Source organism: Luteimonas sp. gir, from assembly GCF_037198055.1.
GTDB lineage: Bacteria > Pseudomonadota > Gammaproteobacteria > Xanthomonadales > Xanthomonadaceae > Luteimonas > Luteimonas citri_A.
In genome coordinates, this window is the sequence record NZ_JBBAXQ010000010.1 from 1 (window position 1) to 55,595 (window position 55,595).

A 55,595-nucleotide genomic window follows, 5' to 3' on the forward strand; every position below is an offset into this window, starting at 1 on the left:
CACCCTGCCTTGACTCGGGCGCGCGCCATCCATGGCGCGCTCGACGCGGCCACCAGCCGCCAGTCCGCTGCCATGGACGGTTGCAACCCGACTTCGGGTAGACGCAGAAGGAAAGCTGAGGTCAACCGGGGTCAGAGTGCAGTTTCGCGAGGCGCGCCCGAGTCAAGGCAGGTCAGCATGGAGTGCGCGGCATGCCGCGCCCCCATGCGAACGCTACGCGTGCTTCGTGTAGCCGGACCGCGCAGCGGACTTGCCGAGGGAAGAGCGGCTTCCGGCCGGCAGGCCGCGACCCTTCCGAAGTGAAACCCATTCCCGCACTCGGGAAGATCCTACTTCTGCGTCCAACTCCCGCCCTGCTGATACCACCAGCCCGGACGCGCGCTCTGGATCCACTGGCGCGCGAACACGTCGCGGATCTGCGACTCCCATTCGGGATGGCCGTTGGCGACCGCGATCTCGCGGTACACCGCCTGGCGGTCGCGGTTGTCGTCGGCAACCGCGGTGTTGACCGCGACCCGGTCCTTGATCGGCAACTGCGAGGCATCGCGGACCACGATCAGGCCATTGCTGCCGAAGCCGAGCGCGCCGGAATCGAAATGCGACCGCAGCGTGCCGTTGAAACGCTGCTCCATGCGCGACTGGATCGCCTGGATCGCCGGCGTGCGGATCGTGACATCCGGGGTCTGCGCCTGGGCGGTGCCGATGCCCAGCAGCATCCACGGATCGAAGCCCGTGCCGCGCTGGGCCATGCCGCCGCCCGGCGTCGTCGACGGCGCAGGCGGCTGCGCGGCCGGCGTGTCGCCGATCACGTTCTCGACGAACTCGCGCGCCGCTTCCTTGGCCTCGGCGGCGGGAAAATAGACGTTGATCGTCACGCATGCAGTCAGTGCGAGCGCGGCCACGGCCGGCAATCCCATCCAACGCGCCATCGGGTGTTCTCCTGTATCGATACGGGGCGTGGCGCTCAGTCGATGACCGGAGCCACGTCGCCGCCAGCGGCGGCAGCCAGGCGCTCGACCAACGTCGGCCAGTCGACGTCGCGGTTGTAACCGACGACGTCCAGCCGCGGCAGGCCCGCGCCGTCGACGATAGTAAAGGCGTTGCCCGCTGAATGCAGGCCGCCCATTCGACAGACTTGGTTGCGCAGCCGGCAGGAGATGCCGATACCGCGATAGCCGAAGTCGTCGAACAGCGCGATCGCCTTGCCCTGCAGGCTGGTGACGAACGAGGCGTCGCCGACGCTGGAGATGTCCTGCACCGCGCGCTGGCTGATGCGCTGATGCACCCCGGGCGTGCGTTCGGTATGCAGTTCGGCATCGAATGCGGTGGCGCCCCAGTCGACCAGGCGCAGCCCGTCGATCCGTCCGTGCAGCCGTCCTTCGATGCTGCCAAAGCCGAACACGCCGGTCAGCGCCTGCAGGTCCAGCCCCTGCAACGCCAAGTCGCTGGTGACCGTCGGCGCGACGCCGAACGGCCGCTCGATCGACAACGACGAGACGTCGACGCGACCGTCGAAGAGCTGCATCGCCAGCCCGCCGTCGAAGTCGATCCGGTTGTCCGCATAGCGCACCGTCGGGATGAGACCGCTCAGGCTGCCTTCGAACGCCGGCCAGTCCAGCGCCTGCGCCAACCGGCCGATGTCCAGGTTGTCGAGCCGCAGTGCAGTGCGCATCCGCAGACCGTCGCCGTCGCGCTCGGCATGCCCTGGCAATTGCAACGCCAGCGCCTCGAACCCGATCTCGCCGCCGAGGAACGACAACGCGACCGGCTCGCGTAACCGCATACGGCCTCCGGCGCTTTCCAGGCTCCAGGCCGCCGCATCGAACGGCATGCCGTACAGCGCCCCACCGCGCCAGGCGAAGGTGCTGTGCACCGGTGTGGTCGCCGAATAGCGGAGCGCGCCGTCCATCCGGTCGAAGCGGAACCGCGCCTGCGCGTCGCCGACATCCAGGCCGCGCAGGCGCAGGTCCGCGGTGCGCAACACACCGTCGGCCAGCGCCAGCGACGCGTCGAAGCTGCCTTGCAGCGACAGCCCCGACAAGCCGGCCGGGCCGAGCCAGCCGGAGAGGTAGCGCGCCGGCAGCGCATGGGCGTCCCGACTCGTCGCATCGAGCGACAGGGCCTGCAGCGCGCCGTCGGCCGACAACGCACCGGCGCCTTCGAGCTGCAACGTATCGCCATCGCGCCAGGTCAGGCGTGGCAAGTTCCAGCCGCCGTCAGCGCTGCCTTGGAGGTCGAGGCCGATCCCGATCGGCGCGGGCGGCAAGGCCAGATACGCCGCGCCGAACAGCCACTCGCCCCCATGCAACGTGCCGTCCAGCTGCAGCGCGGGGCCGGCGTCGGGCAGGCGCAGGTCGAGCCGCAAGTCGGCGGCGACACCTTCGGTCGCGATCGCGCCGTCCGCAGTCTCCAGCGCCAGATCGTGCACGGCCAGGTTGCCAGCGACGCGCAGCGGCTGCGCATCCGGCGCATCGATCCGCAGTGCGCCATCCAGCCGCCCCTTGCGCAGCTGCGCGGCCTCCCAAGCGCTTTGCGCCAGTGCCTGCACCCAGGCCGCCGGCACGCGTTTGAGGTCGATGGTCGTGCGCTCGGGCGTGGCCGCCCGGCGCGCCAGGGTCAGGGCGCCGCCCTCGCCCGCCAGGCGGGCATCGAGGTCCTGCTCATCGAGCTCGAGCGCCAGCCGCAGCGCAGTCCCCGAGCGGTCGCGGACGGGCCCCTCGCAGTGCCAACGCACCCGCCCGTCGTTCACGAGCCGTTTCAGCGGGCATCGCCAATCGACATCGCGCAGCCGCCACCCCAGCGCCCCGGCATCGACGTCCGCGGCGCGCAGCCGGAGCCGGCCGTTGGGCGCATCGGCGGGCCAGTCGAGCGTCAGCCGGACCTGGGTCATCGCCGCGACCGGGGTGTCGACATGCGCGATCCGGGCCTCGACCGTCCGCGCCTGCGCGACCGGCACACAGGCCAGCAACAGCGGTAGGATCGGCAACAGGCGGCGAGGCATCGCCGCAGGATACCTTCATCGCATGGAGCGACCGATGCCCAGATTGCTGCTGGTCGAAGACGACCCCACGAGCCGCAGTTTCCTACTCGCCGCAGCGTCGGCACTGCCCGCCGAGGTGGATGTGGCTGGAACGGTCGCCGATGCCCTGACGCTGGCTGCCACCGATACCCACGATGCCTGGCTGATCGACGCGAACCTGCCCGACGGCAGCGGCATCGAGCTGCTCGCCCGCCTGCGCGCTCAGGGGCTGGACACGCCGGCCCTGGCGCACACCGCCGAGCGCGAACGCGAATCGCTCGATGCCCTGCGCGCGGCCGGTTTTCTGCTCGCGCTGAGCAAGCCGGTGACGGCCGCCAACTGGCGCGCCGCGATTCGCAGCCTGGTCGCTGCACCGGTCGTCGCCCCGTCCCCGCCGCCGCGCCCGACGCCGGCCGACGACGACATCGAGCCCTGTGCGTCCGGGCGCCCGGTGGTCTGGAACACGCGGGCCGCGCTGGCGGCCGTCGGTGGCAACGTCGGCAACGCCGATGCGCTGCGCGGGCTGTTCCTCGGCGAACTGCCGCAAGCACGCGATGGCATCGTGCTCGCGGCGCGGCGAGGCGATGCCCCCGCCATGCGCAGCCTGCTGCACAAGCTGCGGGCCGGCTGCGGCTTCGTCGGCGCCGACCGCCTGTGCGCAGCCGCCGCCAGCCTGCACGCCGCGCCGGAATCGGAGCCGGCGCTGCATCGGTTTCTCGCCGCCATCGACGCGACGCTGGCGGCAGCGTGAGTGCGCGGGCGCCTACCGCTCGTCCGGCGCGCCGCGCCGCGCGAACTGGGACGCCAGTTCCCAGGATTTGAGGCCCCGCGGGCCCAGGTGATGCGCCAGCACGGCACGCAAGGCGCGCCGCAGACTGGCGAGGTCCTCGCTGTCGGGGGCCGCGCCATCGGCGGCCAGCGCGAGCAAGGCACGCCCGGTTGCGGCCGCACTGCGCGAGGCCACGCCGCCGTCGAGGTGCAGTCGGCGCGGGCCGTGTTCGGGGTCGAGCAGGTAACGCGCCGCCGGGTCGATCGCGTGGCCGTCGCCATCGGTGTCGAGCGGCAGGCCCACGCCGAGCGCATCGAGCAAGGCGCGCTCGAACCGGCGCAGGCTCCAGGCCAATTCGCCTGGCAACGCCAGGCGCCCACGCACGCAAGCGTAGGCGTCGTACAACTCGGGCAACGGATCCTGGCGCGGCGCCAGGCGCAGCACCAGCTCGTTGAGATAGAAGCCGGCGAGCATCGCATCGCCGAGCAGCCGCGGCGCGGCGTCGAGCGCCTCGGCGCCGCGCAACTGCGCCAGCTCGCCGCGCAGTTGCGCATCCAGCCGCACATGCTGCAGCGGCTGCAGCGCCGCGCGCAGCACATGCTTCTTCGGGCCCTGCACGCCCCGCGCCACTAGGCCCAGGCGTCCGTGTTCGCGGCTCAGGACCTCGACCAGCAGGCTGGTCTCCCGCCATGGCCGGGCATGCAGGACGAACGCGGGCTCGTTCTCGATACGCACCGACGTCGGGCGTCGCCTTAGCCCGCGCCGATGCGGGCAAAGAACGCCTCACCGGTCAGACTTTCGTCCGGGTCGGCGAGGCTGTACCAGTCGGGCTTGGCGTCGATGAAGATCTCGAGTGCGAAATGCGCCTTCGGGATCGTATCGAACACCCCCGCGGCAACGTAATGGTGGCTATCGCCGGTGGTCCGGAAGAACAGGCTGCTGCCGCAGGTCGCACAGAACGCGCGTTCGGCCCAGTCGGAGGACGCGAACCTGCGCACCAGCGCCTCGCCGGTCTCGATGCGCAGCGCGGTGCCCACCGGCAGCAGCAGCGCCGAGCTGCCGTGGAAACGGCGGCAGGCCCCGCAGTGGCAGGCATGCACCTCGTGGGTCCCGGCGGGCACGCTCAGCACCACCCCGCCGCACAGGCAACGGCCTTGCAGTCGCGCCGCCTCATCTCGTTGGTGCATGGCCGCGCCCTCGGTCACTCGCCGTAGCCCAGGGCCTTCAGCGCCGCTTCGTCGTCGGACCAGCCCTGGCGCACGCGCACCCAGGTCTCCAGGAACACCTTGGCGTCGAACAGCCGTTCCATCTGCAGGCGCGCCTTGGTGCTGATGTCCTTGAGCCGCGTACCGCCCTTGCCGATGACGATGGCCTTCTGGCCGTCGCGCTCGACCCAGATCACCGCGCCGATACGCAGCATCGCGCCGTCCACGGTGAAGCTTTCGATCTCCACGGTCGTGGCATATGGCAGTTCGGCGCCGAGCTGGCGCATCAACTGCTCGCGCACAAGCTCACCGGCAAGAAAGCGCTGGCTCTTGTCGGTGATTTCGTCCTCGCCGTACAGCGCCGGTTGCTCGGGCAGCAGCGGCAGCACCGTCGACACCAGTTGCTGCAGGCCGTTGCGCTTGAGCGCCGACAGCGGCACCACACCGGCGAACTCGCGTCCGTCGACGACCTGCTGCAGGTACGGCAGCAACGCGGTCTTGTCCTTCATCCGGTCAATCTGGTTGACCACCAGCACCACCGGCACGCCGGCATTGCGCAGCGCATCGAACGCCAGCGTGTCCTCCTCATCCCAGCGCCCGGCGACCACGACCAGCAGCGCGACATCCACGCCTTCCAGCGCACCGCGCGCGGCACGGTTCATGACCCGGTTCATCGCGCGCTTCTGCTCGCGGTGGATACCGGGGGTATCGACCAGCAGCAACTGGCCCTCGGGCAGCGTCGCGATGCCCAGCAGACGGTGCCGGGTGGTCTGGGGCCGGTTGGAGACGATGCTGACCTTGGCGCCCACGAGCGCGTTGACCAGGGTGGACTTGCCGACGTTGGGACGGCCAATGACGGCAACGAAGCCGGCGCGATGGGGCGCGGAATGGGGATCTGTCATGCCGGCATTCTACGGAAAAACCCCGCATCGCTCGGCGGCGACGGTCCGCCGCGCTCAGGCGCGGGCTTCGAGCAGCGCGACCACGCCCTCGGCAGCCTGTTGTTCGGCCGCTCGGCGGGAACTGCCCTGCCCCTCGGCGGCGATCGGGGCATCGGCCAGTACACAGCGCACGATGAAGGTCCGCGCGTGTTCCTCGCCGGTCTCGGCCAGCAATTCGTAGACCGGCAGCGCGCGCTGCCGCGCCTGCAGCCATTCCTGCAACCGGGTCTTGGCGTCCTTGGCGATCCGCCCACTGACCAGCGCCGCCAATGCGCGCTCGAACAGCGGCAGCACCACCGCGCGGCAAGTGTCCAGTCCGGCATCGAGGTAGACGGCCGCGATCACCGCCTCGAGGGCATCGGACAGGATCGAGTCGCGACGATGGCCGCCGGACTTCATCTCGCCGGGGCCCAGCACCAGACGCGATCCCAGATCGAGTTCGCGCGCGACCGCAGCAAGCGAGGACTCGCGCACCAGTTCAGCCCGTGCCCGCGTCAGCGTACCTTCGTCGGCGCCGGGGCAGCGCGCGAACAGCGCCTCGGCGATCAGCGCACCGAGCACCGCGTCGCCGAGGAACTCCAGCCGCTCGTTGTGGGGCGCACCGGCGCTGCGGTGGGTCAGCGCCTGTGCCAGCAACCCCGGATCGCCGAACACATGCCCTGCGAACCGGCCCTGCTGGCGGTCAACCGCGCCCGCCATCGCCTGCGAATGTCTGGGTGGCCTGGAAGCGGCCGACCACGTCGAGATTGCCGATCAGCGGCTTGCGGGCTTCGTAGTTCACGTCCATGCGCAGGCCCTCGGGCACGCGGGTGATCGTCACATCCTGGGGCTTGACGGTCTCCGCGTAACTGATCTGCAGGCGACGGAAGAACAGCTCGCGGATCCGCGCGGTGTCCGCACTGGCGATGCCCGGCTCGGCCGCCAGTCCCTTGAGCGCGGAGCGCACGCTGTAGTACTCCGAATACATCGGAAACAGTTTCATGCCCACGTAGGCGAAGAAGCCGATGAGCGCCAGCACGACGACGAAGCCCAGCAAGGTGATGCCGCGTTGCGTACGTTTCATGGTGTTCCCCTTAGGTCGCGTCCACCGGCTCAGCGGATGCTGCTGCCGATCCGGCCCCAGTCGACCCAGCCCGGCGCCTGCGAATCGACGTTCATCCAGATCAGGAACGCTTTGCCGCGCAGCTGGGTCTCGGGCAGCGTACCCCAGAAGCGGCCGTCGTCGCTGCGGTCGCGATTGTCGCCCATGACGAAGTAATGGCCCTGCGGGACCTCGTAGCGTCCCTCGCCCATATGGAACGGCGCGGCCTCGTCGATGTGCAGGATCTCGTGGCTGCGACCGGGCATGGTCTCCTCGTAGAGCGAGGCGCCGGTCATTTCCGCACCGCGCCCCACGCCCTCGTAGGTGCCCAGCCGCTGATAGCCGAACGGGGTGCCGTTGACGAAGACCTGGTTGTCGCGGAACTCGACCGTGTCGCCCGGCAGGCCGATCACGCGCTTGATCCAGTCCTGGTCGGGATGCTGCGGCGGGCGGAACACCACCACGTCGCCCCGCGCCGGCTCGCCGATGTCGATGACCTTCTTGTTGGTGATCGGCAACCGGATGCCGTAGCTGAACTTGTTGACCAGGATGAAGTCGCCGATCAGCAGCGTCGGCATCATCGAACTGGACGGAATGCGGAACGGTTCGGCGACGAAACTGCGCAGGATCAGCACCACGAACAGGACCGGGAAGAAGGCCTTGGCGTAGTCGACCGCGACCGGCTCCTTCTCCTCGATCAGCCCGCCGCGACGCGCGCGCCGCTTGGCCAGCACCAGCTTGTCGAGCAACCAGATGACGCCGGTCAGCAGCGTCAGGACGACCAATGCAGTCTCAAACCATTTCATGCGAGCTCCTCGGGAGCGGTGGTGCCTGATGGGCGATCGATGATCGGGAACAACGCGGCGTCGCCATGGCGCACGCCGGTCACCGACCCGCGATCACGAATCACGGCTGTTGCTGAGCACCGCCAGGAACGCTTCCTGCGGGATCTCGACGCGGCCGACCTGCTTCATGCGCTTCTTGCCTTCCTTCTGTTTCTCGAGCAGCTTCTTTTTGCGCGAGATATCGCCGCCGTAGCACTTGGCCAGCACGTTCTTGCGCATCGCCTTGACCGTGGTGCGGGCGATGATCTGCGAGCCCACCGCGGCCTGGATCGCGACATCGAACATCTGCCGCGGAATGAGGTCCTTCATTTTCTCGGTCAGCTCGCGGCCGCGGCGGTCGGCATGCTGGCGATGGACGATCAGCGACAGCGCATCGACCTTGTCGCCGTTGATCAGCGTGTCCACGCGCACGAATGGTCCGGCCTGGAACCGCAGGAAATGGTAGTCGAGCGAGGCGTAGCCGCGGCTGACCGACTTGAGCTTGTCGAAGAAGTCGAGCACGACCTCGGCCATCGGCAGCTCGTAGCTGATCTGCACCTGGCTGCCCAGGTAGCTGATGCCGATCTGCGTGCCGCGCTTCTCCTCGCACAGCGTGATGACGTTGCCGACGTAGTCGGGCGGGGTCAGCACGTTGGCGCGGATGATCGGCTCGCGGATCTCCTCGATCTGGTTGACCGGCGGCAGCTTGGCCGGGTTGTCGAGGCTGACGATCTCGCCGTCGGTGCGCAGCACCTCGTAGATCACCGTGGGCGCGGTACTGATCAGGTCGAGGTCGTACTCGCGTTCCAGCCGCTCCTGCACGATCTCCATGTGCAGCATGCCCAGGAACCCGCAGCGGAACCCGAAACCCATCGCCTCCGAGCTCTCGGGCTCGAAACGCAGCGCGGCGTCGTTGAGGCGGAGCTTCTCGAGCGCCTCGCGCAGTGCTGGATAGTCCTCGGCGTCGATCGGGAACAGGCCGGCGAACACGCGCGGCTGCATTTCCTGGAAACCGGGCAGCGGGCTGGGCGCCGGGTCGCCGGCCAGGGTCAGGGTGTCGCCGACAGGCGCGCCGTGCACGTCCTTGATCGAGGCGGTGATCCAGCCGACCTCGCCGGCCCGCAGTTGCGGCAACGGCTTGCGCTTGGGCGTGAACACACCGACGTTGTCGACCTGGTGGCTGCGCCCGGTCGACATCACCAGCAGCTTGGCGCCGGGCTTGATCTCGCCCTGCATCACGCGCACCAGCGAGACCACGCCCAGGTAGTTGTCGAACCACGAGTCGATGATCAACGCCTGCAGCTTGTCGGTGTCGCGCGGCTTGGGCGGCGGGATCCGGTGCACGATCGCCTCGAGCACCTCCTCGACATTCAGGCCGGTCTTGGCGCTGACCGCGACCGCGTCCTCGGCATCGATGCCGATGACCGCCTCGATCTCGTTCTTCGCCCGCTCGATGTCGGCCGTGGGCAGGTCGATCTTGTTGAGCACCGGCACCACCTCGAGCCCCTGCTCGACCGCGGTGTAGCAGTTGGCGACCGACTGCGCCTCCACGCCCTGGGCCGCATCGACCACCAGCAAGGCGCCTTCGCAGGCGGCCAGCGAGCGGCTGACCTCGTAGCTGAAGTCGACGTGGCCGGGGGTGTCGATGAAGTTCAGATGGTAAGTCTGGCCATCGCGCGCGGTGTACGGCAGCGAGACCGACTGCGCCTTGATCGTGATGCCGCGCTCGCGCTCGATCGGGTTCGAGTCGAGCACCTGCGCCTCCATCTCGCGCGCCTGGAGGCCGCCGCAGAGCTGGATGATGCGGTCGGCCAGGGTCGACTTGCCGTGGTCGACGTGGGCGATGATGGAGAAGTTGCGGATATTCCGCATGGGATCGTGGGTCATGTGCGGCGGCCGGGCCGTCGTCGGGATAACGGGCGATTATCGCATGGCGGCCGCCGCCGCGCCGCGGTCGCCGTGCGACGCCCACGAAGCAGCAGGACGCCCGGCGCCTGACAAGCGAAGGCCCGCGGCGTCGGCCGCGGGCCTGGCATGAACGCAGCGCCGGCGCGCGTACTCAGGGCGCGTCGGGCACCGAGACGGCGCGGTACTGGGTGGCGCCGCCGCGGCCGCGTACCAGCAGCATCACCGTATCGCCCGGCTTGACGTCGCGCAGCGCGCGGTCCAGCGCGACCGCGCTGGCGACCGGGGTCCGGCCCACGCGCAGGATCACATCGCCCGCGGCGATGCCCGCAGTCGCCGCGGCGCCGCGGCCGACCCCGGTCACCAGCACGCCCTCGTCGTTCGACAGCCCGTACTGCCGACGCTGCGCGGCGTCGAGGTCGCGGCCGGCCAGGCCGAGCGGGTTGCCTTGCGTCGATGGCGTGGTCCCGCGGTCGGGCGTGGTGCGTGGCGACCCGGCCGAGGCCTGGCCGTCGAGCTGCATCAAGGTCACGTCGAAGTTGCGGCTGCGACCGTCACGGAAGACTTCGAGCTTCACCCGAGTGCCCGGCGCCTTGCTGCCGACCAGCGGCGGCAGGTCGCTGAAGGTGTTGATCGGCGTGCCATCGACGGCGCGGATCACATCGCCCGGTTCCAGTCCGGCCTTCTCGGCCGGACTGCCCGGCGCCACCACGGTCACCAATGCACCGCGCGCATCGGGCAGTTTGAAGCCGGCGACCTCGTCGGCGCCGACCAGCCCGATCTGCACGCCGAGTTGCCCGCGCTGCACGCTGCCGGTGCGCTTGATCTGGTCGGCGACATTGGACGCGACATCGATCGGGATCGCGAAGCTCACGCCCATGTAGCCGCCGGAGTTGCTGAAGATCTGCGAGTTGATCCCGATCACCTCACCGGCGACGTTGAGCAGCGGGCCACCCGAATTGCCGCGGTTGATCGGCACATCGGTCTGAATGAAGGGCACGTACTGCTGGTTGGCGTAGGGATTGGAGCGCTGCACCGCGCTGACGATGCCGGCCGTCACCGACTGCTCGAAGCCGAACGGCGAGCCGATCGCGACCGCCCACTGCCCGGGCTTGACCGCAGCCGCATTGCCCATGCGCAGCATCGGCAGGCCACTGGCATTGATCTTGAGCACGGCGACATCGGATTCGGGATCGCTGCCGACGACCTCGGCCTGGAACTCGCGCCGGTCCGACAGCCGCACCTTGACCTCGTCGGCACCCTCGATGACGTGATGGTTGGTCAGCAGATAGCCATCGGACGAGATCAGAAAGCCCGTGCCCATCGAGGCGCGCGGCATGCTCTGCCCGGGGCCGCCGGGTCCGCCCGGGAACTCGAAGCCGGGCCCGAAGAAGCGCCGGAAGATCTCCGGGATCTGTGCATCGTCGGGCACTTGCTGGCCACGCGTCTGGCGCGTGCCGGCGGTCGATTCGATGCTGACCACGGCTGGACCCACTCGCTCGACCAGCCGGGTGAAGTCCGGCAGGCCGCTGACCAGCGGCGCCTGGGGCGTAGCGGAGACGGTATTGGCGGTATCGGCGGCCGAGGGCGCGTTCGACTGCGCGGTCGCATTGGGCAGCACGAGCGCCGTGGTCGCCGCCGACAGCACCGCAACCAGGGACACGGCCAACAGGGATTTCTTCATCGAAGTCATGGGGAATCCGAAAGTTCGAGACAGGGAGAGTCGGTCGCCGCAGGGCGGCGACACGCCGGGACGGCTGGACCCGGCGCTCAGGGCTGCGCGGTGGACGCTTGGTCGGACGCCTGGCGTGTGTCGCCCGATTCGACCGGGAAGCTCGGCAACACGTCACTGGTCGGCGCGTCGCTGCGGGCCCAGGACGGCGCGTCGAAGCCGCCGCCATAGCGGACCGAGAATCGGGCATCGGACGCCAGATCGCTCGCCTTGGGCCAAGGCCGCGCAATCGACGGCGCGGCCGGCAACCCAGCGTCGGACGCAGCGGCCGCGAAGGCGGCCTCGACCCCCGGCGCGGCGACCGGCGCTGGCACCAGCGCATCCGCCGCGCCCTCCGACGGCGTCGCCGCGGCGGCTATCTGGACCGTCGCCGCGTCGCGCATCGGGGACGTCACTGGCGATGCGACCGCGCGATCGCCGCGACTGCGCCTGGGGACTTCGGCGATCGCGATCGCCGCCGCACCCGCGGCTGCGGCCGCCTGCACCGGCGCCGCCGGCTCATGGGCGAAGGCCGATGCATCGGCTGCGGCATCGGTGGCCAGCGGTTCGCTGGTCGCGGCGATGCGTGCGGGCGGCAGCGCGATCGTCTCTTCTTCGCCCGGCGCGCCGCCGGGGCGGCCGACGAACAAGGCAACCAGCGCAACCGAGGCGGCCAGCGCCGCGCCACCCCCACCCCAGCCCAGCAAGCGCGAACGGCGATTGACCGTGGCCGGCGCGACTGCGACGCCGTCGTTGGCGATGCCGCGGGCAACGCGATCGGCGAAATCGGGCGGCAGCAGCGAGACGTGGCGGCCACGCAGCACGTCGCCGCAGACCTGCCAGCGCTCGAAGCACGCCGACAGTTCGGCGTCGTGCTGCAGCCGGCGACGCAGGAAGCGCGCCTGGTCCTGCGGCAGCGCGTCGTCGAGCATCGCCGACAGTTGCTGGCGGTGGTACAGCTCGAGCTTGTCCGGATCGGGACCGAGCTGCAGGGCATCGATGTCGTCGGAAGGGCTCATCGGGTCACGCGCTCCACTTGTCTCTCGTTGTCCATCAGGGGCCTGAGTTCGCGATCGATCGCATCGCGCGCCCGGAAGATCCGCGAACGCACCGTGCCGATCGGACAGCCCATGCGTTCGGCGATCTCCTCGTAGCTCAGACCATCGACCTCGCGCAGATTGATCGCCACACGCAGTTCCTCAGGCAGGGCTTCGACCGCACGCACCACCGTTTGTTCCAGTTGCTGACGCATCAGTTCACGTTCCGGCGTGTCGCCGTCGCGCAGACGGATCGCCGATTCGAAGTGCTCGGCGTCGTCGACATCCACGTCGTCGGTCGGCGGCCGCCGGTTGTGCGCGACCAGATGGTTCTTGGCGGTGTTGACAGCGATGCGGTGCAGCCAGGTGTAGAACTGCGCCTCGCCGCGGAAGCTGGCGATCGCGCGGTAGGCGCGGATGAAGGTCTCCTGGGCGACGTCCTGGCATTCGCTCCAGTCGGCCACGTAGCGCCCGATCAACGCGGCGATGCGATGCTGGTACTTGCGCACCAGCAGGTCGAACGCCGCGGTATCACCGCGCTGTACCCGCTTGACCAGTTCCTCGTCCAGATTTCCGTACTCCGGGCTGTCGCGTTGTTCGGCCATCGGCCGGACCTCCTTCAGGGCCCGGCCTGGCACGGGCAATGAGACAGGCGGTCGCGCGAAAAGTTCCGTCACGACGGGTATGGCATCGTCGCCGCACCAAAGACTGCCATGTCCTGGGGCCGCGACCGACGTTCCGCAAGCCAGCCATCGCGCGCGATTTGACGGCACGGAAGCGACCTCTGGATCATAGGACCAACCTCCGTACTCTAAAGAATGGTGCCGTATGCTTGCAGGCCTCGACGGGCTTCGCTTCAGCCACTGGCAAGCGCAGTCGCGCGACGACGGTGTCCTGGTGCTCGCATTCGACCGCGCAGGCGAGTCGGTCAACACCTTCGCCCAGGATGTGCTCATCGAGCTGGACACGCTGCTCGAACGCTTGGCGCTCGACCCGCCCAAGGCGCTGGTGATCCGCTCGGCGAAGGCCAAGGGCTTCATCGCCGGTGCCGACATCCGCGAGTTCCAGGCCTTCGATGCCAAGGGCACGATCGGCGATTCGATCCGTCGCGGCCAGTCCACCTTCCAGCGCCTGGCCGAGCTGCCCTGCCCGACCGTCGCCGCGATCCACGGCTTCTGCATGGGCGGCGGCACCGAGATCGCGCTGGCCTGCGACTATCGCGTTGCCAGCAACGATCCTTCGACCAAGATCGGCCTGCCCGAGGTCAAGCTGGGCATCTATCCGGGCTGGGGCGGCAGCGTGCGTCTGCCGCGACTGGTCGGGGCACCGGCGGCGTTCGACATGATGCTCACCGGACGCGCCTTGCCGGCCAAGGCCGCGCGCGGGATCGGCCTGGTCGACAAGGTCGTCGAGCCGGCATTGCTGGTGGATGCGGCCGCCGCGCTCGCGCTCAAGGGCACGACACGCCCGTTCAAGCAACGTGCACTGGCCCGGTTGACCAACCTGTGGCCGGTGCGCCAGGCACTGGCCCCGGTGCTGCTCAAGCAGGTCGCACGCAAGGCGAAGAAGGCGCACTACCCGGCACCGTATGCGCTGATCGAGACCTGGAAGCGCGCGTCCGGCGACACCCGCGCCCTGCTTTCGGCCGAGCGCCGTTCGGTGGTCAAGCTCGCCGGCACTTCGACGGCGCGCAACCTCACGCGCGTGTTCTTCCTGATGGAACGGCTCAAGGGTCTGGGTGGCAAGGCCGGCGCGCAGCAGGCACCGATCCGGCGCGTGCACGTGGTCGGCGCCGGCGTGATGGGCGGCGACATCGCCGCGTGGTCGGCCTACAAAGGACTGGAGGTCACGCTGCAGGACCGCGAACAGGGATTCATCGACAAGGCGCAGGCGCGCGCGGCGAAGTTGTTCGAGAAGAAAGTCCGCGACGAAGCCAAGCGTCCCGAAGTCACCGCCCGGCTGCGCTCGGATCTGGCTGGCGACGGCATCGCCGAGGCCGACCTGGTGATCGAGGCGATCATCGAGAACGCCGAGGCCAAGCGCGCCCTGTATGCAACCATCGAACCGCAGCTTGGCCACGACGCGCTGCTGACCACCAACACCTCGTCGATCCCGCTCGACGAACTGCGCGCCCATGTGCAACGACCGGCGCAGTTCGCCGGACTGCACTACTTCAACCCGGTGGCGTCGATGCCGCTGGTGGAGATCGTCCACCACGACGGCGTCGCCGAGGCGACGATCCAGCGGCTGGCGGCGTTCTGCAAGGCGATCGACAAGTTGCCGGTGCCGGTCGCCGGCACGCCGGGCTTCCTGGTCAACCGGCTGCTGTTTCCCTACATGCTCGAGGCCGCGACCGCTTACGCCGAGGGCATCCCGGGGGCTGCGATCGACCGCGCGGCAGTCGACTTCGGCATGCCGATGGGGCCGATCGAACTCATCGACACGGTCGGACTGGACATCGCCTCGGGCGTGGGACAGGAACTGGCGCCGTTCCTCGGCCTGCAGATCCCCGCCTCACTGGCGACGCCGCCCGAAGCCGGCAAGCGCGGCAAGAAGGACGGCCAGGGCCTGTATACGTGGGAGGACGGCAAGCCGAAGAAGCCGGACCTGCCGAAGGACTATCGCGCGCCCGAGGACCTGCAGGACCGCTTGGTGCTGCCGCTGCTCAACGAGGCGGTCGCCGCGCTGCACGACGGCGTCGTCGCCGATGCCGACCTGCTCGATGCCGGCGTGATCTTCGGCACCGGCTTTGCCCCGTTCCGCGGCGGTCCGATCCAGTACATCCGCGAGACTGGGGTCGACACAGTGCTCGAGCGCCTACGGACGCTGCAGGCGCGCCACGGCGACCGTTTCGCGCCGCGCCCGGGTTGGGACGCCGCCGCGCTGCGCGAAGGCTGATGCCCATGGCCGGGCGCGATGCCCGGCCCGCTACTCGCCGTCGGCGGTCTTCGCGATCGCCGCAGCACGCTCGGCGATCGTCTGCACGATCGTCTCGCGCTCGGACGGTGTGAGGTCGAGCATCTCGAAAGTCTCGCCGAAGAACAGCCCGTCGAAGGCCAGCGTCAGCAGCATGGCCTCCGGAAAATGCGGCCCCAGCTGCCGCAGGTAGGCAACCTGCTCGCTGGCGAAGCGCCGCGGGCCTTCCATCAACTCGGGTGTGTTGACCGCCGCCGCGATGAACGAGCGCGTTGCGTGGGGTTCGTGGAAGCCATCCTTGCGTTCGGCGCGATGCGCCTGCACTACCGCCTGCAGATAGCCGCCGGGCGTGGCCGGAAAATCCGCCATCGCGACCCGCAAGGTCTGCCGGTGTTCGTCGAGATGATGCTCGACCATCGCGCGCAGCAGCGCATCCTTGCTGGCGAAGTGATACAGCAGCCCGCCCTTGCTGACCCCCGCTTCGGCCGCGACCGCATCGAGTGTGAGATGGGCCGCGCCCACCTGCTGGGACACGGCCAAGGCCGCATCGAGAATGCGTTCGCGAGCGTCGCTGCGGGGTTTTCGGGTCATGGCTGCCGGGCTTGACGACGAGCCCATAAGTCTAGACGATACCGTCCAGCCGGTACAGTCAAGGATTCAACGTGATGACCTCCCTTCATCCGCGACCCGCGCTTGTCGACAACGCGAACGTCGCGGCCGCAGACGCCTACGCGGCCCTGTCCTGGGTCGAGCAATTCGTCGAACTCGCCCGCCTGGCGATCGACGAGGACGACGACGAAGCGTTGCGTCGCCGCTACGAGGACGAACTGCTGCGCCGCGCGGTCTATCTGCGCGCCGCCGGCCTGTTCGATGTCATGCAGATCCGCCACCCCGCCCTGCGCGCGATGGTCGCCGACGCGCGCTGAAAGGCGTCACGCCGCACGCTGTCACGCTACATCGTGTGGGTCGGCTTCTCCGACGTCAGGACGCCGGCCAGCAAGGTCTCGATCCGCCCCTTGAGCGCTTCGCCCTCGGGGGTATCGGCGAATTGGACGCCGACTCCCGCCGCCCGGTTGCCCTGGGCGCCGGCCGGCGTGACCCACACCACCTTGCCTGCAGTGGGCAGGCGTTCGCTCGATTCAGGCAGCGTCAGCAGCAAGAACACCTCATCGCCGATGAAGTAGCGCTTGGTCGTGGGCACGAACACCCCGCCCTGCTTGAGATAGGACATGTAGGCGTTGTACAGCGCCGCCTTGTCCTTGATGGTCAACGACAGGATGCCCTGGCGCGCGGCGGCTCCGGTGGCGCTCATCGATTCGGTTCCCCGGTCATGGTCATGGGCGGGCGGCGGCACCGCGCCAGCCCTGGAGCAGTTCGGCGATCGCCAGGTCCGCGCGTACCGTGGTCCTGAGCAGATCGCGCGTGCGGTTGGCCGCGTCGAACCACGCCGCGAGCTTCGCGATTCCCGTCGGGTCGGTCAAGGCGGCCGCGCGCGCGAGCGCAAGATCGGCCGCATGGCGCAGCCGGTCCACCGCCTGCTCGTCGCCGGCCCAGCGCTGCGCGGTCGTAACGGCCGGCAGCTCGCCCTTGGCCAGCCCGGCCAGATCGCGATGGACCTCGCGGCGCAACTGCATGCCACCGCCGGCGAGCCAGTCGGCCGCCAGGCCCGGATGCCCCTTCGCCGCATCGAGCGCCTCGACCACGTCGTCCTGCGCGTAGCCCTTGCCCGCCAGCCACGCCAGCGCCTCGTCGCGCGGCGGCAAGCGGAACTCGATACGCTGGCAGCGGCTGCGGATCGTCGCCGGCAACCGCGCCGGGTTGGCCGCAACCAGCCACAGGTGACGGCCGGGCTGCGGTTCCTCGAGGGTCTTGAGCAGCGCGTTGCAGGCCGCGTGATTGATCGCGTCGGCCGGATCGACGATCGCAACCTGCGCCTGCCCGTACTGCGGCGTCAGCGACAGTTTCTCCGACAGGCCCCGGATCTGCTCGATCACGATCTCGGTGCGCAGCTTGGTGCCGTCCTTGGTCGGCACGAACGACACCGGATGGAAATCCGGATGGCTGCCCGCGGCCAGCAATTGCGCGACCCGCGGCTCGCGGTCGGCCCCGAGCACGTGCGCGGCCAGCGCGTCGGCGACCGCGCGCTTGCCCAGCAGCGCAGGCCCACAGAACAGCAGCGCATGGCCCAGCCGCTGCGCATCGAGCGTGGCACGCGTGTGCGCATAGATGCGCTGCTGCCAGGGGGCGAAACCGGCCACGTCGGCGCTCATGCCGGCACCTGCAGCGCCTGGAGTGCGCGCACCGCATCGGCGGCCACTGCATCGGCCGACCTCGCGGCGTCGATCACCCGGAACCTCGCCGGGTGCACCTGCGCGCGTTGCAAGAACGCCGCACGCACGCGCTCGAAGAACGCGTCGTGTTCTGACTCGATGCGATCGGGGGTCGCATCGCGACCGCGCGCACGCGCGCGGCCCTGTGCCACGCCCAGATCGAGCAGCAGGGTCAGGGCCGGCTCGATGCCGACATAGTCGCGCTCCAGTGCAGCGATCCGCGCCACATCCAGCCCGCGACCGCCGCCCTGGTAGGCGTAGCTCGAATCGGTGAACCGGTCGCTGATCACCCAGGCGCCGCGCTCGAGCGCCGGCACGAGGGTCTCGGCCACGTGCTGGGCGCGCGCGGCGAACACCAGCAGCAGTTCGGTATGCGCGCATGCGGGCTCGTGTCCTGGATCGAGCAGCAGGCCGCGGATCATCTCGGCCAGCGGCGTCCCGCCAGGCTCGCGCGTGCAGACGACCTCGCTGCCGTCGGCCGCCAGCGCTGCGCACAGCGCGCGCAGCACCGTGGTCTTGCCGGCCCCTTCGCCGCCTTCGATGGAAACGAAGCGCGGGTACGACCGCAACCCGCTCACGGCGTCCCCTCCTCGCCGGTCGCGGCCTCGACCTCGGCCTCGTTCGGCGGCCGGGTCTCGTCGCCGGCGGCGGCCTGGGCGGCGCTGCCTGCGCTGGCATCGCCGCCGCCAAAGCGCGCGCGATAGCGCCGCACGTACTCGCGGACCGCGGCGTTGTGCTCGGCATAGCTGCGCGAGAACACATGGCGCCCACTGCCGTCACCGACCGCAACGAAGTACAGCGTGTCGCCGGGCGCCGGATGCGTGGCTGCCTCGATCGCGGCCTGGCCCGGCATCGCGATCGGCGTGGGTGGCAGGCCGTCGCGGGTGTAGGTGTTGTAGGGCGTGTCGGTCTGCAGATCGCGGCGCCGGATGTTGCCGGTGTACGCGGTGCCCATGCCGTAGATCACGGTGGGATCAGTCTGCAGGCGCATGCCCTGTTGCAGCCGGCGGTTGAAGACGCCGGAGATCTGCGGGCGCTCCTCGGGCACGCCGGTCTCCTTTTCGATGATCGACGCCAGCACCAGCGCCTGCTCTCGGTTCTCGAGCGCCAGGCCCGGGTCGCGGGTCTCCCAGGCACGGTCGAGCGCAGCCTCGAGCGCGGCATTGGCCCGCGCCAGCACGTCCAGGTCGCTGTCGCCGCGGGTGTAGAGGTAGGTCTCGGGCAGGAAGCGGCCTTCGGGATGCACGCCATCAAAGCCGAGTTCGGCCATCAGGCGCGCGTCATCCAACTCGGGCACGCGCTGCTCCAGCAGTTCGGCGCGCGCGAGCGCGGCGCGCAGTTCGCGCATGTTCCAGCCTTCGACAATCGTGAAACGGTGGTGGATGATCTTGCCGTCGCGCATCCGCAGCAGCAGCGTGCGCGGGGTCGTCGTGGCATCGAGCGGGTACTCGCCGACCTGGATCTTGGCGTCGGCACCGAGTTGGCGCGCAAGCAGGCGCCATTGGAGCGCATGCCCTTCGACCACGCCAGCCTCGCGCAGCCGCGTCAATACACGCTGGAACGAATCGCCGCGCGCAACAGTGAAGGTCTGGCCGTCCTCGACGCCCGACAGCGGGGTGTCGGCAAAGCCGGTGTAACGGTCGTAGAGCAAGTAGGCGCCGGCACCGGCCAGCAGCGCAGAGAGCACGAACAGCAGGCCGAGGCCGCGCCAGCGGCGTTTCACGGGTGGGGTCATGGGCGGCGAAGGCCGTCGGTTCCGGATCGGGGCGTCAGGATACCGTGGCGCCCGTGCAGGGCGTGACCGTCGCTGTCGCCGGCCGTGCAAGACCGCCATGGCGCGGCGACGACCCGACTTCTGCGATCCTAGCCGGCCTTCCCCGCCACCGCCCCTCGATGAAGAAGCGCGTCAAGAGAATCCTCGCCTGGAGCGTGTTCACGCTGCTGGTGATGGCGGTGAGCAGCGTGTTCGTCGCCGACCGGTTGATGCCGCCGGCGACCGGCTTGCCGAGCACGACGCTGCCGCTGTCGGAGGATGCGACCGCGCTGGACCGCGAACTGGCACCGCTGCTCGCCCGACACCCGGGCCAGACCGGCGCGATCATGCTGCCCGACGGCGTGGACGCCTACGCCGCGCGCGCGATCTCCGCGCGCCAGGCCGGACGCAGCCTCGACCTGCAGTACTACATCTGGCATGACGACCTGACCGGCCGCATGCTCGCCAACGAGGCCTGGGAAGCGGCCGAGCGCGGCGTGCGGGTGCGGATCCTGCTCGACGACGTCGGCGTGGGCGACATGGACGCCACGCTGCTGGCGATGGACGCCCATCCGCGCATCGAGCTGCGCGTGTACAACCCGTTCCGCAACCGCAGCGGGCCGCTGCGAGTGCTGGAAATGATCCAGCGCGCCTGGGGCGTGAACCACCGCATGCACAACAAGGCCTGGATCGCCGACGGGCGGGTGGCGGTGGTCGGCGGGCGCAACATCGGGGTCGAGTACTTCAGCGCCGCCGAGGCGTTCAACTTCCACGACCTCGACATCGCGCTGTTCGGCCCGGCCGTCGCCGAGGCCAGCGCGATCTTCGACGACTTCTGGAACAGCGAGGCCGCAGTGCCGATCGCCGCGCTCAATCGCAAGCCGCCGCGGACGCTGCGCGCGGTGCTCGAGCGGATCCGCGACGAAGCCGGCAGCCCGGAGGCGCGCCGCTTCCTCGACGCAATGGACATCTCGCCCAGCGTGCGGCGCTATTTCTCGCAGGAACTGACGCCGATCTGGAGCGAGCACATCCGCATCCTGTCCGACCCTCCGATCAAGTGGCGCGGCGACGGCCGCGAGAACTGGCTGGTCGAGCACCTGGTCGGCGAGATCGGCGCGGCCGAGCGTAGTGCCTTGTTGATCTCGCCGTATTTCGTTCCCGGCGGCGACGGCACCGAGGGCCTAACCGCCCTGGCCGGCCGCGGCGTCCACGTGGCGGTGGTCACCAACTCGCTGGCCGCCAACGACGTCGTCGCCGTGCACGGCGGCTACGCGCGCTATCGCAAGCCCTTGCTCGAAGGCGGCGTGCATCTGTTCGAAACCCGCAGCCAGGCCGAGGCCAAGGCCGCCAGCAGCCTGTTCGGCAGTAGCGGTGCGAGCCTGCACACCAAGGCGGTGCTGATCGATGGCCATCGCGGCTTCGTGGGTTCGTTCAACCTCGATCCGCGCTCGGCCAATCTCAATACCGAAATGGGCGTGCTGTTCGACGACCCCGACCTGGGCGCGGCATTGCGCGAGGAGGTCCTGCACCTGACCGACCCGGGCATGAGCTACTGGGTCTATCTCGACAGCAGGGGCCGGCTGCGTTGGCTCGACCGCACGCGCGCTCCGCCTGCCGCGCTGACCAGCGAACCCGACGCCACCCGGCGACAGCGTGCGATTGCGGCGGTGGTGCGCTGGCTGCCGATCGAATCGCAGCTGTGAGCGGGTCACGCCGGCCTGTGCGGCAGCGGCGCCAGTCGCTTCAATGTGGTGCAGTGCAACACCTGCAACAGGCCCGATACGCAGACGCAAGCGCTTGATGCCAAAGCGTTTTCCGCTTCGGAGCAGTGGACGCAACCCTTTCCCGGGACGAGGTGCGTAAAATGCCGCGTTCCCGGACAGACGGCCTCCGCCGAACGTCCGCGTAACGACGCACGGGCCCACCTGCTGGCCCCATGCCGCCTCCAGCCAACCATGCGTCGGGCGATCGCCCGCGACGGAGCATTGAATGATTTTCGAGCACCTCGACACCACCGGTCACGAGCAGATCGTGTTCTGCCACAACAAGGACGTCGGCCTGAAGGCGATCATCGCGATCCACAACACGGTGCTGGGCCCGGCGCTGGGCGGTACGCGCATGTGGCCGTACGAATCCGAGCAGGATGCGCTCAACGACGTGCTGCGCCTGTCGCGCGGCATGACCTACAAGAACGCAGTCGCCGGTCTGAACATCGGCGGCGGCAAAGCGGTGATCATCGGCGACCCCGCCACCGACAAGTCCGAGGGGCTGTTCCGCGCGTTCGGCCAGTTCGTCGAGTCGCTCGGCGGGCGCTATATCACCGCCGAGGACGTCGGCATCGATGTCAACGACATGGAGTTCGTCTACCGCGAGACCCAGTACGTCACCGGCGTGCACCAGGTCCATGGCGGCTCGGGCGACCCGTCGCCGTTCACCGCCTACGGCACGCTGCAGGGCCTGTTGGCGTCGTTGAACCGCAAGTTCGGCAATGAGGAAGTCGGCAACTACAGCTATGCGGTCCAGGGCCTGGGCCATGTCGGCCTGGAGTTCGTGAAGCTGCTCAAGGAGCGCGGCGCGAAGATCTTTGTCACCGACATCAACAAGGAGCGGGTCGAGCGCGCGGTCAGCGAGTACGGTGCCGAGGCTGTGGGTCTGGACGAGATCTACGATGTCGATGCCGATGTCTATTCGCCGTGCGCGCTTGGCGGCACGGTCAACGAGAAGACCCTGCCCCGCCTGAAGGCCAAGATCATCTGCGGCGCGGCGAACAACCAGTTGGCCAACAATGCGATCGGCGACGAGGTCGAGCAGCGCGGCATCCTCTACGCGCCCGACTACGCGGTCAACGCCGGCGGCGTGATGAACGTGTCGCTTGAGATCGACGGCTACAACCGCGAGCGCGCGATGCGCATGATGCGCACGATCTACCACAACCTCACGCGTATCTTCGAGATCGCCGAGCGCGACGGCATTCCGACCTACCGGGCCGCCGACCGTCTGGCCGAGGAACGCATCGAGGTCATCGGCAAGCTCAAGCTGCCGCTCGGCCGCGCCGCCCCGCGTTTCCAGGGCCGCGTCCGCGGCGCCTGAGGCGATTGAAGTGGAACAAGACGATGGGGCTTCGGCCCCATCGTCGTATCCGGCGATCCGAAACAACGGGGCCGCGTGCAATCGTGCGCGCCGCCCCGATCGGTCAGAACCCGTAGGCGTAGCGCAGCGACAGCATGCGGTCGGCGCCGCGCGGGCCGAAGCGCTGGTCCAGGCCCAGCCCCAGCAACGAGCGGCGTGTCGGTCGGCTGTCGAGCCCGATGCCGAACAGGCCGCCCGAGCGTGCCGGGTCCAGCCCCGTGATCGGCGCCCAGGCCTCGATGCCGGTGAAGCTCGCCTGCAGGTCGAAGCCACTGGCCGATAACGTCTGCTGCCATTCGCCGTAGCCGTGCAGGGAGAACCCAGGGCCATCCCAGCGCGCACGCACGCCGGCGATTGCCTGGGTGCGCTGCGCCGACCAGCCGGCGCTGCGCAGGCCGAAGCCGTCGCCGCCGAGTTCGTCGAAGCCGTCACTGCGCAGCCGCACTTGCTCGGCACCGGCATACGGCCCGACCTCGGCCGCACCGATCCGCCAGTGGCGCCCCGCTTCGATCGCCGCCTGGGTGTAATGGCCCGCGTAGCGGGTCGAGACGCCCTGCGGCATCGCGCCGGTGTACAGCGTGCGCTGCAGGTCGCGGTCGAAGCGGCCGCTGCCCAGTTGCACCATCGCGTAACCGGCACCGAGGGTCCGTGCGACGTAGGCCTGCGCCTGCGTCTGACGATCGCGGCTGCGATCGCCGCGACTGCGCGCGACGCCGTCACCGCGTAGTTCGCCAAACGCGAATCCCGCCACCAGGCCGTGACCGAGCACGTGATCGCGTCCCAGGCTCCAGCCGTCGACGGTGAAGCCCTCGCGGGCGAAGCCGCCGCGGCCGCCCTGCCCCAGGGTGTCCTGCCATACGCCGACGCCGGCCGCATCCGACGCCAGCGCGCCGACGCGTTCGGCGACCAGGCGGCGCGTCATGTCGACATTGTCGAACGTCGCCGACAGTGCCGCGGCATGCTGCGCGCCAGACAGACTGTCGAGCGCGGCCAGCGCGCTCGCTTCATCCTGCAGACGTTGCAGTGCACCCGCCGTGCGCACGAAGCTGTCGGCGACCGGCGCGCCGTTGGGGTTCTGCGCATCGAGGCCCGAAAACGCGCCTTCGACGCGGACGGCCGCGCCCTGGGCCTGTTCGGTGATGCCGGCCATCGACATCGCTGTTGCGCTGACATCGAGCCGGGCGATGTCGAGCCAGGCCCGGTTGGCGTCGTAGCCAAGCGCGGCGTCGAGGAACACACCTGGGCCGCGGGTCAGGCTGCCGAAGGTGCCGGTCACGCCGTCGATCGCCTCGACCACGGTTTCGCGCGCCGAGTGGACGTAACCGCCGACGATGCCGGTCACCTGCAGCTCGCCGGCCAGCGAGGCGCGGCCGGTCACCTGCAGGGGCGCACCGATCTGCCACGCCAGCCGCCCGCTCGCGCCCTGCGAGAAATCGCCGACGATTGTCCGGCGGCCGAGATTGCCGGCCACCGCGACCGTGCCGTTGTTGACCAGCGTGCCGCCGACGCGCACGCCGCCGAAGCGCAGCGTCGCGCCGGAAGAGACGGTCGCGGCACCCGGCACCGTACCGGCGAACGACAGCGTGCCGCCCTCGACACGTGTCGCGCCGCGATAGTCCACCAGTGTCTCCAACTGCAGCGTGCCGCTGCCGCGTTTGACCAGGCCGCCGGCACCGGTGATGGCGTTTCGCCAGGTCGAGGTGCCAGTGAAATTCACGGTCACATCGCCCCAGTCGAACTTCGCGGGGCCGCCCACGGCCTTGGCGACATTCAACGCGCCGTAGCCGAACACCGGATCGACACCGGGCGCGCCGATGTCGGTGGCGGTGCCAAGGATGGTCTGGCGCACCAGATCGTTGTCGAAGTACGGGAAGGCCTCCCAGACCAGCGCCGCGGCGCCCGAGACCAGCGGGGCGGCCAGCGAGGTGCCGCTGTACTTCCAGTACTCGGGGCGGTTGGGCGCATCGTCGGTGCCGGTGACCACGACGGTACCGGGCGCGACCAGGCAGTAGCGCATCGCGATGCCACAGGCGTTGGAGTAATCGGCCAACTGCGTGGTGCTGTTCTCGGCGAGCGCCGACACGGTCAGCCAGCCGCGCTCGAGATCGGCGCCGGGCGTGCTGCCATTGGCGCCGCGCTGGCTCGGCAGCGCAGCGAGATCCGAGGGGTCTGATCGCTTGGAGTTGCCCGAGGCGAAGACCACTAACCCACCGTGGCCGATCACGAACGAGCGGTATTCGCTGGCGATTTCACGCGCCGCGTTCTCGCCGCTCATGTACAGCCCGCCCCAGGAATTGTTCATGACCCGTACGTCGCGGCGGATCAGATCGGCATGGATCGCCTCGACCCCGATCTTGCCGGTCACCGGGTTGCCATTGCCCGAGCCGTCGTCGACCGGCGGCTTGTCGTTGATGATGCGCGCCGAGACGATCTCCGCATTGGGCGCCACGCCGCCCGGCCAGGCGCCGAAGGGCCGACCCGCCGCGGCCTGGGCGACGGCAGTGCCGTGCCCAGCCACATCGTCGACCGACAGATTGTTGCCCCGCCCGACATAGACCAGGTTGGCGACCACGCGATCGCGCAGCGCCGGATGCTTGCTGTTGACGCCGCTGTCGAGGAAGCCGATGCGCACGCCTCGGCCGGTATAGCCGGCGTCGTGCGCCGCCCAGGTACCCGTGGCCGCCAGATGGCCGCTGTAGGCCGGCGCAGGCGGCTCGACGACTGTCGGCGGCGGATTGGGCGAAATGACCGGCGGCGGGTTCGGCAGCACCAGTCCGCCGCCCGAGCCGCCACCGCCGCCGCAAGCGGCCAGGACGCTCGCCAATGCACAGGCAAGCAGCGAGCGCGACGGATGCGCCCGTCTGAAGTTCATCGAATCGGCCATCGTATTCCCTCTTCCATTGGCGATGCCCGCACCCCGTGGCGCGGCCGGCGTCCCCTGCGCACTCTTCTATACCTGCAATCGACGACGCGCGCCATCGTTTCCAAGCCACCAACGACCAGGCGGCACGCACCTCGGAGCGATGCGATAATCGGTCGATCGCATGCCGCGCTCACTACGGAGTTTTCCCCATGACTGACATCGTCATCGTCGGTGCCAAGCGCACTGCCATCGGGTCCATGCTCGGCCAGTTCGCCGGCGTCCCGACGCCGACGCTCGGCGCCACGGCGATCCGCGCCGCGCTCGAGCATGCAGGCGTTGCGCCCGACCAGGTCGACGAGACCGTGGTCGGCTGCGTGCTGCCGGCAGGCCTGGGCCAGGCGCCCGCCCGCCAGGCCTCGCGCGCGGCCGGCATTCCCGACAGCGCCGGCTGCGTGACCATCAACAAGGTCTGCGGCTCGGGCATGCAGGCGGTGATGTACGGCCACGACATGATCAAGGCCGGCACCGCGAAGGTGGTGGTCGCCGGCGGCATGGAGTCGATGACCAACGCGCCGCATCTGCTGCCCGGCGCTCGCGCCGGCATCCGCTACGGCAGCGCCGAGTTCCTCGACCACATGGCCTGGGACGGCCTGACCAATCCCTACGACGGCAAGTCGATGGGCGTGTTCGGCGACATCGCCAGCGAGAAGTACGGCTTTAGTCGCGAGGACCTGGACGCCTATGCGGTCGAAAGCGCGACCCGCGCCAAGCACGCGATCGCGTCGGGCGCATTCAAGGACGAGATCGTCCCGGTCGTGGTGACCACCCGCAAGGGCGAGGCCAGCTTCGACACCGACGAGCAGCCCGGTCGTATCCAGATCGACAAGATCCCGACCCTGCGCGCGGCCTTCGGCAAGGACGGCCGGCTCACCGCGGCGAGCTCGTCGAGCATCTCCGATGGCGCCGCCGCGCTGGTGCTGACCTCGGCCGACGAGGCGGCCGCCCGTGGCCTGACCCCGCTGGCGCGCATCGTCGCCCACGGCCGGCACTCGCAGGCGCCCGAATGGTTCACCACCGCGCCGGTGACCGCGATCCGCAACGTCCTCGACAAGGCGGGCTGGAAGGTCGAAGATGTCGACCTGTTCGAGGTCAACGAGGCGTTCGCCAACGTCGCGATGGCGCCGATGAAGGATCTGGGCATCCCCCACGACCGCCTCAATGTGAATGGGGGCGCACTGGCGCTCGGCCATCCGATCGGTGCAAGCGGTGCGCGGTTGATCGTGACCCTGGTCCACGCGCTCAAGGCGCGCGGCCTAAGTCGCGGAGTCGCTTCACTTTGTATCGGTGGCGGCGAAGCGACCGCAATTGCCGTCGAAATGGCGTGAACTTCGGTTAACGTGATTTTTACGAAAAAACCACGAACTCCCGCTTGACAGCCGTTCGCGGCTTGTCATGATGTTGCCGGCGCGCATTTAGCGCGTTGCCCACACTTTCAGACGAGGAAGACACAATGACGATCAACAAGGCTCTGCTTGCCCTGGCTATGGGTTTTGCGCTGGCTGCCTGCAGCAACGCCGATCAGGCCAACAGCTCGGCCGAAGGCGCTGCTGACGCCGCTGCCGACGCGCAGGCCGCTGCCAACGAGACGACCGATCCGGCCGTCGCTGGCACCGCCCAGACCGCCGCTGACGACGCCGCTGCTGCTGCCGACGCCGCTGCCGAAGCCGCTGCCGACGCCGCCGCTGCTGGCACCGACGCTGCTGCCGAGCACGCTGCCGACGCTGCTGACCACGCTGAGACCAAGGCCGAAGACGCCAAGGACGCAGCGCAGGAAGTCGCTCCGTAATTCCGCCCGGTGGCCTTTGCGCCACTGTGTCGAATTGCAGAAGGCCGCCGGGTTTCCCGGCGGCCTTTTTTCATGGACGAGCCCCTGCCCGGCCTTGCCATCGCGCTCACATCGACGCATTCACGCTTCGTCTCCAGACCCGCCCGACAGGAGACATGCCATGCGCTTCACCCTGATGACCGCCACTGCCGTCGCCGCCCTGGCGCTGGCCGCCTGCAACAACCACAGCGCCGACGCCGAGCGCGAGCGTGCCGAAGCCTCGGCCGCGGCCGACAACGCTGGCCGCGCGATCTCCGAGGCCGCATCGGCAACCGGCGAGGCCGCGCGCGAAGGCGCCGATGCCGCCGCCGCTGCGTCGTCGGACGCAATGCGCCGCGCCGAAGTCGCTGCCGACGAAGCCGCGGCCCGTTCCGAAGCCGCAGCCCGCGAGGCAGCCGCTGCCACCGGCCGCGCCACCCAGCGTGCCGGCGAGGCGATCGAGAACACCGGCGAGCGCATGGAAGAACGCGCCGACCGCTGAGCCCGCTTCCGCGATGCTGCTTGTCGAGCCCGCCGCAAGGCGGGCTTTTTTGTGGGTCGATTCGCCACCCGTTCCAGTCATACGGTCCGGCTCCGTGAACGGTGTCCAACACAGAACCAGCGACGATCGATGATGGGCATGATGCCGGCTTGCGCTTTACCTCGCTGGCCAAGCGCACCAGGCCCTTTGCGGCGCGGAAAACGGTGCGTCGCGGCCGATTCTCACGCGGGTTTTCCGGCTGAACGCAGGGCCTGCGGCCCCCCATTGCCCACCCCAAAGTGCGTGCTAGTCTCGGCCTTCCGCGCCACCCCCCGGCGGCGCGTACCGGCCCGTTGGGTGCATCGGGCGGCCCCCGTCCATCTCCGAGGTAACACGCGACATGGCTATTTTTCCAAGTTCCGGTTCCGCCAAGAAGGATTCGCCCGCTCCAGGCAATGAGGCCTCGCTTCCGCCCACCCCGGTCCGCGACGCAACGCCGCCGACCCCTGCCGTCGCCGACTTCGCGACGCCGGCCCCGATGCCGCCGCGCAGTGCGCCGGCGCCCGTTGCGAAGGAGTCGATCATCGCGGCCGATCTCACGATCGAGGGCAAGATCGAGGGCTCGGGCGATGTCCGGGTCGCCGGCCGCTTCAAGGGCGACGTCAACGTCCAGGGCAGTCTGACGATCGAACACGGCGCCAAGCTCAACGGCGGTGTCCGTGCCAACCAGGTGCTGGTATCGGGCGAACTCGACGGCAACATCGATTCGGCCTCGCTGGTCGAGCTGCGCGCCTCGGCGGTGATGACCGGCGACCTCAAGGCCGGCTCGCTGACGGTCGCGGCGGGTTCGAAGATCCGCGGGCATGTCGAGTGCGGTTGGGGCGAGGGCAAGGGCGACGAACGCCCGGCCTCCCGCAGCAAGGATGCAGCGGCGTCCGAACGCACCTGATATGGATCCCCGTACCGGTGCGGCAGGCGCGACCCGCGTCTGCCCGCACTGCAAGACCACGATCCTCGAGAGCTCGGCGCGCTGCCCGGCGTGCCGGCACTACCTGCGTTTCGATGCCGATGCGTCCACCAGCATCGGCACCCAGGAGGCGACGACCGCGTTGCAGGTCGAGGGCACGATCCGACACCCGTCCGAAGGCGGCGCCTGGGAATACTCGGTGGTGCTGGTGATCCGTGACGAAGCCGGCAAGGAGCTCAACCGTCAGGTCGTCGGCGTGGGCGCGCTGTTCGGCGGCGACGAGCGACACTTCAGCCTCGCCGTCGAGGTCGTGCCGACCAACGACATGCGGCGCGGGCCCAACCGCCGCGGCCGGCACTGATCCACCCGATCGAGTCGCGCGCCGGATGTCCGAACCGTACTCGCTATATGCCCGGCTGAGCTTCGCGCCCGGCGCCTTCGAAGCATTCCTGGCCTCCACGCCTGTCCAGCCATCCGCCTTCGGCGACTGGCAGGCCTGGTTCGACCAGCATCGACTGGTCGGCGATGGGCGCGTGCCGGCAGGCCTGCTCGCCGATATCGATGTCGGCCGGGTCGCCGACATCTTCGACGCTTGGCAACGCGACCCGGCCCTGGGGATGCGGCCGATCGACTACGACGCTGCGGCCGGCGTCTGCCGGATCGCGATGCTGAGCGCATCGGAGAATGTCGAAGCGCTGCTGCGCCTACTCGCGCCTCTGCGCGGCGCTGCTGCATGGCATCGCGCCGAGGCGGATGACTTCATCGTGGTCCTGGACTTCCTGTGGGGCGGCGAGCAACTCGGCGCGTACGTGGCCCTGCGCGATGGTCGCAGCCATCTCGGGACCACGGTGCCCCCGGCGCATCATGCCGAGGCCATCGACTTTCTCGAACACACCCTGGCGGCGTTCGAGCAGGGCGCCTGAGCGCGGCGCCGCCCGCGCGTAGGGATGCCGGATTCAACCGCAGCCGTCGCAGCCGCCGCAGCCCGCGCCAACGCGCGGCTCAGGCGCGATGCGCCGTCCCAGCGCGCGCATCCAGGCCGGCCGGCCCGGACGCACCAGCGGCACCGCCAGCGCGATCCGCAGGCGCCGCGCAGTCGCCGGCGCCTGCTTCTTCAGCACGACCCAGCCGCTGACGGCAACCAGCAGCGTGACCGCGGCGTACTGCAGCGCCAGTTGCACGTCCGCGCTCATCCCGCCCCCAGCGCGCGCGCCACCTGGTAGGTCAGCAACGAGGCGAGGTAGGCCAAGGCGAACAGGTAGCCGGCGTTGATCGCCATCAGCCGCCAGGAGCCCGTCTCGCGCCGGATGGTCGCCCAGGTCGAAATACACTGCGGCGCATAGATGAACCACACCAGCAGCGACAGTCCGGTCGCGAGCGACCAGCCGTCGGTAATGATCGGAGTCAGCGCCTGGGCCGCGGCATCGTCGTCGACGGCCGACAACGCATAGACGGTCGCCAGCGATGCCACGGCGACCTCGCGCGCGGCCAGGCCGGGGATCAGCGCGATGCAGATCTGCCAGTTGAAGCCCAGCGGCGCGAACACCAGCGCCAGCGCATGGCCCAGGCGGCCGCCCAGGCTGTACTCGATCGCCGCCCCGGTCGCGCCGTCGGGCGGTGCCGGGAACGAGAGCAGCACCCACAGCAGCACCGTCAGCGCGAGGATGATGCCGCCCACGCGGCGCAGGAAGATCATCGCGCGCTCCTTCAGGCCGATCGCCAGGTCGCGCGGATGCGGCAGCCGGTAGGACGGCAGCTCCAGCAGCAACGGATGCTCGCTGCGGTCCCGGCGCCATCGCTTCATCACGAATGACACCGCCAGCGCGCTGAGGATGCCGGCCATGTACAGCGCAAACAGCACCAGCCCCTGCAGGTTGAGCGCACCCCAGACCTGCCGCTGCGGAATGAACGCACCGATCAGCAGCGCATAGACCGGCAGCCGCGCCGAGCAGGTCATCAGCGGCGCCACCATGATCGTCGCCAGCCGGTCGCGCGGGTCCTGGATCGAGCGGGTGGCCATGATCCCGGGAATCGCGCAGGCGAAGCTCGACAGCAATGGGATGAACGACCGCCCCGACAGCCCTGCGCCCTTCATCAGCCGGTCGAGCAGAAACGCCGCCCGCGGCAGGTAGCCCGATTCCTCCAGCGCCAGGATGAAAAGGAACAGGATCAGGATCTGCGGCAGGAAGACGATGACTCCGCCCAGGCCGGCGATGATGCCGTCGGCGAGCAGGCTGGTCAGCGGACCAGGCGGCAGCGTCGCCGACACCCAGGCGCCGAGCGCGGAGGTGCCGGCGTCGATCATGTCCATCAGCGGCGTCGCCCAAGCATAGACGGCCTGGAAGATCAGGAACATCACCAGCGCCAGCGCCAGCAGGCCGAACACCGGGTGCAGCAGCCAGCGATCGAAGGCATCGTCGATCCACGCGGTCCGGCGCGGCATGGTCACCGTCGCCGCCAGCAGCGCACGCACCTGGGCGTGCAGGTCGCCGTCGGCGTCGCCGGTTGCGGGCGGCCGCGGTCTTGCGACCGTGTCGGCCAGCCGCTGGCGCAGCGCCTGCGCGCCGTCGCGATGGATGGCGACGGTCTCCACCACCGGCACGCCGAGTGCGGCTTCGAGCGCCGCAACGTCGATGACGATGCCGCGGCGCGCCGCGGCATCGGCCATGTTCAAAGCCACCACCATCGGCCGGCCCAGCGTCCGCAGTTCCAGCACGAAACGCAGGTGCAGCCGCAAATTGGTCGCATCGACCACGCAGACCAGCACATCGGGGGCGGGTTCGCCCGGGTAGAAGCCGCGGCACAGGTCGCGGGTGATCTGTTCGTCCAGGCTCGCCGGCTGCAGGCTGTAGGCACCGGGCAGGTCGAGCAGCGCCCAGTGCTCGCCCTGCGGGCCGCGCATCCGCCCCTCCTTGCGCTCGACCGTCACGCCGGCGTAGTTGGCGACCTTCTGCCGGCTGCCGGTCAGCAGGTTGAACAGCGCGGTCTTGCCCGCGTTCGGGCTGCCGACCAGGGCAAGCCGCGGGATGGCCGCCGTGCTCACGCCGCGTCTCCGGCGCTGACCTGGACGCGCGCGGCCTCGCTGCGCCGCAGTGCGAAGCGGGTGAAGCCGACGCGGACCAGCAACGGGTCACCACCGAACGGGGCCAGCGCGACCACCTCGACCGGCTCGCCTGGCACGAAGCCCAGCTCGCCCAGGCGGCGGGCGATCGGATCGTGGCTGCCGACCGCCTCGACGGCATCGACGAGGCCCGGGGTGCGCGGCGGCAGCTGGCAGAGGTTCAAGGCAGGTCCGGTGCGAATGGGAATGGGTCGCGATTTTACTCCCGCGCGACCGCGACGCATGCGCCCAGCCCGCCCGCCGTCATGCCTCGGTCTGTTTCGCCGGCGCAACGCCGTGCCCCGCCCCTGTGCCGACGCCCTTCAACCTGCGACGCGGCATCGTGCTCCCGGCGCAGCGCTGTGCTGCGTTCGCGCGACATCGTGCCCGGGGCGCAGCGGTTAGACTGCGGGCTTTCGTCTTCGAAGGATCGCGCATGCTTCCCGATTCCGTCCGCGCCATCGTCACCGGTGGAGTCTCCGGCCTCGGCCTGGCCGTCGCTCATCGCATCGTCGCCGATGGCGGCCGGGTCGCGCTGCTGGACGTCAACGACGACAAGGGCGCTGAAGCGGTCGAGGCACTGGGCGCCGATCGCGCGCGCTACCTGCGCACCGATGTCACCGACGAGGCCGGCGTCGCGACCAACCTCGAGGCCGCACGCGCGTTCCTGGGCGGGCTCAATGCCGCGGTCAACTGCGCCGGCATCCTCGGCGCCGGCCGCGTGCTCGGACGCGAGGCCCCGATGCCGCTGGAGACCTTCAGCCGCACGGTGATGGTCAATCTGGTCGGCAGCTTCAACGTCGCCAAGGCCGCGGCCGCGCTCATGCAGCACAACGCGCCCGGTGAGGACGGCGAGCGCGGTGCGATCGTCAACACCGCCAGTGTCGCCGCCTACGAGGGCCAGATCGGCCAGGCCGCGTACGCAGCGTCGAAAGGCGGCGTGGTCGGCATGACGCTGCCGATGGCGCGCGAACTGGCGCGCTTTGGCATCCGCGTCAACACCATCGCACCCGGCATCTTCTGGACACCGATGGTCGACGGCATGCCCGAGGCGGTGCAGCAGTCGCTGTCGGCCTCGATTCCGTTCCCCTCGCGCCTGGGCCGACCGGAAGAATTCGCCGACCTCGTCGCCCACCTCCTGGCCAGCCGCTACCTCAACGGCGAGACCATCCGCCTCGATGGTGCGGTCCGGCTGGCACCCAAGTAAGCGATGACCGCATCGCCGCCCAGCCTGGCCACAGGCCTGCTGCTCGCACTGCTGTCGCTCTCGTCGGCCCATGCCGGCGACGCGGTGCCGGCCGATGCGAGCGCGCTCGCCGGCCTGCTCGCCGCGCGCGGCTACGACACGGTCCCGATGCGCCGCTATGGCGCGGCGCATCTTGCCGTCGAGGTCCGTATCAACGGCGTCGCCGGCACGTTCCTGATCGATACCGGCGCCGGGCGCACTGTCATCGATCGCGCGCGTCAGGCACGCTTTGCCGATGGCCGCCAGGCCGATGCGTCGGGTGGGCTGCAGGCGACCGGCGCCGGTGCCGGCAACCTCGCTATCGAGACCCTGCCGGGCAGCCGACTGGCGATCGGCGATTACCGGGACGACGATTTCACCGCGCACTTCCTCGCGCTCGACCACGTCACCGCAGCCTTCTCGCAACGCGGGCTGCCCACCATCGATGGCGTGCTCGGCGCCGACGTCCTCGACCGTGGCCAGGCGGTGATCGATTACCCGAACCTGCGGCTGCATCTCCGCAATCCCGCCGCACCTGCGGCATCCGTCTCCCACTGAAAACACCCAGACACCGATGAAAGCCTACGACGTCAAGAAAGGAAACGTGGTCGAACACAACGGCGGGGTCTACCAGATCCGCGACATCGAGCGCAGCTCGCCGCAAGGGCGCGGCGGCAACGTGCGCTTCCGCTTCACCATGTACAGCGTTCCGGGCGGCAACAAGCTCGATGCGAGTTTCGACGGCGACGACGACTTGCGCGAGGTCGACCTGGCCCGGCGCCAGGCCAGCTTCTCCTACAAGGACGGCGACGCCTTCGTGTTCATGGACGACGAGGACTTCACCCCCTACACGCTCGACGCCGATGTTGTCGGCGACGGGGCGGGCTACATCACCGAAGGCCTGGGCGGCTGCTATGTCCAGGTGATCGACGATGCGCCGGTCGGCCTGCAATTGCCGCAGAGCGTGGTACTCGAAGTCGTCGACACCCCGCCCGAACTCAAGGGCGGCACCGCGACCAAGCGGCCCAAGCCCGCCAAGCTCAGCACCGGTATCGAGATCCAGGTGCCTGAGTACATCGGCAACGGCGAGCGCGTCTGGGTCAACACCACGACCGGCGAGTTCGGCGGCCGCGCGGACTGACCCGCGCCGCGTTTTGCGTCGTCGTTCCCGCGTCGCGGAGATGACGACGTGGCCTTGCCCGCGTACGGTTCGACTCGCGCGAAGCGCCATCGGGCAAGGCCAGGTCCCATGGACAGGCACCACGGCCCCGATCCATCGGGAAGCAGCGCCAATGGCCGGGCCGTCCAGCCTCAGTCGAGTTGCAGGCCGCCCGTCTCCCGGTGCAATTCGCGCAAGCGGGCGCCGAGCGTGGCGAGATTGCGCTCGGTCGCCGCCAGGCGTCGTTGCGCATCCATCGGCAACGCCGCGCGGCCTTGGGTCTCCAGTGCGTCGCGCAGCGTCTGCAGGCGGTGGCCGAGCGCATCGGCCTGCCCCCGCAGCGTCGCGCGCTCGGCCTGCTGCGGCAGGCCGTAGCCGCGGTCGAGCAGCTGCGCCGGACGGCTGAGGCCGTCGCCGGCAGCGAGCAAGGCATGCAGGGTGTCGGCCGCGGCGTCATGCTCTGCAGCCGCGAGATACCAGCGACGCTTGAGCACGTCGCGCAGCCGCACCTCCAACCGCCGGTGCGCGGCGTGCTCGAGCACCAGCAGCGCGGCGCCGTCGCGCTGCCCCGCCTGCGCCAACCACGGCGCGCGCAGATCGGGATCGAGATCGAGCCAGGTGGCGACATCGCGGGTAGGCAGCGGCTGTGCAGCGTGCGCGACCGCCAATAGCGCCGCGTACTCGCGGTCCGCGGATGGGAAATAGTAGCCATCTCGCACAGCGCGATCGGGCGCATCGAGCACTGCGGCGTCGGCAATGCCCGCGCGCACCAGGCGGCGCAGCAGGCCGTTGGGCGTGATGCTGCGCAGGCGCGCGCCGTCGAGCCTCGGCACGCCGGCATCGAGCAGCTTCCAGGTCTCCACCGCGCAGTTGTTGTCGACGAACCGGTAGCGGCCGTCGTAGCTCCAGTGCACGCTGGCCGCGCGTTCGAGCAAGGTCGCGATCTCGCCAGGCGACAAGCGCAGCGGAATCGACTGCAGGCCGCGCAGCTCGACCCGGGTGTACTCGTCGATCACCTGGTCGAGCGGCAGCACGAACAGCCGCGCCGGATAGCGCCCCGTCAGACCGCGCAGGCTGGAGATCTGCACATCGTCGACGAACGCGCGGAACGACAGCACGCGGTGGTGCGCCAGGTCGTAGCGGCAGTCCAGCCCAGGCGCACGGCCGGGGGCACAGATCACCAGCCGCAGCATGCTGTGGCCCCAGCGGCTCATCGGCTGCGCGTTACCCTCGGCGAACAGGTACTCGACCGCCCAGACCCGCGCCGGGTCGAGTTCCAGCAGCGCCTGGCCGTCCGCCTGCGCCTGCGGCTCGGCCTCGACGAACGGCAAACGCTCGGCGCAGTCCGCAGCGGGCGGCGCCCAAGCGAAATGCGCGGCGAAGTACCCATGCAAGGCGGGCCGACGGCAGGCGTACTCGGGATCGAGCAGGAAATGCTCGAGATTGACCGCGACGAACTCCGCCGGCGATGCGGTTTCGTAGGCGTCGGGCCGGCGGTCGGTCATCGCGTTGTGGCGCGCACGCAGGCCCAGCCGCAGCGGGGGGCGCGGCCAGCCGGCGAGATCGCGCAACCGCGGATCGCGCGACAGGCCGCCGTGTGGGCTGCGGTCGTAGCGATGCGCGAGCTCGTGCACCAGCGCGGCGGACGCGGCCCGGGTCGCCCGTGCATCCAGGCCGTCTGCGGCCACGGCATCGAGCAGCGCCCGACGCAGCACGATGCGATCGCCGACCGCGCGCCCGTGCACCTGCGGCGGCAGGTCGTCGCGCCACGCCAGTTGCACGTCGAGCCCGTCGGCGGCGCGCCAGGCCGGCGGCAGCTGCGCGAGCACTGCGTCGATCAGCCCGGCCGACGCGGCCTGCGCGTTGGCATCGAGCGGCGGCGCGCCGGGAGCGGTGTCGATACGCCAGGCCTGGGCGTGCGCCGCCCCCGCGGCGAGCAGCAATACGACGCCCGCGACCCGCAGGCGACGGCGGGCCCTCATCGGCTCAGAGCGCGAGGATCGCCTGCGCCAGTTGCAGATCGCTCGCCGCCTGCGCGTCCGGCCGGGTCTGCCGCAGGTGGCGCAGGGCGGCCTCGAGGCGGACGCCGCGGATCCGGCCGTCGCTGGCGACGAAGCCGGCAGCATCTTCGCGCGCCTGCAGCACGATCTTGTCCTTGCCCGAACTGCTGCCCGACGACGCCGAGCTGCCAGCGGAGGTCGCACCGCCCGTCGTACCGGCGAAACTGCCGGCGAACGCCGACGTGGACAGAACGAGCAACGCACAGGCCAGCAAGGGTCGCAACATCAGGGGCATCTCCATCGGGGAGGCCACACTCTACCCCGCCCTCACGCCACCTTCATGGCGGCTGCCCATCGGCAGTCAGGCATCGAACAGCTTGCCAGGATTGAGCAGGCCGTCAGGATCGAGCGCACGGCGGATGCCGCGCATCACCGCGATCTCGGCCGCGCTGCGGGTCGATTCGAGATAGGGCTTCTTGACCAGCCCAATGCCGTGCTCGGCCGAGATGCTGCCGCCGTGCGCGTGCAGAGTGTCGGCCAGCAGCTTGGTCACGCGCTCGCATTGCGCAACGAACGCATCGTTGGCGAGGTCGGCCGGCTTGAGCACGTTGATGTGCAGATTACCGTCGCCGATATGGCCGAACCACACCACGTCGAACTGCGGGTACTCGCGCGCCAGCAGCGCCTGCGCCGCCTCGAGGAAGGCCGGCATCGCCGAGATCCGCACCGAGACATCGTTCTTGTAGGGCACGTGTGGTGCCAGGCTTTCGGTGATGCCCTCGCGCAGCCGCCACAGCTGCGCGGCCTGCGCCTCGCTCTGGCCGATCACGCCATCCTCGACCCAGCCCTGCTCGACGCAATGCTCGAACGCCGACAGCATCGCGACCTCGCCGGCGTCGCCCTCGCAGGCGAATTCGGCGACGACGTAGAACGGATGCGAGGCCTCGAACGGCGCCTGCGCGCCGTGCGCGACCACATGATGCAGCGCGCGATCGGTGAAGAACTCGAAGGCCTCCAGAGCCAGCCGCGCGCGCAACGCCTGGAACACCTGCATCAGACCTTCGAAGGACGGCAGCGCCAGCAGCAGGGTCCGCGTGGCCGGTGGCGGTGCGGTCAGCTTCAGGCTGGCCTCGACGATGATGCCCAGCGTGCCTTCCGAGGCGATGGCCAGATGCCGCAGGTCGTAGCCGCTGGAGTTCTTGACCAGCCCGCGGCCGAGATCGAGCAATTCGCCGGCGCCGGTCACCAGTTTGAGGCCGGCGATCCACTCGCGGGTGTTGCCGTAGCGCAGCACCCGGATGCCGCCGGCATTGGTCGCGATGTTGCCGCCAATCGTGCACGAGCCGCGCGCGGCGAAATCGACCGGATACGCCAACCCGTGTCCGCGCGCCGCCTCCTGCACCGCTTCGAGCGCGATGCCCGGCTGCACCGTCAGGATCCGGTCCACCGGGTCGAAGTCCAGCACCCGGTTCATCCGTTGCAGGCTCAGCACCAGTTCGCCGTGGGCGGCGACCGCGCCGCCCGACAGCCCGGTCCGGCCGCCCGAGGGCACGATCGAAACCCCTTCGGCGCGCGCCCAATGCACCGTTGCCTGGACCTCGGCGATATCGGCCGGCAGCGCCACCGCCAACGGCGCCGGCGTCCAGCGCCGCGTCCAGTCGACGCCGAAGTAGGCCAGATCGGCCGGATCGGTCCGCACCTGCAGGGTCGGGACGGCGGCTTGCAAGCGGGCGATGCGGGCATCGGACATGGGATAAGGCGTCGCGGCACGGCGGGCCAGCCTGCCAGCCGCGCCCGCAGGCGTCCAGCGTCCGCGTGGCCTTGGCCCAGAGCCGAATCGGACGCGCATGCCTCCCGGACGCGACGCCGTCTGCTGCGCTGCAACAGCGGCGGCCTTCTGGCACCATGATGCGCTCCTCCCGACCGGCGGCCGCAGCCTCGATGAAGACCTCGTTCCCCCGCGCGGACATCCGCGTCCTGCTGCTCGAAGGCGTCAGCCAGAGCGCCGTCGACACCTTCAAGGCCGCCGGCTACACGCAGATCGAGGTGCACCCCAAGTCGCTGCCCGAGGACCAGTTGCTGGCCAAGATCGCCGATGCGCACATCGTCGGCATCCGCTCGCGCACCCAGCTCAGCGCCGAGGTCATCGGCCATGCGCGTCGGCTGCTCGCGGTCGGCTGCTTCTGCATCGGCACCAACCAGGTCGACCTGGAAGCGGCCGAACTGGCCGGCATTCCGGTGTTCAACGCGCCCTACTCCAACACCCGCAGCGTCGCCGAACTGGTGGTCGCCGAGGCGATCATGTTGCTGCGCGGCATCCCGCAGAAGAACGCGCAATGCCATCGCGGCGGCTGGAGCAAGTCCGCGCTGGGCAGCCACGAGGCACGCGGCAAGACCCTGGGCATCGTCGGCTACGGGCACATTGGCACTCAGGTCGGCGTGCTCGCCGAATCGCTGGGCATGCAGGTGCTGTTCCACGACATCGAGACCAAGCTCTCGCTCGGCAATGCCCGCAGTGCAACCGGCCTGGACGACTTGCTCGCGCGCAGCGACGTGGTGACCCTGCACGTGCCCGAAACCCCGGCGACCAAGCTGATGTTCGGTGCCGCGGAGCTCGCCGCGATGAAGCCCGGCGCGCATCTGATCAATGCCTCGCGCGGTACCGTGGTCGACATCGACGCGCTCGACGCCGCACTGCGCACCGGGCATGTCGGCGGCGCGGCGATCGATGTGTTCCCCATCGAGCCCAAGGGCAACGACGACCTGTTCGAATCGCCGCTGGCCGCGCACGACAACGTGCTGCTGACCCCGCACGTGGGCGGCAGCACGCTCGAGGCGCAGGACAACATCGGCATCGAGGTCGCCGCCAAACTCGTGCGCTACAGCGACAACGGCAGCACCCTGTCGGCGGTCAATTTCCCCGAGGTCACGCTGCCCGAGCACGTCGGCAGCCACCGTATCCTGCACCTGCACCGCAACGTGCCCGGCGTGCTGGTGAAGATCAACGAGGTGTTCTCGCGCGAAGCGATCAACATCGACGGCCAGTACCTGCGCACCACCGCGAACGTGGGCTATGTGGTCATCGACGTCGGCGCGACCCGCGACCAGGCTGAGCACCTGCGCAGCGAACTGTCGAAGATCGACGGCACCCTGCGCACGCGGGTGCTGTACTAGGCCATCGGGATCGAGGCGTCGGGCCGACGGATCGCCGCGATGCTCAGCCGGCGGATGTCCTCTGCCCTGCCAGGCACTTGAGCGCCATGCGGCGCAAGGACGCGTCGTATTCGCTGCCTTCAGCCACGTCCGCAAGTGCGCGCCACGCGAGCGCGTGGGATTCGGCACTGACGGCAAAGCGCTCGTCTGCGCCGGCACGCACGAGATAGCGCACATCGTAATGCCAGTGCGCGGGCACGCCCTTGTGCTCGGGGATCCAGTGCCGGTCGAGATCGAAGATCGCCGGCAGCACCACTACGCCCTGCAGGCCGGTTTCCTCCTCGGTCTCGCGCAGCGCCACGCCCGCCAAGTCGATGTCGCCATCGGCATGGCCGCCCGGCTGCAGCCACAGATTCAGCTTGCGGTGGTGGGTCAGCAAGGTGCGCTGGCCGTCGGCCGAGACCACCAGCGCCGAGGCGGTGAAATGGCCTGCGAGGCGTTCGCGCACGAATGGATCGAGCGGATCGTCGAGCAGCGCAACGAACTCGGCGACGGTGGCGTGTTCATCGGGATGCCGCGCTGCGTAATCGGCGAAGGCGGCGGCCAGCGCCGGCGCGCGCGAAGGGCGGGAATCGGACATGCGGTACGGACCTGGAGCGGCGTGAGGACGCGCAGCATCGGCGCTCGGCCACGCGGCTGCAAGGTGGCCGGCACCCCAACGCGAGCTGCGCTCGGCTTGACCGCGCCCCGCCCCCGCACCGAAAATTATCTCTGTATCGCGATATGGAGATATTCATGGACCTGGAAGCCTGGTCGGCGCGGCTCAAGACCCTCGCCGACCCGACCCGCGTCCGGCTGCTGGCGCTGCTCGAAGTCGAGGAACTGACGGTGGCCGAGCTGTCGTCGATCACCCGACTGGCACAGCCGCGCGTCTCCACGCACTTGGCGCGCCTCAAGGAAGCTGGCCTGGTCCGCGATCGCCGCGCTGGCGTGTCGGCCTACTACCGGTTCGACGACGCCGCACTCGACCCGGCGCAGCGCGCATTGTGGCAGGCGCTGAGCACCGGCAGCGACGATCCGCTGCTGCGCCAGGACGCCGAGCGCATCCCGTCCGTGCTGGCAATGCGCGCCGCCGACCAGAACTGGGCCGACAGTGTGGCCGGCGACATGGAACGGCACTACTCGCCCGGGCGGACCTGGGAAGCGCTGGCGCGTTCGGCGCTGCCGCTGCTCGAGACCGGCGACGTGCTCGACATCGCTTCGGGCGATGGGGTGCTGGCCGAGCTGCTGGCGCCGCACGCCCATCGCTATGTCTGCCTCGATGCGAGTGCGCGCGTGGTCGCCGCGTCGGCCGAACGCCTCAAGCGCTTCCGCAACGTCGAAGTCCGCGAAGGCGACATGCATGCGCTGCCGTTCGACGACGCCAGCTTCGACCTCGTCGTGCTGATGCACGCGCTGACCTATGCCACGCGGCCCGCACAGGCGGTCACCGAAGCCGCGCGGGTGCTGCGCCCGGGCGGGCGGCTGCTGCTGTCGAGCCTGGACAGACACGGCCACGAGGCGGTCGTGCAGGCCTACGGCCACGCCAACCTGGGCTTCCCGGACAAGGAGCTGCGCCGCTTCGTCACCAAGGCCGGGCTGGAGATCCACAGCGCCGAGACGGTGACGCGCGAGAAGCGGCCGCCGCACTTCCAGGTGATCTCGATCATTGCGAGAAAGCCGTGACCTGGCTGCATCCCGACCGCGTCGCCGCACTCGAGGCCGCGCTCGCGCAGCGCATCCTGGTGCTCGACGGCGGCATGGGCACGATGATCCAGCAGCACGGACTGACCGAGGCCGATTACCGCGGCACGCGCTTTGCCGACGGCTTCGACGCGCTGCACGCCGTTGATGGCCATGGCCACGGCGCCGGCTGCGGCTGCGAGGCCGCCGACCAGCGCGGCAACAACGACCTGCTCACGCTGACCCGTCCCGACCTCATTGGCGGCATCCACGCCGCCTATCTCGAGGCCGGCGCCGACATGGTCGAGACCAATACCTTCAACTCGACCGCGGTGTCGCTGGCCGACTACCGCTTGCAGCACCTGGCGCGGGAACTCAATCGTGAGGGCGCCGCGCTCGCGCGCGCGGCCTGCGATGCCGCGCAGGCGCGCACGCCCGGGCAGCCGCGCTTTGTCGCCGGCATCCTCGGCCCGACCAGCCGCACCGCGTCGATCAGCCCCGACGTCAACGATCCGGGCTTCCGCGCGGTGACCTTCGAGGACCTAGTGCGCATCTACCGCGATGCCGCACACGGTCTGATCGAGGGCGGCGCCGACGTGCTGATGGTCGAGACGGTGTTCGACACGCTCAACGCCAAGGCCGCCCTGTTCGCGGTGGAGACAGTGTTCGACGATCTCGGCGGCCGGGTGCCGGTGATGATCTCGGGCACGATCACCGACGCCTCGGGGCGCACGCTGTCGGGACAGACCGCCGAAGCGTTCTGGTACTCGCTGCGCCATGCGCGGCCGCTGTCGATCGGGCTCAACTGCGCGCTTGGCGCCAAGGACTTGCGCCCGCACGTCGATACCCTGGCGCAGATTGCCGAGGTCCATGTGTCCTGCCATCCCAACGCCGGGCTGCCCAATGCCTTCGGCGGCTACGACGAAACGCCCGAGGACATGGCCGCGACGCTGCGCGAATTCGCGACCGCCGGACTGCTCAACATCGTCGGCGGCTGCTGCGGTACCACGCCCGCGCACATCCGCGCGATCGCCGACGCGGTGCGCGATGTCGCGCCGCGCACGCCGATCGGTCACCGGGCCGATGCCGCATGAGCGCGCACGCAGGCCAGCCTTCCGCGCCGCGTTTTACCCGCCTGTCGGGTCTCGAGCCGCTGGTGATCACCCCGGAGTTGCTGTTCGTCAACGTCGGCGAACGCACCAACGTCACCGGCTCGGCCGCATTCCGCAAGCTGATCCGCGAAGACCGCTATGCCGAGGCGGTGGAGGTCGCACGTCAGCAGGTCGAGGGCGGCGCGCAGATCCTCGACGTCAACATGGACGAGGGCATGCTCGATTCGGAACGGGCGATGACCACGTTCCTGAATCTGATCGCTGCCGAACCCGACATCGCACGCATCCCGGTGATGGTCGACTCGTCGAAGTGGAGCGTGATCGAGGCCGGCCTGCGCTGCCTGCAGGGCAAGGGTGTGGTCAACTCGATCTCGCTCAAGGAGGGTGAGGCGACGTTCCTTGACCAGGCGCGCAAGGTGCTGCGCTATGGCGCGGCGGTCGTGGTCATGGCCTTCGACGAGGCCGGTCAGGCCGATACCCGTGCGCGCAAGGTCGAGATCTGCACCCGCGCCTACCGGTTGTTGACCGAGGTCGTGGGCTTTCCGCCCGAGGACATCGTGTTCGATCCGAACATCTTCGCGATCGCCACCGGCATCCCCGAGCACGACAACTACGCGGTCGATTTCATCGAGGCCACGCGCGAGATACGCGCCACGCTGCCGCATTGCCACGTCTCGGGCGGCGTGTCGAACGTCTCATTCTCGTTCCGCGGCAACGAGGTCGTGCGCCAGGCGATCCACGCGGTGTTCCTGTACCACGCGATCGCGGCCGGCATGGATATGGGCATCGTCAACGCCGGCGCGATGCCGATCGTCGACGAACTCGATCCCGAACTGCGCGCGTGCGTCGAGGATGTCGTGCTCAATCGCCGCCCCGACGCGACCGAGCGGCTGCTCGAGCTGGCCGAGCGCTACAAGGGCCGCAAGGGCGCGGCCAAGACCGAGACGCTGGCCTGGCGCGAAGCACCGGTCCAGCAACGCCTGACCCATGCCTTGGTCCACGGCATCGACCAGTACGTCGACGCCGACACCGAAGAAGCGCGGCTGCAGTTCGCGCGGCCGCTGGAGGTGATCGAAGGACCGCTGATGGCCGGCATGAACGTCGTCGGCGACCTGTTCGGCGCCGGCAAGATGTTCCTGCCGCAGGTGGTCAAGTCCGCCCGCGTGATGAAGAAGGCGGTCGCCTGGCTGCTGCCGCACATCGAGGCCGAGAAGGCGCGCACCGGCGATGCGGGCAAATCCAATGGCCGTATCGTGATCGCGACGGTCAAGGGCGATGTGCACGACATCGGCAAGAACATCGTCGGCGTGGTGCTGGCCTGCAACAACTTCGAGGTCGTCGACCTGGGGGTGATGGTGCCGGCGCAGACGATCCTCGACAAAGCCCGCGAGGTGCAGGCCGACGTCATCGGTCTGTCGGGGCTGATCACCCCGTCGCTGGAAGAGATGAGCCACGTCGCGCGCGAGATGAAGCGTCAGGGCTTTGTGCTTCCGTTGCTGATCGGCGGGGCGACCACCTCGCGCGCGCACACCGCGCTGAAGATTGCGCCGCACTATGGCGCGCCGACCGTCTGGGTCAAGGACGCCTCGCGCGCCGTCGGTGTGGTGCAGTCGCTGATCAGCCCCGAGCTGCGGCCCGCCTTTGTCGCCGCCAACGATGCCGACTACGCCGAGATCCGCGCGCGCCATGCCAATCGCGGCGACGCCAAGCGGCTGGTCGCACTGGACAAGGCGCGTGCCCAGGCCTTCGACGGCGGCTGGGAGACCTATGTGCCGCCAACGCCGCGCCGGCCCGGGCTGCACGTGTTCGACGACTACCCGCTCGACGACCTGCTGCCGGTCATCGACTGGACCCCCTTCTTCAATGCCTGGGAGTTGTTCGGCAAGTACCCGGCGATTTTGACCGACGAGGTCGTCGGCGCGCAGGCCAGCGAGCTGTTCGGCGATGCGCAGGCGATGCTGCGCCGGATCGTCGAGGAGAAATGGCTCACCGCCAAGGCGGTGTTCGGGCTGTGGCCGGCGACCCGTGTCGGCGACGATGTCGACGTGGTCGTCCCCGAGCACGCGCGCGGCGGCGTCCGCCTGCACTTCCTGCGCCAGCAGGTCGACAAGCCGGTCGAGCGGCCGGACTTCTGCCTGGCCGACTTCATCGCGCCGGCCGACAGCGGCGTGCAGGACTGGATCGGAGCGTTCGCGGTCACGGCCGGCATCGGGATCGAACCGCACGTCGCGCGCTTCGAGGCCGCACACGACGACTACAACGCGATTCTGCTCAAGGCGCTGGCCGACCGTCTGGCCGAAGCGCTGGCCGAACGCCTGCACCAGCGTGTGCGCACCGAGTACTGGGGCTACGCGGCCGACGAAGCGCTCGACAACGAGGCGCTGATTGGCGAGCAGTACCGTGGCATTCGCCCTGCCCCCGGCTACCCGGCCTGCCCCGAGCACAGCGAGAAGCGCACGTTGTTCGACCTGCTCGGCGCAGAAGCCAACGCCGGCATGACGCTGACCGAGAGCTTCGCGATGCTGCCCACCGCGGCGGTGTCGGGCTACTACTTCAGCCATCCCCGCAGCCAGTACTTCGTCGTCGGCCGGGTCTCGAAGGAACAGGTGCAGGACTACGCCAAGCGCAAGGGCGTGCCGCTGGCGCAGGCCGAACGCTGGCTGGCCTCGAACCTGGACTACGACCCCGAGTGAGCCCTCGGATCGCGCGGGCGGCTGCGCATGACCGTCACGAATGCCCCGCTATCCTCGGCGCCTGCTTCGCGCTGAGGATCCCACCATGCTTCGACGCCGCGCCGCCGGCGCCCTGATGCTGGCCGCGATCGCTGGCCTGACCGCCGCCTGCAGCCCCGCCACCGGCCCATCTGCGACCACGCAGGCCGATGCGCCGCCCTCGCCCCCGCCGATCATCATCGAGCATGCCCGGGTATTCGACGGCGAGCGCGACCTGGGCGAAGTCACCCTGGTGATCCGCGATGGCCTCATCGCGCGCGTCGCGCAGCCTGGGGCCGGCGACCTGCCCGCCGAGGCCGAACGCATCGACTATCGCGGTCGGTTCATCGTGCCGGGCCTGGTCAACGCCCATGCGCACGTCGGCAATACCGAGGGCACCGCCCACGGCGACCGCTTCTACACCCGCGCGCACGTCGTGCGCGACCTGCGCCAGTTCCAGGCCTACGGCGTCACCACGGTGATGTCGCTGGGCATGAACGGCGCGGCCTTTGGCGACATCCGCAGTGCCGTGACCGGTGATCCGTCGCTGGGCGCGCAACTGCTGGGCGCCGGCGGCGGCATCGGTGCGCCCGGCGGCGCGCCGCCCGCTGCGAACATGGGCCTGGCACACGATCCAGTGGCGCGCCCGGCGACCGCCGACGCGGCCCGCGCCGCGGTCCGCGCGCAGGCGGAATCCGGCGTCGACATTGTCAAGCTGTGGGTCGATGCCCTTGGCGGTCAGGCGCCGCCGATGGCGCCCGAGGTCTATCGCGCCACCATCGACGAAGCCCATCGCCAGAAGCTGCTCGCAGCCGCGCATATCCACGATCTCGCACCAGCCACCGACCTCGTGGCCAGCGGCCTGGACATCGTCGCCCACGGCGTGCGCGACCGGCCGGTCGACCCGGCGTTCGTCGCCGCGCTGCGCACCTCGAATGCCGGCTACATCGCGACGCTGCAGATCGACGAGGCGAACTACATCTACGCCGAGCACCCCGAGTGGCTGGAGACACCCTTCCTGCGCAACGCACTGCCCGAGGCGGTCCGCGCGCAGTGGTCCGACCCGCAGTGGCGCGCCGACACGCTGCGCGATCCGCAGACCACGAAGGCCCGCGCCGCGCTCGCCACCAACCTGCGCAATCTGTCGACGCTGCGCGAGGCCGGCGTCCGGATCGGCTTCGGCACCGATGCCGGCGCACTGCCGCGTCGCGTACCGGGCTTCGCCGAGCATCGCGAACTCGAACTGATGATGCAGGCCGGCTTCAGCCCGCAGCAGGCGCTGACCGTGGCCACCCGTGATTCGGCGCACCTGCTGCGTCTGGACGACCGCGGCCTGTTGCAGCCGGGCCGGCGTGCGGACTTCATCGTGGTCGCCGCCGACCCGCTGACAGACATCCGCAATCTGCGCACGATTGAAGCGGTCTGGCAGGCCGGGCGCAGGGTCGCGGGCCCGGTTGCCGAGTACCGCGCGCCTTGAGCCACGCCAGAACCGGGGTCAGAGTCGGATTTTCACGCAGAATCTTCGTGTGGCACCGTGCGCTCGATCGCTGTGGGCACCACGTAGTCGACCGCCCCGTCCCGCGCCGTCAGCGGAACCCGACCGCCACGCCGAAGCCGCCCTGCCAGTCGGGCGCATCCCCACCGACGCCACGTAACATCGACAGGTCGAACTGCACCTGGGGCTGCGGACGCCACGTCAGGCCACTGCCGACCACCGTGCCGGCCTGCGACCCACCGCCGACGCCGGCCTCGACATAGCCGGCGAGCGTGCCGGCCTCGAACAGGTCCAGGCTCGGCGCGACCTGCCAGCCGCTGCCGTCGTCGTCGTGCTGATAGCCGGCAAACAGCGCGTAGCCGCGCCCGCCTTCGGTCTCGCCCTCAACCGACGCGCCGAGGCTGCGCAGGTGGGTGTCAGGACGCAGCCCACGCGATCCGGTCGCCAGGCCGTAACGCGCCAGCAGCGCCCAATCGAGCGCGCCGGCGCTGGGCAATGCCCATTTCAGGCCGACGCTGCTGTCGCCGGCCCCTTCGGCCACGTGCCGTGCACCGCCGGCCTCGCGCGTCGACGTGCGCTGCCACGGCGTCGCCGACAGTTGCACCTCCAGCGATGCGCCCAGCCCCACGCGCAGCGCACTGCCCGCAGTTGCCTCGGTGGTGCGCACGCCGTCATTGCGATCGCGCTCGAGATCGGGCAGGCCCTGCTCCCAGGCCACCTGCCCGGGCGCAAGCACCGATGCGGAGAACCCGATCCCCGGCCGGTCGAATGCGATCTCCTGCGCACAAGCGGCGCCGACCGGCAGCACAGCGAGGCACAGCCCGAGAGCGCGCATGGTCACCAGACCAGGTCGTCGGGGACTTGGTACTGGGGATCGCTATAAGGGTCGTCGCCCGGCGGAGCGGACGGGTCCACTTTCAGCGCGACCGCCTGTGCGAAGATCGTCTCGGCCTCGGCCAGCACCGCTGCGGTGACCAGCAGGTACCGGCCGTTGACCTGCACCACACCGAGCTCGCCGGCATTGAGCGCGCGCAGTTGTTCGGCATCGACATGGATGCGCTTGATCTTGCCGCCGTACTCGAAATGCCGGGCGATGTCGGCATCGGCGCGGTTGAGCGCCTTGTCCTTGACGAACGCTTCAAGCTTGGCGCGTGCCTCGCGGCGCAGCCGCGCCTCTTCCTGCCGCTGGCGTTCGGCCTCGATGCGCTCGTCCTTCTCGCGCTGGGCGCGGATCGCATAGGCCTTGGCCAGGTCGATGTCCTCGCGCGGCGGGCGCGGCTTGCGCGGGCCTTGCGCATCGCGTCGGCCGGGCGGACGCGACGGTCCGTCCTGGCGCGCGCCGTCGGCGCGCTTGCCGCCACCGCGGCGCTCATCCGGACGTCCCCGGCGCTCGTCGCGACGCGGTGATGGCTTGGCCGGTTTGGCCGGCGCCTTGAAGCCCAGACCGAGCAACTGGTCGCGCAGGGTATCGCTCATGGAGGAAGGACCTCGCCGGGAACAGGAACAGAAACAGAAACAGGTACGGTGAACACGCTGGACAACGCAACAGCGGCGGCGGATGCCGACCGGGCAGACAGGCCCGACACTGGGCTTTCGATCATGCGAACACGTCAGTAATGCGGCGGGGGCGGCTCCTGCCCCGGGTCCGGAAACTGCACCGTGCGCGCCTGGCGCAGGTCGTCCATGACCCGGCGCAGCAGGCCGGTCTGGGCCACGAGCTCGAGCCGTGCAGCGGTCAGCGCGTCGTTGAGCTCGGAGATCGTGTGCTCCTGGAACGCCAGCCGCGTCTCGAGCTCGGTCACCCGCTGCTCGAGCGCCGCATGGGCGTCGGCATCGATGAGGGCAGCGGTCATCGCGCGGCATCCCCACCGTCGCGACGCGGCGATGCGCGCCGCGACGGTGCGTGGATCACTTGACGATGTCCTGCAGCTCGACCTCGAAGACCAGTGCCTGGTTCGGGCCGATCGGGCCGGTGCCCATCTCGCCATAGCCCAGCTTGGCCGGGATCCACAGCTCGTACTTGCTGCCGACCGGCATCAACTGCAGGCCTTCCTGCCAGCCCGGGACCACCTGGCCGAGCGCGAACTGCGCCGGCTCGCCACGGTCGTAGGAGCTGTCGAAGGTCTCGCCGTTGAGCAGCGTGCCCTTGTAGTGCACGCGCACGGTGTCGTTGGGACCGGGCTTGGCACCGGTGCCCTGGGTGACGACGCGGTACTGCAGACCCGAGGCCGTGGTCTGCACGCCTTCGCGCTTGGCGTTCTCGGCGAAGAACTTCTCGGCCTCGGCGGCGTTGGTCTTGGCCTTCTCCTGCATCTCGGCGAGCTGCTTGGCCTGCATACGTTCACCGAAGGACTGCATCACCTTCATCGCCTGCTCGTCGCTGATCTCGATGGCCTTGTCGTCGAGCGTCTCGGCGATCGCGCGCTGCAGGGTCTTGAGGTCGATCTCGTCCTTGACCTGCTTGAGCGACTCGCCCATCTGGTTGCCGATGATGTAGCTCACCTGCTCACGCTCGGTCTTGAGGCCGGCGATCTCGGTGCCGCTGGCCGCTTCGCCGCCGGCATTGGCGGTGCCCTGGACCGGTTTGCCGGTCTCCTTGTCGATCGGCTTGCAGGCGATCATCGCCAGCGGCAGCACGGCCACCAGGCCGACGAGGGCGATACGCGATGTGGTCTTCATCTTGGGAAGGACTCCAGGGAAAAAGGATTGCGGAATTGCGCGTGAGCGGCAGCGTGGCGCCGCGGGAATGGAAACGCGATCAGAGAATGTCGATCAGTTCGACGTCGAACACCAGCGTGGCGTTGGGCGGAATGTTGGGCGGGCTGCCCTTGGGACCGTAGGCCAGGTCTCCCGGGATCCAGAACCGGTACTTGCCGCCGATCGGCATCAGCTGCAGACCCTCGGTCCAGCCGGCAATGACCTGGTCCAGGCCGAACACCGCAGGCGCACCGCGTCCATAGGAACTGTCGAACTCGGTACCGTCGAGCAGCGTGCCGCGGTAATGCACGCGGACACGATCGCCCGCGCGCGGGCGCGGCCCCTGTCCTTGCCGCTCGACGCTGTACTGGATGCCCGATGCGGTGGCGAACACACCCGGCTTGCCGCGATTGCCGGCCATGAACTCCGCACCGGCGCGGCGATTGGACTCGGCGGCGTTGGCGGCCCGCGCCTGGGTGCGGCCGGCCATCGCTTCGCGGATCTGCGCGATACGCGCCTCGTCGAGCGTCGGCGGCCGGCCGGCGATGGTGTCGGCGACCGCACGCACCAGCGGCGCGACCTCGATCTCGCCCTTGAGCGGCGCGAGCGATCGGGCGATATCCACGGCCACCATCTGGCTCACCTTGGTCGTGTCGACCGCAGGCGGCTCGCTGCCCGGCGGCAGGCCCGGTACCGGACGGCCGCTGCGCGCGGCGATGCGCTGCCCCAGCGCCACGCCAAGCTGACGGGTCTCCTCGGGCGACAGCGACGGCGGCTTACCGTCGAGCGCGCTCGCAAGCGCCTGCTCGAAGGCGCGCATGTCCAGATCCGCGCCCACCTGGCCCAACGAGCGGCCGACATCCAGGCCGACCACATAACTGGTCTGCGCGCGATCGGCAGACGGCTCGGCGGCGCCGGCCTGGGCACCGACGGCGATCAGCAGCGCCACGACACCGGCGCGCATCAGATTGGACATCCGTAGGGTCTCCTGCCCGGTCTGGGCGATGCAGCCGATTATTGTCGCGGCCAGCGCGGCGCGGAGCAATCGCGACCGGCCGCGACTTAGATGCGCTTCAGCGCGCGGATGGGCGCGGCGCCTGCAGCGCGCGCTCGATGGCGGCGACGATCTGCGGATCGTCAGGCTTGGTCCGACTGCCCCATTGCGCCAGCACCCGGCCATCGCGCCCGACCAGATACTTGTGGAAGTTCCACTGCGGCGCCTGCCCGGTCGCCGTCGCCAACTGCCGGTACAGCGGCACCGCGTCCGGCCCGACCACGTGCACCTTCTGGAACATCGGGAACTTCACCCCGTAGGTCAGTGTGCAGAACTCCTGGATCGCCTGCTCGTCCTCGAACTCCTGTTCCTTGAAATCGCCCGACGGAAAGCCCAACACCGCAAACCCCTGCGCGCGATACCGCGCATGCAGGCCTTCGAGCGCCTCGAACTGCGGTGTGAAGCCGCACTTGCTGGCGGTGTTGACGATCAGCAGCACATCGCCGCCGTAGGTTCGCCGCAGGTCGACCGGCTCGCGTCCGGCCAACGGACGGAAGCTGTGACCGAGCACGTCGGACGCGCCCGGCGCCGATTGTGCGATCGCCATCGAGATGGCCAGCAGGCCCGCCGCACAGGTCGCCAGGATCAGGGGCAGGTGGATCTTCCGCATCGCGCACTCCTATGAAGGCGCCGGCCTTCGTATGCCATCAGTTGGGTGGACGTCCGCGCCGCGAGGCATTGACACCCCCTGCCGTGGTGTTATAGTTGCCTACAACACCTACCCACCAGAGCAGGACGGTCCCATGACCCGCAGGCTCCAGATCCCGATCATCGCATGTGGCGTTTCCGCTGCGGCCCTGTGCGCCGCGCTGCTGGCCACCGTCCCCTCGCTGTCGGCTGACCGCGATGCCACCGCCGTCGCAAGCGGACTTCAGGTGGCGACCACGACCGCCGCCCGCGACGTCGCCATCGGCGATGCCGAACCGCAGGACGCGGCGCCGCGCAGCCGCAGCCGGCGTGGCCGCAGCGCGATCGCGATGCCCTACTTCTCATTCGCCCGGGGCACCGGTGGGAGAGGCTGACATGGCCAATATCGAATGGAGCGACGGCGCCCCGATCTACCGGCAACTCAAGGAGCGGGTGATCGCGATGATGCTCGACGGCGTGCTCAAGCCCGGCGACGCGCTGCCCTCGGTGCGCCAAGTCGCCGCCGAATACCAGCTCAACCCGATCACCGTCTCGCGCGCCTATCAGGAACTGGCCGACGAGGCGCTGGTCGAGAAGCGCCGCGGCCTGGGCATGTTCGTGACCGAGGAAGCCTCCCGCAAGCTGCGCACCAGCGAGCGCGAGCGGTTCCTGCACGAGGAATGGCCGCTGGTCGTGGAACGGATCGAACGCCTGGGGCTGTCGGCCCGGGATCTGCTGCAATCCATCGGCAATGGAGCCAATGCATGAACGCCGTGCTCGACGCCCCGGTCATCTCCGCGCGCAACCTCGACAAGACCTACAAGGGCACACGCGCCCTGGCCGGCGCCACTTTCCAGATTCCCGCCGGCCGCATCGTCGGCCTGATCGGCCCCAACGGTGCCGGCAAGACCACCGCGCTCAAGGCGCTCCTCGGCCTGATCCGCTGTGATGGCGACCTGTCGGTGCTGGGCCGCGACCCGCGCCGCGAGCGCGACGCCCTGATGAACGATGTGTGCTTCATCGCCGACGTCGCGGTGCTGCCGCGCTGGATGCGGGTCCGCGATGCGATCGACTTCGTCGAGGGCGTGCACCCACGTTTCGATCGCGCGCGCTGCGAGCGCTTCCTGGCCAACACGAAACTGCGCCCCAAACAACGCGTGCGCGAAATGTCCAAGGGCATGATCGTGCAGTTGCACTTGGCGCTGGTGATGGCGATCGACGCCCGGCTGCTGGTGCTCGACGAGCCCACACTCGGCCTGGACATCCTCTACCGCAAGCAGTTCTACCAGCGCCTGTTGGAGGACTACTTCGACGAACAGAAGACCATCGTCGTCACCACTCACCAGGTCGAGGAGATCGAACACATCCTCACCGACGTGCTGTTCATCCGCGACGGCCGGATCGTGCTCGACGCGCCGATGGACGATGTCGCCGAACGCTTCGTCGAGGTCCTGGTCGAGGCCGACCAGCTCGAGGCCGCCCGCGCCCATCGCCCGATCGACGAGCGCGCCCTGCCATTCGGCAAGACCGTGATGCTGTTCGACAACGTGCCCGTCGCCGCCCTGGCGGCCTATGGCGAGACCCGCACGCCCGGTCTGGCGGATCTGTTCGTGGCCACGATGAAGGGAGCCTACGCATGAATGCCACCGTCGAAACCGTCACCGCGCCCGCACCTGCGCGCACGCCGCCCCATGCCACGCACCGGTTCCGGCTGCTGCTGCGCCGCGAATACTGGGAGCACCGCGGCGGCATGCTGTGGGCGCCGCTGATCGCAGGCGGTCTGTCGCTGCTGCTGTCGGTGGGTCTGCTGATCACGATGATCTTCGTCGCGCGCCGCCAGATCGCCAACGGCTCGCGGATCGAATACGAGGGCGTCACCATCAACGGACTGGACCTGGGCACACTGGTCAGCCAGCTCAACGGCGACGATCTGCGCGGACTCGCCGATGGCCTCTACGCCACGCTGCTGATGTCGGCCGCTTGGCCGTACATGGTGATGATCTTCGTCGCGTTCTTCTATTGTCTGGGCGCGCTCTACGATGAACGTCGCGACCGCAGCGTGTTGTTCTGGAAGTCGTTGCCGGTGTCGGACACCGCGACCGTGCTGTCGAAGGTCGTGACCGCCGCCTTGGTGATCCCGGCAATCTCGACCGCGATCGCCATCGTCGTGATGCTGCTGTTCCTGACCGCGCTGAGCGTGGCCGCGGCAGCGCATGGCGCCAATCCGCTGCCGCTGCTGTGGGGCAACGGCATGGCCTTCCTGCTTGCCGCGCAGTTGGTCGCCGCGATCCCGGTCTACGCCGCGTGGGCGCTGCCGACCATCGGCTGGCTGCTGCTGTGCTCGGCCTGGGCGCGCAGCAAGCCGTTCCTGTGGGCGGTGCTGCTGCCGCTGGCCGTCGGCGCCGCCGCGTCGATGACCGGACTGCTGCAGGTGGTGGGCCTGGACCGCCACTGGCTGTGGGGCAACGTGATCGCACGGCTGCTGCTGGGCACCGTCCCGCTGACGGGCGCGGACCTGTCGTATCTGCAGCAAGCCGCGGACGGCGGCGAGCAGATCAGCAACCTGCTGAGCGTGACTGGGGTCTACACGAACTTCGCCACGCCCTCGATGTGGATCGGCATCGTGGCCGGCGTGCTGATGATCGCGCTGGCGATCCGGTTGCGCCGCTGGCGCGAGGAAGGCTGAGCCCGCGCTTCGAAACCCGCCATCACGACCGCAAGGAGCATCCGTTATGAAGTCTGCCGCCTTCTCCATCATCGCCGCGCTCGCCCTGGGCCTGTCGCCGGTCGCCTGGTCGGCACCACCGCAGGAAGGGGTGCGCAACGAAGTGCGCCGCGAACTCGCCGACGCGCGGCAGGAGATCCGCACCGAGCTCGCCAATGCCCGCGCCGAGCTTGAGACCGAAAACCTCGATGTCAGCGAGAGCTTGCAGTTCGGGCGCGACGGGCGCCGCAAGCGCGATCGCGACGCCAAGCTGCCGAGCGCCGCGATCACCCCGCGCGGCGACTTCCTGGTCGATGGCCGCGCCGTCGCCCTCGACGCCAATCAACGCCAGCAACTGCTCGCCTACCGCGGCCTGGTCATCGAGATCGCACGCGCCGGCATCGACCTGGGCGAGGTGACGGCACTGGCGGCCGTCGACGCCGTGGATCGGGGCGCGTTCCGGCTCATGCTCAGTGCCATGACCGGCAGCCTGGAGCGGCGCATCGAGCGGACCGTGCGCCAGACCGTCGAGCCGGGCGCCTTGCAGATCTGTGCGCGCATGCCGGCGCTGCACGCGGCCGAACAGCAACTGGCGACCGACCTGCCGGCGTTCCGTCCCTACGCACGGCTGGAGGCACGAGAGGCCGACGCCTGCCGCGACGAGGTGCGGCGCAGCTTCGCATCACGCTGATCATCCTGGGAACGCTGCGGTGGATGCCGCAACGTCCCCGCCCCTCCCATCACCCGCGCTGTCACTCGACCACGGCTCCGGGCCAGCCCAAGGATCCTTGATGATGAAGTCGCCTTCCGCTCCCCGTGCGTCTGCCTTCGCCTTCATTGCGGCCATGCTTGCCGCGCCGCTGGGCGCGCAGGCCGACGACGCGCCGCAGTGCCGCCACAGCGAGCCGCGCGAGGCGGCGATGGACTTCGACGGGGTCCGCATCGTCCGTTTCGAGATCGGTCATCACACCTTGCGCGTCGAGGGCGCCGCACAGCCGGACGCGCACCTGCGCGGCCGCGCCTGCGCCTCGAATGCCTCGGCACTGGCGTCGTTGACGGTCGATGTCAGCCGCGCCGGCGAGGTGCTGACGGTGAAGCTCGGGCGCGCCTCCGCGGTCGGCGTGTTCGGCCCGCGCTATGCCTACCTCGATGTGTCGGGCCAGGTGCCGGCCGACGTGCTGGTGCAGGTCATCGCCGGTTCCGGCGAGGCCTGGGTGACCGGCGTCGCGGCAGCCAGCGCGGACGTCGGCTCGGGCGATGCCGAACTGCGGCGCATCGCCGGCCGCGCGACGGTCAAGACCGGCTCGGGCGACATCGTGGTTGAGGACGCGGGCGAACTGAAACTGCTCTCGGTGGGCTCGGGCGATGTGAGCGCGCAAGGGATTCGCCAGGATGTCGAGGTCGGCAGCGTCGGTTCGGGCGATGTCGAGTTGCGCCGCATTGGTGGCGACATCCGCATCGGCAGCATCGGCTCGGGCGACGTCGAGATCCGCGACGCGTCGGGCAGCGTGCGCGTCGATTCGATCGGCTCGGGCGACCTGGATGCGCAACGCGTCGCCGGCGACCTGACCGTGTCGTCAAAGGGCAGTGGCGACGTCGTGGTGCGCGAGGTGCGCGGCACGGTCGATCTTCCGCGCAAGCGCTGACCCGCTGCCCTCGCCCATTCCAGGAGCCGGACCATGACCCGTTCCCTTCGCTCGAACGCGCTTTCCTTGGGGCTGCTGCTCGCCTGCACCGCGGTACTTCCAGGCTGCGGCCGCGACGCAGCCCCCGCAACAGATCGGACCGCGACCGACGCGACCACGGCGGACACGGCCGACAACGGCTTCATCGCACGCACCACGCGGCGCGCACTCGACACAGCCCGCGCCGAACTGGCCGAGGGCAACATCGGTATCGGCGGCAAGGGCAGCGGGGGCGTCGATATCAACGGGGTCCGCGTCGGCGACAAGGACGGGCGGACCGCGCACCTGCCCAGGGCCGAGATCAGCCCGGCGGGCGACCTGTTGATCGCAGGCAAGCCTGTGGCCATCGACGCGGC

General features: G+C 69.7%; 57 protein-coding genes (1 of these 57 running past the window's edge). 26 read left to right on the forward strand and 31 right to left on the reverse strand.

Annotation, left to right across the window (positions count from 1 at the left end; translation table 11 throughout):
* Positions 1-329: 329 nt before the first annotated feature.
* Positions 330-929: a YdbL family protein gene (locus WAF18_RS12670; RefSeq protein ID WP_337245421.1), complete on the reverse strand. Its 600-nt coding sequence runs from the start codon at positions 927-929 to the stop codon at positions 330-332.
* 35 nt (positions 930-964) lie between these two features.
* The gene (locus WAF18_RS12675) at positions 965-3,001 is read right to left on the reverse strand and encodes a hypothetical protein (RefSeq protein WP_337245422.1); all 2,037 of its coding nucleotides are present in this window, start codon (positions 2,999-3,001) and stop codon (positions 965-967) included.
* A gap of 34 nt (positions 3,002-3,035) precedes the next feature.
* Between WAF18_RS12675 and WAF18_RS12680 the strand changes: the two genes are divergently transcribed.
* A complete protein-coding gene (locus tag WAF18_RS12680; RefSeq protein ID WP_337245423.1) occupies positions 3,036-3,770 on the forward strand; it encodes a response regulator in 735 nt (244 codons plus the stop codon).
* A gap of 12 nt (positions 3,771-3,782) precedes the next feature.
* Here WAF18_RS12680 and recO read toward each other — a convergent pair whose 3' ends face one another.
* The 10 genes from recO to rpoE form a co-directional block, all read right to left on the reverse strand.
* Complete coding sequence (gene recO / locus WAF18_RS12685; RefSeq protein ID WP_337245424.1) at positions 3,783-4,523, reverse strand: DNA repair protein RecO; 741 nt, start codon at positions 4,521-4,523, stop codon at positions 3,783-3,785.
* Positions 4,524-4,540: 17 nt separating this feature from the next.
* Positions 4,541-4,975, reverse strand: coding sequence for a GFA family protein (locus tag WAF18_RS12690; RefSeq protein ID WP_337245425.1), 435 nt, complete (start codon positions 4,973-4,975; stop codon positions 4,541-4,543).
* A 14-nt stretch (positions 4,976-4,989) separates the two neighbouring features.
* Positions 4,990-5,895, reverse strand: coding sequence for a GTPase Era (gene era, locus WAF18_RS12695; RefSeq protein WP_337245426.1), 906 nt, complete (start codon positions 5,893-5,895; stop codon positions 4,990-4,992).
* Between the two features lie 54 nt (positions 5,896-5,949).
* Complete coding sequence (rnc, locus tag WAF18_RS12700; RefSeq protein WP_337245428.1) at positions 5,950-6,633, reverse strand: ribonuclease III; 684 nt, start codon at positions 6,631-6,633, stop codon at positions 5,950-5,952.
* The gene (locus WAF18_RS12705; protein ID WP_183426337.1) at positions 6,617-6,997 is read right to left on the reverse strand and encodes a DUF4845 domain-containing protein; all 381 of its coding nucleotides are present in this window, start codon (positions 6,995-6,997) and stop codon (positions 6,617-6,619) included. The genes rnc and WAF18_RS12705 overlap by 17 nt, the downstream gene beginning before the upstream one ends.
* Before the next feature lie 29 nt (positions 6,998-7,026).
* On the reverse strand, positions 7,027-7,821 hold the full coding sequence (gene lepB, locus WAF18_RS12710; RefSeq protein WP_183426338.1) for a signal peptidase I: 795 nt from the start codon (positions 7,819-7,821) through the stop codon (positions 7,027-7,029).
* Between the two features lie 93 nt (positions 7,822-7,914).
* Positions 7,915-9,726 (reverse strand): translation elongation factor 4, encoded by a 1,812-nt coding sequence (gene lepA / locus WAF18_RS12715; protein WP_337245431.1) that lies wholly within the window; start codon positions 9,724-9,726, stop codon positions 7,915-7,917.
* 172 nt (positions 9,727-9,898) lie between these two features.
* The gene (locus tag WAF18_RS12720) at positions 9,899-11,428 is read right to left on the reverse strand and encodes a Do family serine endopeptidase (RefSeq protein ID WP_337245432.1); all 1,530 of its coding nucleotides are present in this window, start codon (positions 11,426-11,428) and stop codon (positions 9,899-9,901) included.
* Positions 11,429-11,514: 86 nt separating this feature from the next.
* The gene (locus WAF18_RS12725) at positions 11,515-12,474 is read right to left on the reverse strand and encodes a sigma-E factor negative regulatory protein (RefSeq protein ID WP_337245433.1); all 960 of its coding nucleotides are present in this window, start codon (positions 12,472-12,474) and stop codon (positions 11,515-11,517) included.
* Positions 12,471-13,097 (reverse strand): RNA polymerase sigma factor RpoE, encoded by a 627-nt coding sequence (gene rpoE, locus WAF18_RS12730; RefSeq protein ID WP_337245435.1) that lies wholly within the window; start codon positions 13,095-13,097, stop codon positions 12,471-12,473. Before rpoE ends, WAF18_RS12725 begins: the two co-directional genes overlap by 4 nt.
* Positions 13,098-13,320: 223 nt before the next feature.
* Between rpoE and WAF18_RS12735 the strand changes: the two genes are divergently transcribed.
* A complete protein-coding gene (locus WAF18_RS12735; protein WP_337245436.1) occupies positions 13,321-15,390 on the forward strand; it encodes a 3-hydroxyacyl-CoA dehydrogenase NAD-binding domain-containing protein in 2,070 nt (689 codons plus the stop codon).
* A 30-nt stretch (positions 15,391-15,420) separates the two neighbouring features.
* On the opposite strand, the gene WAF18_RS12740 is transcribed toward WAF18_RS12735, so the two are convergent.
* A complete protein-coding gene (locus WAF18_RS12740; RefSeq protein WP_337245437.1) occupies positions 15,421-15,999 on the reverse strand; it encodes a TetR/AcrR family transcriptional regulator in 579 nt (192 codons plus the stop codon).
* A gap of 74 nt (positions 16,000-16,073) precedes the next feature.
* Here WAF18_RS12740 and WAF18_RS12745 point away from each other — a divergent pair, with 74 nt between their 5' ends.
* Entirely contained in the window at positions 16,074-16,334 is a 261-nt protein-coding gene (locus WAF18_RS12745) for a hypothetical protein (RefSeq protein ID WP_337245438.1), read from the forward strand.
* 26 nt (positions 16,335-16,360) lie between these two features.
* On the opposite strand, the gene WAF18_RS12750 is transcribed toward WAF18_RS12745, so the two are convergent.
* From WAF18_RS12750 to mltG, 4 genes are read right to left on the reverse strand one after another with little or no spacing between them, the layout of a single operon-like run.
* Positions 16,361-16,720, reverse strand: coding sequence for a PilZ domain-containing protein (locus WAF18_RS12750; RefSeq protein ID WP_183426345.1), 360 nt, complete (start codon positions 16,718-16,720; stop codon positions 16,361-16,363).
* A gap of 22 nt (positions 16,721-16,742) precedes the next feature.
* Positions 16,743-17,678, reverse strand: a complete 936-nt coding sequence (locus tag WAF18_RS12755) for a DNA polymerase III subunit delta' (protein WP_337245440.1) — start codon at positions 17,676-17,678, stop codon at positions 16,743-16,745.
* Entirely contained in the window at positions 17,675-18,316 is a 642-nt protein-coding gene (tmk, locus tag WAF18_RS12760; protein ID WP_337245441.1) for a dTMP kinase, read from the reverse strand. The genes WAF18_RS12755 and tmk overlap by 4 nt, the downstream gene beginning before the upstream one ends.
* The gene (mltG, locus tag WAF18_RS12765) at positions 18,313-19,461 is read right to left on the reverse strand and encodes an endolytic transglycosylase MltG (RefSeq protein ID WP_337245442.1); all 1,149 of its coding nucleotides are present in this window, start codon (positions 19,459-19,461) and stop codon (positions 18,313-18,315) included. Before mltG ends, tmk begins: the two co-directional genes overlap by 4 nt.
* 170 nt (positions 19,462-19,631) lie before the next feature.
* On the opposite strand from mltG, the gene WAF18_RS12770 reads away from it, so the two are divergent.
* Complete coding sequence (locus WAF18_RS12770; protein WP_337245444.1) at positions 19,632-21,194, forward strand: phospholipase D family protein; 1,563 nt, start codon at positions 19,632-19,634, stop codon at positions 21,192-21,194.
* A 286-nt stretch (positions 21,195-21,480) separates the two neighbouring features.
* A complete protein-coding gene (locus WAF18_RS12775; RefSeq protein ID WP_183426350.1) occupies positions 21,481-22,581 on the forward strand; it encodes a Glu/Leu/Phe/Val dehydrogenase in 1,101 nt (366 codons plus the stop codon).
* A gap of 103 nt (positions 22,582-22,684) precedes the next feature.
* On the opposite strand, the gene WAF18_RS12780 is transcribed toward WAF18_RS12775, so the two are convergent.
* Entirely contained in the window at positions 22,685-25,504 is a 2,820-nt protein-coding gene (locus WAF18_RS12780) for a S8 family serine peptidase (RefSeq protein ID WP_337245446.1), read from the reverse strand.
* Positions 25,505-25,692: 188 nt separating this feature from the next.
* Between WAF18_RS12780 and WAF18_RS12785 the strand changes: the two genes are divergently transcribed.
* From WAF18_RS12785 to WAF18_RS12810, 6 genes are all read left to right on the forward strand, one after another.
* Positions 25,693-26,868 carry an acetyl-CoA C-acyltransferase gene (locus tag WAF18_RS12785; RefSeq protein WP_337245448.1) on the forward strand — a complete coding sequence of 392 codons (1,176 nt, stop codon included), beginning with the start codon at positions 25,693-25,695 and terminating at the stop codon, positions 26,866-26,868.
* Between the two features lie 125 nt (positions 26,869-26,993).
* Positions 26,994-27,329 carry a hypothetical protein gene (locus WAF18_RS12790; protein ID WP_183426352.1) on the forward strand — a complete coding sequence of 112 codons (336 nt, stop codon included), beginning with the start codon at positions 26,994-26,996 and terminating at the stop codon, positions 27,327-27,329.
* Positions 27,330-27,489: 160 nt separating this feature from the next.
* Positions 27,490-27,849, forward strand: a complete 360-nt coding sequence (locus WAF18_RS12795; RefSeq protein WP_337245450.1) for a hypothetical protein — start codon at positions 27,490-27,492, stop codon at positions 27,847-27,849.
* A gap of 379 nt (positions 27,850-28,228) precedes the next feature.
* Positions 28,229-28,777, forward strand: coding sequence for a polymer-forming cytoskeletal protein (locus WAF18_RS12800; protein WP_337245452.1), 549 nt, complete (start codon positions 28,229-28,231; stop codon positions 28,775-28,777).
* Between the two features lies 1 nt (position 28,778).
* Positions 28,779-29,156 carry a hypothetical protein gene (locus WAF18_RS12805; RefSeq protein ID WP_183426355.1) on the forward strand — a complete coding sequence of 126 codons (378 nt, stop codon included), beginning with the start codon at positions 28,779-28,781 and terminating at the stop codon, positions 29,154-29,156.
* A 25-nt stretch (positions 29,157-29,181) separates the two neighbouring features.
* Positions 29,182-29,718, forward strand: a complete 537-nt coding sequence (locus WAF18_RS12810; protein WP_337245454.1) for a hypothetical protein — start codon at positions 29,182-29,184, stop codon at positions 29,716-29,718.
* Between the two features lie 33 nt (positions 29,719-29,751).
* Here the strand turns inward: WAF18_RS12810 and WAF18_RS12815 are convergent, their stop codons facing one another.
* The 3 genes from WAF18_RS12815 to WAF18_RS12825 are packed head-to-tail and all read right to left on the reverse strand — an operon-like array spanning position 29,752 to position 32,080.
* A complete protein-coding gene (locus tag WAF18_RS12815) occupies positions 29,752-29,988 on the reverse strand; it encodes a DUF6587 family protein (protein WP_337245456.1) in 237 nt (78 codons plus the stop codon).
* A complete protein-coding gene (locus WAF18_RS12820) occupies positions 29,985-31,838 on the reverse strand; it encodes a ferrous iron transporter B (protein WP_337245457.1) in 1,854 nt (617 codons plus the stop codon). Before WAF18_RS12820 ends, WAF18_RS12815 begins: the two co-directional genes overlap by 4 nt.
* A complete protein-coding gene (locus WAF18_RS12825; protein WP_337245458.1) occupies positions 31,835-32,080 on the reverse strand; it encodes a FeoA family protein in 246 nt (81 codons plus the stop codon). Before WAF18_RS12825 ends, WAF18_RS12820 begins: the two co-directional genes overlap by 4 nt.
* Before the next feature lie 251 nt (positions 32,081-32,331).
* On the opposite strand from WAF18_RS12825, the gene WAF18_RS12830 reads away from it, so the two are divergent.
* From WAF18_RS12830 to yeiP, 3 genes are read left to right on the forward strand one after another with little or no spacing between them, the layout of a single operon-like run.
* Positions 32,332-33,102, forward strand: a complete 771-nt coding sequence (locus WAF18_RS12830; protein ID WP_337245459.1) for an SDR family oxidoreductase — start codon at positions 32,332-32,334, stop codon at positions 33,100-33,102.
* A 3-nt stretch (positions 33,103-33,105) separates the two neighbouring features.
* The gene (locus WAF18_RS12835; RefSeq protein WP_337245460.1) at positions 33,106-33,678 is read left to right on the forward strand and encodes a retropepsin-like aspartic protease; all 573 of its coding nucleotides are present in this window, start codon (positions 33,106-33,108) and stop codon (positions 33,676-33,678) included.
* A gap of 16 nt (positions 33,679-33,694) precedes the next feature.
* Positions 33,695-34,261, forward strand: a complete 567-nt coding sequence (gene yeiP, locus WAF18_RS12840) for an elongation factor P-like protein YeiP (RefSeq protein WP_183426360.1) — start codon at positions 33,695-33,697, stop codon at positions 34,259-34,261.
* Positions 34,262-34,431: 170 nt separating this feature from the next.
* Here yeiP and WAF18_RS12845 read toward each other — a convergent pair whose 3' ends face one another.
* The 3 genes from WAF18_RS12845 to WAF18_RS12855 form a co-directional block, all read right to left on the reverse strand.
* Positions 34,432-36,261, reverse strand: a complete 1,830-nt coding sequence (locus WAF18_RS12845) for a DUF4105 domain-containing protein (protein WP_337245461.1) — start codon at positions 36,259-36,261, stop codon at positions 34,432-34,434.
* Positions 36,262-36,265: 4 nt separating this feature from the next.
* Entirely contained in the window at positions 36,266-36,565 is a 300-nt protein-coding gene (locus WAF18_RS12850) for a DUF2388 domain-containing protein (RefSeq protein WP_337245462.1), read from the reverse strand.
* A 75-nt stretch (positions 36,566-36,640) separates the two neighbouring features.
* Entirely contained in the window at positions 36,641-38,029 is a 1,389-nt protein-coding gene (locus WAF18_RS12855; protein WP_337245463.1) for an FAD-binding oxidoreductase, read from the reverse strand.
* A 191-nt stretch (positions 38,030-38,220) separates the two neighbouring features.
* Between WAF18_RS12855 and serA the strand changes: the two genes are divergently transcribed.
* Positions 38,221-39,453: a phosphoglycerate dehydrogenase gene (serA, locus tag WAF18_RS12860; RefSeq protein WP_337245464.1), complete on the forward strand. Its 1,233-nt coding sequence runs from the start codon at positions 38,221-38,223 to the stop codon at positions 39,451-39,453.
* A 43-nt stretch (positions 39,454-39,496) separates the two neighbouring features.
* Here the strand turns inward: serA and WAF18_RS12865 are convergent, their stop codons facing one another.
* On the reverse strand, positions 39,497-40,072 hold the full coding sequence (locus WAF18_RS12865) for an NUDIX hydrolase (RefSeq protein WP_337245465.1): 576 nt from the start codon (positions 40,070-40,072) through the stop codon (positions 39,497-39,499).
* A 155-nt stretch (positions 40,073-40,227) separates the two neighbouring features.
* Between WAF18_RS12865 and WAF18_RS12870 the strand changes: the two genes are divergently transcribed.
* From WAF18_RS12870 to WAF18_RS12885, 4 genes are all read left to right on the forward strand, one after another.
* Positions 40,228-41,157, forward strand: a complete 930-nt coding sequence (locus tag WAF18_RS12870) for a metalloregulator ArsR/SmtB family transcription factor (RefSeq protein ID WP_337245466.1) — start codon at positions 40,228-40,230, stop codon at positions 41,155-41,157.
* On the forward strand, positions 41,154-42,248 hold the full coding sequence (locus tag WAF18_RS12875) for a homocysteine S-methyltransferase family protein (RefSeq protein ID WP_337245467.1): 1,095 nt from the start codon (positions 41,154-41,156) through the stop codon (positions 42,246-42,248). Before WAF18_RS12870 ends, WAF18_RS12875 begins: the two co-directional genes overlap by 4 nt.
* A complete protein-coding gene (metH, locus tag WAF18_RS12880; RefSeq protein WP_337245468.1) occupies positions 42,245-44,959 on the forward strand; it encodes a methionine synthase in 2,715 nt (904 codons plus the stop codon). The genes WAF18_RS12875 and metH overlap by 4 nt, the downstream gene beginning before the upstream one ends.
* Positions 44,960-45,044: 85 nt before the next feature.
* Positions 45,045-46,454, forward strand: a complete 1,410-nt coding sequence (locus tag WAF18_RS12885; RefSeq protein ID WP_337245469.1) for an amidohydrolase family protein — start codon at positions 45,045-45,047, stop codon at positions 46,452-46,454.
* Between the two features lie 109 nt (positions 46,455-46,563).
* Here WAF18_RS12885 and WAF18_RS12890 read toward each other — a convergent pair whose 3' ends face one another.
* The 6 genes from WAF18_RS12890 to WAF18_RS12915 all read right to left on the reverse strand — a co-directional run bounded on the left by WAF18_RS12890 (position 46,564) and on the right by WAF18_RS12915 (position 50,770).
* On the reverse strand, positions 46,564-47,313 hold the full coding sequence (locus tag WAF18_RS12890) for a transporter (RefSeq protein WP_337245470.1): 750 nt from the start codon (positions 47,311-47,313) through the stop codon (positions 46,564-46,566).
* Entirely contained in the window at positions 47,310-47,948 is a 639-nt protein-coding gene (locus WAF18_RS12895; protein WP_337245471.1) for a DUF2058 family protein, read from the reverse strand. Before WAF18_RS12895 ends, WAF18_RS12890 begins: the two co-directional genes overlap by 4 nt.
* Before the next feature lie 134 nt (positions 47,949-48,082).
* A complete protein-coding gene (locus WAF18_RS12900; protein WP_183426370.1) occupies positions 48,083-48,325 on the reverse strand; it encodes a SlyX family protein in 243 nt (80 codons plus the stop codon).
* 55 nt (positions 48,326-48,380) lie between these two features.
* The gene (locus WAF18_RS12905; RefSeq protein ID WP_337245472.1) at positions 48,381-49,151 is read right to left on the reverse strand and encodes an FKBP-type peptidyl-prolyl cis-trans isomerase; all 771 of its coding nucleotides are present in this window, start codon (positions 49,149-49,151) and stop codon (positions 48,381-48,383) included.
* Between the two features lie 79 nt (positions 49,152-49,230).
* Entirely contained in the window at positions 49,231-50,145 is a 915-nt protein-coding gene (locus tag WAF18_RS12910; RefSeq protein ID WP_337245473.1) for an FKBP-type peptidyl-prolyl cis-trans isomerase, read from the reverse strand.
* A gap of 97 nt (positions 50,146-50,242) precedes the next feature.
* The gene (locus WAF18_RS12915; protein WP_337245534.1) at positions 50,243-50,770 is read right to left on the reverse strand and encodes a glutathione peroxidase; all 528 of its coding nucleotides are present in this window, start codon (positions 50,768-50,770) and stop codon (positions 50,243-50,245) included.
* 196 nt (positions 50,771-50,966) lie between these two features.
* On the opposite strand from WAF18_RS12915, the gene WAF18_RS12920 reads away from it, so the two are divergent.
* The 7 genes from WAF18_RS12920 to WAF18_RS12950 all read left to right on the forward strand — a co-directional run.
* Positions 50,967-51,245 carry a hypothetical protein gene (locus WAF18_RS12920; protein ID WP_337245474.1) on the forward strand — a complete coding sequence of 93 codons (279 nt, stop codon included), beginning with the start codon at positions 50,967-50,969 and terminating at the stop codon, positions 51,243-51,245.
* A gap of 1 nt (position 51,246) precedes the next feature.
* Positions 51,247-51,618, forward strand: a complete 372-nt coding sequence (locus tag WAF18_RS12925; protein WP_183426373.1) for a GntR family transcriptional regulator — start codon at positions 51,247-51,249, stop codon at positions 51,616-51,618.
* Complete coding sequence (locus WAF18_RS12930; RefSeq protein WP_337245475.1) at positions 51,615-52,490, forward strand: ABC transporter ATP-binding protein; 876 nt, start codon at positions 51,615-51,617, stop codon at positions 52,488-52,490. The genes WAF18_RS12925 and WAF18_RS12930 overlap by 4 nt, the downstream gene beginning before the upstream one ends.
* Positions 52,487-53,536 (forward strand): hypothetical protein, encoded by a 1,050-nt coding sequence (locus WAF18_RS12935; RefSeq protein WP_337245476.1) that lies wholly within the window; start codon positions 52,487-52,489, stop codon positions 53,534-53,536. The genes WAF18_RS12930 and WAF18_RS12935 overlap by 4 nt, the downstream gene beginning before the upstream one ends.
* Before the next feature lie 46 nt (positions 53,537-53,582).
* On the forward strand, positions 53,583-54,245 hold the full coding sequence (locus tag WAF18_RS12940; RefSeq protein WP_337245477.1) for a hypothetical protein: 663 nt from the start codon (positions 53,583-53,585) through the stop codon (positions 54,243-54,245).
* Between the two features lie 103 nt (positions 54,246-54,348).
* Entirely contained in the window at positions 54,349-55,200 is an 852-nt protein-coding gene (locus WAF18_RS12945) for a DUF2807 domain-containing protein (RefSeq protein ID WP_337245478.1), read from the forward strand.
* Positions 55,201-55,233: 33 nt separating this feature from the next.
* A protein-coding gene (locus tag WAF18_RS12950; RefSeq protein ID WP_337245479.1) for a hypothetical protein crosses the window boundary here: on the forward strand, positions 55,234-55,595 show its beginning. It continues 373 nt past the right edge of the window; only the first 362 of its 735 coding nucleotides appear in the window; the start codon lies at positions 55,234-55,236; its stop codon lies beyond the right edge, outside the window.

Coding starts and splice junctions, on each gene's coding strand:
- WAF18_RS12670 (WP_337245421.1), bottom strand. CDS start 929: ATGGCGCGTTGGATGGGATTGCCGGCCGTGGCCGCGCTCGCACTGACT.
- WAF18_RS12675 (WP_337245422.1), bottom strand. CDS start 3,001: ATGCCTCGCCGCCTGTTGCCGATCCTACCGCTGTTGCTGGCCTGTGTG.
- WAF18_RS12680 (WP_337245423.1), top strand. CDS start 3,036: ATGCCCAGATTGCTGCTGGTCGAAGACGACCCCACGAGCCGCAGTTTC.
- WAF18_RS12690 (WP_337245425.1), bottom strand. CDS start 4,975: ATGCACCAACGAGATGAGGCGGCGCGACTGCAAGGCCGTTGCCTGTGC.
- era (WP_337245426.1), bottom strand. CDS start 5,895: ATGACAGATCCCCATTCCGCGCCCCATCGCGCCGGCTTCGTTGCCGTC.
- rnc (WP_337245428.1), bottom strand. CDS start 6,633: ATGGCGGGCGCGGTTGACCGCCAGCAGGGCCGGTTCGCAGGGCATGTG.
- WAF18_RS12705 (WP_183426337.1), bottom strand. CDS start 6,997: ATGAAACGTACGCAACGCGGCATCACCTTGCTGGGCTTCGTCGTCGTG.
- lepB (WP_183426338.1), bottom strand. CDS start 7,821: ATGAAATGGTTTGAGACTGCATTGGTCGTCCTGACGCTGCTGACCGGC.
- lepA (WP_337245431.1), bottom strand. CDS start 9,726: ATGACCCACGATCCCATGCGGAATATCCGCAACTTCTCCATCATCGCC.
- WAF18_RS12720 (WP_337245432.1), bottom strand. CDS start 11,428: ATGAAGAAATCCCTGTTGGCCGTGTCCCTGGTTGCGGTGCTGTCGGCG.
- WAF18_RS12725 (WP_337245433.1), bottom strand. CDS start 12,474: ATGAGCCCTTCCGACGACATCGATGCCCTGCAGCTCGGTCCCGATCCG.
- rpoE (WP_337245435.1), bottom strand. CDS start 13,097: ATGGCCGAACAACGCGACAGCCCGGAGTACGGAAATCTGGACGAGGAA.
- WAF18_RS12735 (WP_337245436.1), top strand. CDS start 13,321: ATGCTTGCAGGCCTCGACGGGCTTCGCTTCAGCCACTGGCAAGCGCAG.
- WAF18_RS12740 (WP_337245437.1), bottom strand. CDS start 15,999: ATGACCCGAAAACCCCGCAGCGACGCTCGCGAACGCATTCTCGATGCG.
- WAF18_RS12745 (WP_337245438.1), top strand. CDS start 16,074: ATGACCTCCCTTCATCCGCGACCCGCGCTTGTCGACAACGCGAACGTC.
- WAF18_RS12750 (WP_183426345.1), bottom strand. CDS start 16,720: ATGAGCGCCACCGGAGCCGCCGCGCGCCAGGGCATCCTGTCGTTGACC.
- WAF18_RS12755 (WP_337245440.1), bottom strand. CDS start 17,678: ATGAGCGCCGACGTGGCCGGTTTCGCCCCCTGGCAGCAGCGCATCTAT.
- WAF18_RS12770 (WP_337245444.1), top strand. CDS start 19,632: ATGAAGAAGCGCGTCAAGAGAATCCTCGCCTGGAGCGTGTTCACGCTG.
- WAF18_RS12775 (WP_183426350.1), top strand. CDS start 21,481: ATGATTTTCGAGCACCTCGACACCACCGGTCACGAGCAGATCGTGTTC.
- WAF18_RS12780 (WP_337245446.1), bottom strand. CDS start 25,504: ATGGCCGATTCGATGAACTTCAGACGGGCGCATCCGTCGCGCTCGCTG.
- WAF18_RS12785 (WP_337245448.1), top strand. CDS start 25,693: ATGACTGACATCGTCATCGTCGGTGCCAAGCGCACTGCCATCGGGTCC.
- WAF18_RS12790 (WP_183426352.1), top strand. CDS start 26,994: ATGACGATCAACAAGGCTCTGCTTGCCCTGGCTATGGGTTTTGCGCTG.
- WAF18_RS12795 (WP_337245450.1), top strand. CDS start 27,490: ATGCGCTTCACCCTGATGACCGCCACTGCCGTCGCCGCCCTGGCGCTG.
- WAF18_RS12800 (WP_337245452.1), top strand. CDS start 28,229: ATGGCTATTTTTCCAAGTTCCGGTTCCGCCAAGAAGGATTCGCCCGCT.
- WAF18_RS12805 (WP_183426355.1), top strand. CDS start 28,779: ATGGATCCCCGTACCGGTGCGGCAGGCGCGACCCGCGTCTGCCCGCAC.
- WAF18_RS12810 (WP_337245454.1), top strand. CDS start 29,182: ATGTCCGAACCGTACTCGCTATATGCCCGGCTGAGCTTCGCGCCCGGC.
- WAF18_RS12815 (WP_337245456.1), bottom strand. CDS start 29,988: ATGAGCGCGGACGTGCAACTGGCGCTGCAGTACGCCGCGGTCACGCTG.
- WAF18_RS12830 (WP_337245459.1), top strand. CDS start 32,332: ATGCTTCCCGATTCCGTCCGCGCCATCGTCACCGGTGGAGTCTCCGGC.
- WAF18_RS12835 (WP_337245460.1), top strand. CDS start 33,106: ATGACCGCATCGCCGCCCAGCCTGGCCACAGGCCTGCTGCTCGCACTG.
- yeiP (WP_183426360.1), top strand. CDS start 33,695: ATGAAAGCCTACGACGTCAAGAAAGGAAACGTGGTCGAACACAACGGC.
- WAF18_RS12845 (WP_337245461.1), bottom strand. CDS start 36,261: ATGAGGGCCCGCCGTCGCCTGCGGGTCGCGGGCGTCGTATTGCTGCTC.
- WAF18_RS12850 (WP_337245462.1), bottom strand. CDS start 36,565: ATGTTGCGACCCTTGCTGGCCTGTGCGTTGCTCGTTCTGTCCACGTCG.
- WAF18_RS12855 (WP_337245463.1), bottom strand. CDS start 38,029: ATGTCCGATGCCCGCATCGCCCGCTTGCAAGCCGCCGTCCCGACCCTG.
- serA (WP_337245464.1), top strand. CDS start 38,221: ATGAAGACCTCGTTCCCCCGCGCGGACATCCGCGTCCTGCTGCTCGAA.
- WAF18_RS12865 (WP_337245465.1), bottom strand. CDS start 40,072: ATGTCCGATTCCCGCCCTTCGCGCGCGCCGGCGCTGGCCGCCGCCTTC.
- WAF18_RS12870 (WP_337245466.1), top strand. CDS start 40,228: ATGGACCTGGAAGCCTGGTCGGCGCGGCTCAAGACCCTCGCCGACCCG.
- metH (WP_337245468.1), top strand. CDS start 42,245: ATGAGCGCGCACGCAGGCCAGCCTTCCGCGCCGCGTTTTACCCGCCTG.
- WAF18_RS12885 (WP_337245469.1), top strand. CDS start 45,045: ATGCTTCGACGCCGCGCCGCCGGCGCCCTGATGCTGGCCGCGATCGCT.
- WAF18_RS12895 (WP_337245471.1), bottom strand. CDS start 47,948: ATGAGCGATACCCTGCGCGACCAGTTGCTCGGTCTGGGCTTCAAGGCG.
- WAF18_RS12900 (WP_183426370.1), bottom strand. CDS start 48,325: ATGACCGCTGCCCTCATCGATGCCGACGCCCATGCGGCGCTCGAGCAG.
- WAF18_RS12905 (WP_337245472.1), bottom strand. CDS start 49,151: ATGAAGACCACATCGCGTATCGCCCTCGTCGGCCTGGTGGCCGTGCTG.
- WAF18_RS12910 (WP_337245473.1), bottom strand. CDS start 50,145: ATGTCCAATCTGATGCGCGCCGGTGTCGTGGCGCTGCTGATCGCCGTC.
- WAF18_RS12915 (WP_337245534.1), bottom strand. CDS start 50,770: ATGGCGATCGCACAATCGGCGCCGGGCGCGTCCGACGTGCTCGGTCAC.
- WAF18_RS12920 (WP_337245474.1), top strand. CDS start 50,967: ATGACCCGCAGGCTCCAGATCCCGATCATCGCATGTGGCGTTTCCGCT.
- WAF18_RS12925 (WP_183426373.1), top strand. CDS start 51,247: ATGGCCAATATCGAATGGAGCGACGGCGCCCCGATCTACCGGCAACTC.
- WAF18_RS12930 (WP_337245475.1), top strand. CDS start 51,615: ATGAACGCCGTGCTCGACGCCCCGGTCATCTCCGCGCGCAACCTCGAC.
- WAF18_RS12935 (WP_337245476.1), top strand. CDS start 52,487: ATGAATGCCACCGTCGAAACCGTCACCGCGCCCGCACCTGCGCGCACG.
- WAF18_RS12940 (WP_337245477.1), top strand. CDS start 53,583: ATGAAGTCTGCCGCCTTCTCCATCATCGCCGCGCTCGCCCTGGGCCTG.
- WAF18_RS12945 (WP_337245478.1), top strand. CDS start 54,349: ATGAAGTCGCCTTCCGCTCCCCGTGCGTCTGCCTTCGCCTTCATTGCG.